This window comes from Pseudomonas poae RE*1-1-14 (genome assembly GCF_000336465.1).
Classification (GTDB): Bacteria; Pseudomonadota; Gammaproteobacteria; order Pseudomonadales; family Pseudomonadaceae; genus Aquipseudomonas; species Aquipseudomonas poae.
Genome location: NC_020209.1, coordinates 3,727,717 through 3,784,180 on the forward strand (window position 1 = coordinate 3,727,717; position 56,464 = coordinate 3,784,180).

The 56,464-nt window shown below is 60.8% G+C and carries 56 protein-coding genes and 1 pseudogene (2 of these 57 running past the window's edge); 24 read left to right on the top strand and 33 right to left on the bottom strand.

Going from position 1 to position 56,464, the window contains the following annotated elements; genetic code table 11:
- Positions 1-1,732, bottom strand: the 5' portion of a protein-coding gene (locus tag H045_RS16265; RefSeq protein WP_015372923.1) for a Rho GTPase-activating protein. The gene continues 314 nt to the left of window position 1, outside the view; only the first 1,732 of its 2,046 coding nucleotides appear in the window; the start codon lies at positions 1,730-1,732; its stop codon lies off the left edge, out of view.
- A gap of 42 nt (positions 1,733-1,774) precedes the next feature.
- On the bottom strand, positions 1,775-2,149 hold the full coding sequence (locus tag H045_RS16270; protein WP_015372924.1) for a c-type cytochrome: 375 nt from the start codon (positions 2,147-2,149) through the stop codon (positions 1,775-1,777).
- Positions 2,150-2,366: 217 nt separating this feature from the next.
- On the opposite strand from H045_RS16270, the gene H045_RS16275 reads away from it, so the two are divergent.
- The 6 genes from H045_RS16275 to H045_RS16300 all read left to right on the top strand — a co-directional run bounded on the left by H045_RS16275 (position 2,367) and on the right by H045_RS16300 (position 9,845).
- A complete protein-coding gene (locus H045_RS16275) occupies positions 2,367-2,747 on the top strand; it encodes a response regulator (protein WP_015372925.1) in 381 nt (126 codons plus the stop codon).
- Positions 2,748-2,942: 195 nt separating this feature from the next.
- A complete protein-coding gene (locus H045_RS16280) occupies positions 2,943-3,557 on the top strand; it encodes a biliverdin-producing heme oxygenase (protein WP_015372926.1) in 615 nt (204 codons plus the stop codon).
- Positions 3,554-5,797: an ATP-binding protein gene (locus tag H045_RS16285; RefSeq protein WP_015372927.1), complete on the top strand. Its 2,244-nt coding sequence runs from the start codon at positions 3,554-3,556 to the stop codon at positions 5,795-5,797. The genes H045_RS16280 and H045_RS16285 overlap by 4 nt, the downstream gene beginning before the upstream one ends.
- A gap of 81 nt (positions 5,798-5,878) precedes the next feature.
- Entirely contained in the window at positions 5,879-7,774 is a 1,896-nt protein-coding gene (locus H045_RS16290) for an alkaline phosphatase D family protein (RefSeq protein ID WP_015372928.1), read from the top strand.
- 196 nt (positions 7,775-7,970) lie between these two features.
- Positions 7,971-8,984, top strand: a complete 1,014-nt coding sequence (locus H045_RS16295) for a sensor domain-containing diguanylate cyclase (RefSeq protein ID WP_015372929.1) — start codon at positions 7,971-7,973, stop codon at positions 8,982-8,984.
- 156 nt (positions 8,985-9,140) lie between these two features.
- Entirely contained in the window at positions 9,141-9,845 is a 705-nt protein-coding gene (locus H045_RS16300) for a hypothetical protein (RefSeq protein WP_003238399.1), read from the top strand.
- Between the two features lie 254 nt (positions 9,846-10,099).
- Here the strand turns inward: H045_RS16300 and ptaA are convergent, their stop codons facing one another.
- The 9 genes from ptaA to hmpA form a co-directional block, all read right to left on the bottom strand.
- A complete protein-coding gene (gene ptaA / locus H045_RS16305) occupies positions 10,100-11,194 on the bottom strand; it encodes a pyoverdine biosynthesis transaminase PtaA (protein ID WP_015372930.1) in 1,095 nt (364 codons plus the stop codon).
- Positions 11,195-11,279: 85 nt separating this feature from the next.
- A complete protein-coding gene (gene queC / locus H045_RS16310; protein ID WP_003238394.1) occupies positions 11,280-11,975 on the bottom strand; it encodes a 7-cyano-7-deazaguanine synthase QueC in 696 nt (231 codons plus the stop codon).
- 116 nt (positions 11,976-12,091) lie between these two features.
- Positions 12,092-12,979 carry a heme o synthase gene (gene cyoE, locus H045_RS16315; RefSeq protein ID WP_003238392.1) on the bottom strand — a complete coding sequence of 296 codons (888 nt, stop codon included), beginning with the start codon at positions 12,977-12,979 and terminating at the stop codon, positions 12,092-12,094.
- 11 nt (positions 12,980-12,990) lie between these two features.
- A complete protein-coding gene (gene cyoD, locus H045_RS16320) occupies positions 12,991-13,326 on the bottom strand; it encodes a cytochrome o ubiquinol oxidase subunit IV (protein ID WP_003176003.1) in 336 nt (111 codons plus the stop codon).
- Entirely contained in the window at positions 13,326-13,949 is a 624-nt protein-coding gene (locus tag H045_RS16325; RefSeq protein WP_003238390.1) for a cytochrome o ubiquinol oxidase subunit III, read from the bottom strand. The genes cyoD and H045_RS16325 overlap by 1 nt, the downstream gene beginning before the upstream one ends.
- 3 nt (positions 13,950-13,952) lie before the next feature.
- Positions 13,953-15,971: a cytochrome o ubiquinol oxidase subunit I gene (gene cyoB / locus H045_RS16330; protein ID WP_003238387.1), complete on the bottom strand. Its 2,019-nt coding sequence runs from the start codon at positions 15,969-15,971 to the stop codon at positions 13,953-13,955.
- 3 nt (positions 15,972-15,974) lie between these two features.
- Complete coding sequence (cyoA, locus tag H045_RS16335) at positions 15,975-16,916, bottom strand: ubiquinol oxidase subunit II (RefSeq protein WP_003238385.1); 942 nt, start codon at positions 16,914-16,916, stop codon at positions 15,975-15,977.
- A gap of 791 nt (positions 16,917-17,707) precedes the next feature.
- Entirely contained in the window at positions 17,708-18,214 is a 507-nt protein-coding gene (locus H045_RS16340; RefSeq protein ID WP_003238382.1) for a disulfide bond formation protein B, read from the bottom strand.
- Between the two features lie 103 nt (positions 18,215-18,317).
- On the bottom strand, positions 18,318-19,499 hold the full coding sequence (gene hmpA, locus H045_RS16345; protein WP_015372931.1) for an NO-inducible flavohemoprotein: 1,182 nt from the start codon (positions 19,497-19,499) through the stop codon (positions 18,318-18,320).
- Between the two features lie 147 nt (positions 19,500-19,646).
- Between hmpA and norR the strand changes: the two genes are divergently transcribed.
- A complete protein-coding gene (norR, locus tag H045_RS16350; RefSeq protein ID WP_015372932.1) occupies positions 19,647-21,167 on the top strand; it encodes a nitric oxide reductase transcriptional regulator NorR in 1,521 nt (506 codons plus the stop codon).
- 279 nt (positions 21,168-21,446) lie between these two features.
- On the opposite strand, the gene H045_RS16355 is transcribed toward norR, so the two are convergent.
- Positions 21,447-22,352 (bottom strand): DMT family transporter, encoded by a 906-nt coding sequence (locus H045_RS16355; protein WP_003230811.1) that lies wholly within the window; start codon positions 22,350-22,352, stop codon positions 21,447-21,449.
- A 137-nt stretch (positions 22,353-22,489) separates the two neighbouring features.
- Between H045_RS16355 and H045_RS16360 the strand changes: the two genes are divergently transcribed.
- Positions 22,490-23,362 (top strand): AraC family transcriptional regulator, encoded by an 873-nt coding sequence (locus H045_RS16360; protein ID WP_015372933.1) that lies wholly within the window; start codon positions 22,490-22,492, stop codon positions 23,360-23,362.
- Here the strand turns inward: H045_RS16360 and H045_RS16365 are convergent.
- From H045_RS16365 to H045_RS16390, 7 genes are all read right to left on the bottom strand, one after another.
- Positions 23,359-25,860 (bottom strand): LuxR C-terminal-related transcriptional regulator, encoded by a 2,502-nt coding sequence (locus H045_RS16365; RefSeq protein WP_015372934.1) that lies wholly within the window; start codon positions 25,858-25,860, stop codon positions 23,359-23,361. The two genes, H045_RS16360 and H045_RS16365, sit on opposite strands and share 4 nt — an antisense overlap.
- A 200-nt stretch (positions 25,861-26,060) precedes the next feature.
- On the bottom strand, positions 26,061-27,419 hold the full coding sequence (locus tag H045_RS16370) for a DUF1329 domain-containing protein (protein WP_003230817.1): 1,359 nt from the start codon (positions 27,417-27,419) through the stop codon (positions 26,061-26,063).
- Between the two features lie 26 nt (positions 27,420-27,445).
- Entirely contained in the window at positions 27,446-29,236 is a 1,791-nt protein-coding gene (locus H045_RS16375; protein ID WP_041931525.1) for a DUF1302 domain-containing protein, read from the bottom strand.
- 440 nt (positions 29,237-29,676) lie between these two features.
- On the bottom strand, positions 29,677-30,588 hold the full coding sequence (locus tag H045_RS16380; RefSeq protein WP_015372936.1) for an SDR family oxidoreductase: 912 nt from the start codon (positions 30,586-30,588) through the stop codon (positions 29,677-29,679).
- 328 nt (positions 30,589-30,916) lie between these two features.
- Positions 30,917-31,825, bottom strand: a complete 909-nt coding sequence (locus H045_RS16385; RefSeq protein ID WP_015372937.1) for an alpha/beta fold hydrolase — start codon at positions 31,823-31,825, stop codon at positions 30,917-30,919.
- Positions 31,825-31,953, bottom strand: coding sequence for a hypothetical protein (locus H045_RS25650; protein WP_256094212.1), 129 nt, complete (start codon positions 31,951-31,953; stop codon positions 31,825-31,827). Before H045_RS25650 ends, H045_RS16385 begins: the two co-directional genes overlap by 1 nt.
- Positions 31,954-32,130: 177 nt before the next feature.
- Complete coding sequence (locus tag H045_RS16390; RefSeq protein ID WP_015372938.1) at positions 32,131-32,586, bottom strand: flavodoxin; 456 nt, start codon at positions 32,584-32,586, stop codon at positions 32,131-32,133.
- 127 nt (positions 32,587-32,713) lie between these two features.
- Between H045_RS16390 and H045_RS16395 the strand changes: the two genes are divergently transcribed.
- Positions 32,714-33,181 (top strand): PAS domain-containing protein, encoded by a 468-nt coding sequence (locus H045_RS16395; protein WP_003230825.1) that lies wholly within the window; start codon positions 32,714-32,716, stop codon positions 33,179-33,181.
- Positions 33,182-33,239: 58 nt separating this feature from the next.
- Positions 33,240-33,845, top strand: a complete 606-nt coding sequence (locus H045_RS16400) for a hypothetical protein (protein ID WP_003230827.1) — start codon at positions 33,240-33,242, stop codon at positions 33,843-33,845.
- A 2-nt stretch (positions 33,846-33,847) separates the two neighbouring features.
- Here H045_RS16400 and H045_RS16405 read toward each other — a convergent pair whose 3' ends face one another.
- Complete coding sequence (locus tag H045_RS16405) at positions 33,848-34,807, bottom strand: MerR family transcriptional regulator (protein WP_015372939.1); 960 nt, start codon at positions 34,805-34,807, stop codon at positions 33,848-33,850.
- A 213-nt stretch (positions 34,808-35,020) separates the two neighbouring features.
- On the opposite strand from H045_RS16405, the gene H045_RS16410 reads away from it, so the two are divergent.
- The 6 genes from H045_RS16410 to H045_RS16435 all read left to right on the top strand — a co-directional run bounded on the left by H045_RS16410 (position 35,021) and on the right by H045_RS16435 (position 38,027).
- On the top strand, positions 35,021-35,578 hold the full coding sequence (locus H045_RS16410; protein ID WP_015372940.1) for a putative antibiotic biosynthesis monooxygenase: 558 nt from the start codon (positions 35,021-35,023) through the stop codon (positions 35,576-35,578).
- Between the two features lie 57 nt (positions 35,579-35,635).
- Positions 35,636-36,346 carry a dihydromonapterin reductase gene (gene folM, locus H045_RS16415; RefSeq protein WP_015372941.1) on the top strand — a complete coding sequence of 237 codons (711 nt, stop codon included), beginning with the start codon at positions 35,636-35,638 and terminating at the stop codon, positions 36,344-36,346.
- Positions 36,347-36,366: 20 nt separating this feature from the next.
- Entirely contained in the window at positions 36,367-36,927 is a 561-nt protein-coding gene (folE, locus tag H045_RS16420) for a GTP cyclohydrolase I FolE (RefSeq protein WP_003230834.1), read from the top strand.
- 2 nt (positions 36,928-36,929) lie between these two features.
- Positions 36,930-37,334, top strand: coding sequence for a dihydroneopterin triphosphate 2'-epimerase (gene folX / locus H045_RS16425; protein WP_003230837.1), 405 nt, complete (start codon positions 36,930-36,932; stop codon positions 37,332-37,334).
- A gap of 65 nt (positions 37,335-37,399) precedes the next feature.
- On the top strand, positions 37,400-37,696 hold the full coding sequence (locus tag H045_RS16430) for a DUF1244 domain-containing protein (RefSeq protein ID WP_003230838.1): 297 nt from the start codon (positions 37,400-37,402) through the stop codon (positions 37,694-37,696).
- A complete protein-coding gene (locus H045_RS16435; protein ID WP_003230840.1) occupies positions 37,689-38,027 on the top strand; it encodes a HopJ type III effector protein in 339 nt (112 codons plus the stop codon). The genes H045_RS16430 and H045_RS16435 overlap by 8 nt, the downstream gene beginning before the upstream one ends.
- A gap of 81 nt (positions 38,028-38,108) precedes the next feature.
- Here the strand turns inward: H045_RS16435 and trxB are convergent, their stop codons facing one another.
- A complete protein-coding gene (trxB, locus tag H045_RS16440; protein WP_003230844.1) occupies positions 38,109-39,071 on the bottom strand; it encodes a thioredoxin-disulfide reductase in 963 nt (320 codons plus the stop codon).
- A gap of 281 nt (positions 39,072-39,352) precedes the next feature.
- On the opposite strand from trxB, the gene cysZ reads away from it, so the two are divergent.
- On the top strand, positions 39,353-40,117 hold the full coding sequence (gene cysZ / locus H045_RS16445; protein WP_015372942.1) for a sulfate transporter CysZ: 765 nt from the start codon (positions 39,353-39,355) through the stop codon (positions 40,115-40,117).
- A gap of 54 nt (positions 40,118-40,171) precedes the next feature.
- Positions 40,172-41,374 (top strand): glycosyltransferase family 4 protein, encoded by a 1,203-nt coding sequence (locus tag H045_RS16450; protein WP_015372943.1) that lies wholly within the window; start codon positions 40,172-40,174, stop codon positions 41,372-41,374.
- Here the strand turns inward: H045_RS16450 and H045_RS16455 are convergent.
- The 7 genes from H045_RS16455 to rplU form a co-directional block, all read right to left on the bottom strand.
- Positions 41,343-42,446 carry an NADH:flavin oxidoreductase gene (locus tag H045_RS16455; protein WP_003230850.1) on the bottom strand — a complete coding sequence of 368 codons (1,104 nt, stop codon included), beginning with the start codon at positions 42,444-42,446 and terminating at the stop codon, positions 41,343-41,345. The genes H045_RS16450 and H045_RS16455 overlap by 32 nt on opposite strands.
- A 111-nt stretch (positions 42,447-42,557) precedes the next feature.
- On the bottom strand, positions 42,558-43,040 hold the full coding sequence (locus H045_RS16460; RefSeq protein WP_003230852.1) for a glutathione peroxidase: 483 nt from the start codon (positions 43,038-43,040) through the stop codon (positions 42,558-42,560).
- Positions 43,041-43,140: 100 nt separating this feature from the next.
- Complete coding sequence (locus H045_RS16465; protein WP_032869812.1) at positions 43,141-43,605, bottom strand: CreA family protein; 465 nt, start codon at positions 43,603-43,605, stop codon at positions 43,141-43,143.
- 15 nt (positions 43,606-43,620) lie between these two features.
- Positions 43,621-44,739: a glutamate 5-kinase gene (proB, locus tag H045_RS16470; RefSeq protein WP_003230854.1), complete on the bottom strand. Its 1,119-nt coding sequence runs from the start codon at positions 44,737-44,739 to the stop codon at positions 43,621-43,623.
- A gap of 113 nt (positions 44,740-44,852) precedes the next feature.
- Positions 44,853-46,076, bottom strand: a complete 1,224-nt coding sequence (gene cgtA / locus H045_RS16475; RefSeq protein ID WP_003230855.1) for an Obg family GTPase CgtA — start codon at positions 46,074-46,076, stop codon at positions 44,853-44,855.
- A gap of 194 nt (positions 46,077-46,270) precedes the next feature.
- Positions 46,271-46,528: a 50S ribosomal protein L27 gene (gene rpmA, locus H045_RS16480; RefSeq protein WP_003176049.1), complete on the bottom strand. Its 258-nt coding sequence runs from the start codon at positions 46,526-46,528 to the stop codon at positions 46,271-46,273.
- Positions 46,529-46,559: 31 nt separating this feature from the next.
- Positions 46,560-46,874, bottom strand: coding sequence for a 50S ribosomal protein L21 (gene rplU / locus H045_RS16485; protein WP_003230856.1), 315 nt, complete (start codon positions 46,872-46,874; stop codon positions 46,560-46,562).
- Between the two features lie 239 nt (positions 46,875-47,113).
- Here rplU and H045_RS16490 point away from each other — a divergent pair, with 239 nt between their 5' ends.
- From H045_RS16490 to H045_RS16500, 3 genes are all read left to right on the top strand, one after another.
- A complete protein-coding gene (locus tag H045_RS16490; protein WP_015372944.1) occupies positions 47,114-48,082 on the top strand; it encodes a polyprenyl synthetase family protein in 969 nt (322 codons plus the stop codon).
- A gap of 196 nt (positions 48,083-48,278) precedes the next feature.
- A complete protein-coding gene (locus H045_RS16495) occupies positions 48,279-48,620 on the top strand; it encodes a zinc ribbon domain-containing protein YjdM (protein ID WP_003230858.1) in 342 nt (113 codons plus the stop codon).
- A 159-nt stretch (positions 48,621-48,779) separates the two neighbouring features.
- On the top strand, positions 48,780-49,037 hold the full coding sequence (locus H045_RS16500; RefSeq protein WP_003230859.1) for a PA4570 family protein: 258 nt from the start codon (positions 48,780-48,782) through the stop codon (positions 49,035-49,037).
- Between the two features lie 129 nt (positions 49,038-49,166).
- On the opposite strand, the gene bamJ is transcribed toward H045_RS16500, so the two are convergent.
- On the bottom strand, positions 49,167-49,784 hold the full coding sequence (gene bamJ / locus H045_RS16505) for a BamJ family beta-barrel-assembly machinery protein (protein WP_003230860.1): 618 nt from the start codon (positions 49,782-49,784) through the stop codon (positions 49,167-49,169).
- Between the two features lie 387 nt (positions 49,785-50,171).
- Between bamJ and H045_RS25885 the strand changes: the two are divergent.
- Together H045_RS25885 and H045_RS25890 are read left to right on the top strand one after the other, a co-directional pair.
- Positions 50,172-51,053: pseudogene (locus tag H045_RS25885) on the top strand (methyl-accepting chemotaxis protein); the annotation flags it as partial.
- Between the two features lie 198 nt (positions 51,054-51,251).
- Complete coding sequence (locus tag H045_RS25890; RefSeq protein WP_422394107.1) at positions 51,252-51,956, top strand: methyl-accepting chemotaxis protein; 705 nt, start codon at positions 51,252-51,254, stop codon at positions 51,954-51,956.
- Between the two features lie 638 nt (positions 51,957-52,594).
- On the opposite strand, the gene H045_RS16515 is transcribed toward H045_RS25890, so the two are convergent.
- Complete coding sequence (locus H045_RS16515; protein ID WP_015372945.1) at positions 52,595-52,963, bottom strand: glyoxalase superfamily protein; 369 nt, start codon at positions 52,961-52,963, stop codon at positions 52,595-52,597.
- A gap of 159 nt (positions 52,964-53,122) precedes the next feature.
- Between H045_RS16515 and H045_RS16520 the strand changes: the two genes are divergently transcribed.
- Positions 53,123-53,503, top strand: a complete 381-nt coding sequence (locus tag H045_RS16520) for a lysozyme inhibitor LprI family protein (protein WP_015372946.1) — start codon at positions 53,123-53,125, stop codon at positions 53,501-53,503.
- A gap of 25 nt (positions 53,504-53,528) precedes the next feature.
- Here H045_RS16520 and H045_RS16525 read toward each other — a convergent pair whose 3' ends face one another.
- The 3 genes from H045_RS16525 to mdaB form a co-directional block, all read right to left on the bottom strand.
- On the bottom strand, positions 53,529-54,974 hold the full coding sequence (locus H045_RS16525; protein ID WP_015372947.1) for a SulP family inorganic anion transporter: 1,446 nt from the start codon (positions 54,972-54,974) through the stop codon (positions 53,529-53,531).
- Positions 54,975-55,121: 147 nt separating this feature from the next.
- Positions 55,122-56,018 (bottom strand): LysR family transcriptional regulator, encoded by an 897-nt coding sequence (locus tag H045_RS16530; protein ID WP_015372948.1) that lies wholly within the window; start codon positions 56,016-56,018, stop codon positions 55,122-55,124.
- A gap of 31 nt (positions 56,019-56,049) precedes the next feature.
- Positions 56,050-56,464 carry the 3' portion of an NADPH:quinone oxidoreductase MdaB gene (gene mdaB, locus H045_RS16535; protein WP_003230897.1) on the bottom strand. It continues 176 nt past the right edge of the window, so only the last 415 of its 591 coding nucleotides appear in the window; the start codon falls outside the window, past its right edge; its stop codon occupies positions 56,050-56,052.

The following is a 56,464-nucleotide window of genomic DNA, read 5'->3' on the forward strand; positions in this document are numbered from 1 at the left end:
TGAGCAGGTGCACATCCAACACCGGCACATCATTGCATGGGAAACCTGCATGGTATTGACCACTGACAATCACCAGCGGCATCACCACTACCTCAGGCAAGGTCAGAAGCTGCGGAAAATACTGGCTGCAAAAGTCCTTCAAGCCGGCTTTGACATGACGCGTTTTCTTAAGCGCCTGATTGGCTTTGCGAGCAATACCGTTTTTGTCATTCAGATCATTGTGATAGTCCAACGGGGTAATCGGTGCTCTTCGGCTCCTGAGTTCACAGACCACCAACAGGTTGCCGAACGAAAAAACCAGATCGATTTCCTCGGCAACACTTGCACACTTGAACTCGACCGCGCCCAACCAGTTCAGGTTGGTGAGTATCCTGTTTGAAACGCGGCACTCTTCCAGAACCCCAAGAAGGTATCGCTCGAACAACTTTCCTCGGCGTTTCGGGTCGGGGTCGACCTCCTGGAACCAGATATCAAAGTTTCTCGGAATGCTGGCTGTTAATAGCGCGGCCACCGGGATCAAAAAGTCATCATCCACCTTGATCAACGGCCTCGACCAAAGGTCGTGTTGTAGGCTTTTCGCCTCGTAAGTCAGCACCTCGACCACCGCGTTCATCTGTTGGCGATCAAGCCCCATGCACTCGGTCAGCCTGGCAACCAACACTTCTTGGGAAACCCGTGGGCATAACGTCAGAAGGCTGTCCCAATCCGTCGGGTCCGGCTTATTTTCGTCGCGCTCCTTGAGGTTTGCGGCAAATACGGACAAATGAAGCCAGGCCAACAGCAGGTGCCTGCACTCAGGCGAAGTATCGCGTGAGCGCTGCGCCGCTTCGAACAACGGAAGCAAATAACCGTCGAGCATGTAATAGGGGACCATCCGCGCATAAAGCGCGGCTTTTTTCACGTTTTCGCTTAGATCAGACCACGGCACCAGCGACAGCCCGCCCTCTTCATCGCATTGGATATACCGCATGCCCGCCAGAAACTGGGTGATGATTGCGTGGAATCGCCTGAAGTCGCTGGCTATGTACAGCCCGGCAGCGCCGTTACCATGGTCGCGTCGATACTCATAAACGGCCTTGATCAAATCCGCTTTCTGGGAAGTGGATGAAAGCACCACGCCATTTTTATCCGCACAAAACTCCATGCCACCGTAGAGCAACTCCTGCCAGATCCTCTTGAAACTGTGAGTCATCTGGACGAGCACGTTCTCGTTGAAAAAAAAGTCCATGGCACTCAAGGAATGCGGGCAGCCGTCAGGGTACAGAGCACGCAAGTCATTGCGATTCTGGTAAAGATCCCAGATTGGGCCGCAGAGGGAGTCAAGCCGGTGCATGTTGAGCTTTTCGGGCTCCATCCCGAGTTCGCTGTTGGTCAACAGAGACCGATAGGACAATATCTCTTCCAGAGAAGATGCAGGATTAGCCTCCATCATCCGGCGCTGCTCGGACGACATTGCGTAAAAAAAATGATTGGCTGCGGCGACATGTGCGCCAATCAGCGCGTCGTACGTCAATGCCAGGTCTGCATTGAAAGAGAATTGAACCCGCGCAAGCTTCACATAATTAAAGAGGTTATTGAGCCACACAGCGCCATTGAGAAAGCCTCGCTCCACTTCCTGCCCATTGCGTAACTGTTCGTATTTTTCGACCCAGTCCGTTACGACAAACTTATCGAGTTTCGCAGGGTGCGCGAGACCGTGACTGCGGGCTAACTTAAGGAGAGGCCGTTCCATCAGAATTCCTTGAGCAGGTTGCATCAACGCCGTTTTCCGTGACTACTTGGGTTGGAATGTTTCGAGGTACGACAGAAGATTTTCAATCTTCTCCCGATCACTGATCCCCCAGAAAATCATCCGCGTCCCGCTCACCACCGCTTTCGGGTCTTCGATATAGGCCGCAAGCTTGTCCCGCGTCCAAACCACACCCGAATTCTTCATCGCGTCGGAATATTGGTAATCGGTAGTGACGCCTGCGGGCCTGCCGATAATGCCGTTCAACTCCGGTCCGAAGCCACCCCGCGCGCCTTCACCGACGCTGTGGCATCCGCCGCAGGTCTTGGTGAAGAGCTTGCCACCCGCTTCTGCATCGCCGGCGGCAAAGGCTGAAGGGGTACTCAGTAAAAGGGCTAGAACGATCAATGCGTATTTCATGGAAACTCCCCATCGGCGGTTACCGGCAATTATGCCTGTTGTCAGAATCCCATGCCGGTTCACACCGTCTGCGGATCGATGCCGGTGCCGCCGCTCCCTGCAAACACCCAACCCAGCCCCTCTAACCGACCACCCATCGTTTAAAAAACATCCAATCGAACCTAATCGACCACTGCCCACTCCACCTTACTGAACCCCTGATGGTGGAGTAAGGATCATGGCTCAGCCATCGATTTTGGTATTGGAAGACGACGAAATCATTCGGGCGTTGATGGTGGATGTGCTGGAAGATTTCGGCGCGGTGGTGACGTCGTTTCCTTCGGCGGATGAAGGCATGATTTACCTGGAGCAAGGCGACGAGCCCGTGGACCTGATTGTCAGTGACGTGCAGATGCCCGGTTTGCTCAATGGCTATGACTTGAGCCGCGTGGTTGCGCACCGCTGGCCCGAGGTGCAGGTGCTGTTGACCTCCGGCAATACCAGGATCGCCGAGGAGCTGGGCGGTTCGGTACGCTTTCTGCCCAAACCCTGGAGTGCCCGACATCTGATTGAATGCGTGCAGACGGCATTGACTCAACAGGGTGTTTCGATGCATTGATAGCGTCGCGACATCACTCAAACCGAACTTCGAGTTCGTTATTGCGGTCATTTAGTCAGCAATAAGCGACTTTTCTGATCCGCCTGTCAGCCATTTCGCCTCGTGCGTACAGTTGGCTGCACCGAGTTGTGTAGAATTGTCGCCCATTTTCACGCGTCATTCATGGCCCACAGGCCCACAGTTCGAGCTTACTGAATGCACTCACAGGCCCATGACGTTGGTGCGCCACCTCTGCTGGAAGCGCTGCGCACGGGCACTGGCCTGCTGCACGTCGCACTGGAAAAACGTATGCCGTTTTTTTCCGAGCGCCTGGATGCCCAGTGGTATCGACGTCTGCTGCAGGCGTACTTCGGCTTCTATGCGCCGATTGAAGCAGCGCTGCACGATAGCGGCTTGATCCCCGAAGGTTTTGACACATCGTTGCGTGAGAAAACGCCGACATTGATCAGTGACCTTCACGCCCTCGGCCTGAACGACGCCGCCATCAGCGCCCTGCCCCGCTGGACCGATCTCCCGACTTTCGACACCACCGCAGCCTGCCTCGGTGCCCTGTATGTGCTGGAAGGCGCGACCCTCGGAGGCCAGGTATTGCGTCGGGAGATGGCTCAACGCCTGGGCGTGGATGCCGACAACGGTGGCGCATTTCTTGATGTATATGGCGCCGAGACCGGACGGCGCTGGAAAACATTTCTTGATTACCTGGACCGGCAGACACTGGACGCGGCTGACAAACAACGTGCCGTGATCGCTGCCCGCTCAACATTCAGCGGCTTTGAGCAATGGCTCGACCGCCAGGAGGTACTGCTATGAAAACCGAAGATTTCGAAGAGCTGCTTGCCAACTGTGCCGACGAGCCCATTCGCTTTCCCGGGGCGATTCAGCCCCACGGCGTGCTGCTGACGCTGTCGGAGCCCGACCTGAACATCATCCAGGTCAGTGCCAATGTCAGCACCCTGTTCGGCCACACGCCCGAGTCGCTGCTGGGCCAACCGCTGCACACGCTGATCGGCGCCGAGCACGCCCAGGTCGTGCACAGCATGGCCGCGCACAATACGTTCGCCGACGCACCGCCCCTGCATGTCAGCCTCAATGGCGCGCAGTTTCTGGGCCTGCTGCACCGTCATCAGCGCGTGCTGGTGCTGGAATTCGAGCCACGGCTTGAGGACTTCCAGCCACGAGCGCTTGAGGGTCGCACCAGTAACCTGGGCAAGATGCTGCAACGCCTGCAATCGGCGAAAACCCTGCAGGCGCTGTACGAAATCAGCGTGACCGAAATCCAGGCGATGACCGGTTACGACCGCGTGCTGATCTACCGTTTTGAAGAGGAAGGCCATGGACAGGTGATCGCCGAAGCGTCCGCGCCGTCCATGGAACTGTTCAACGGTCTGTTCTTCCCCGCGTCCGACATCCCCGAGCAAGCCCGCGAGCTGTACCGCACCAACTGGCTGCGCATTATCCCGAATGCGGCCTACGAACCGGTGCCACTGTTGCCCAAGCTGCGCCCGGACATCGACCAGCCGCTGGACCTGAGCTTCGCCACGTTGCGCAGCGTGTCGCCGATTCACTGCCAGTACATGCAGAACATGGGCGTGCTGTCGTCCATGAGCATTTCGCTGATGAAGGGCGACAAGCTCTGGGGCCTGATCAGTTGCGGCAACCGTGAGCCGCTGTTGGTGCCGCACGAGTTGCGTACCGCCTGCCAGACCATCGGCCAGGTGCTGTCGCTGCAAATCAGCGCCATGGAGGCCCTGGAACTGAGCCGCCAGCGCGAAGAAAAAGTCGACACCCTGGCTTTGCTGGAGGAGGCAATGAAAGCGTCGAAAAACAATGTATTCGACGGCCTTGCCCAGTGCGGCCAGTTGCTGATGGACCTGACCTTGTCCGGCGGCGTGGCAATCATCGAGGACAAGCAACTGCACCGTTACGGCAATTGCCCGGAGCCGGCGCAAATCCGTGCCCTGCACCGCTGGTTGCAACAGAATGGCGAGCCGGTGTTCGCCAGCCACAACCTGGCGGCGCTGTACCCGCCGGCGGTCGACTTCCAGCAAGTGGCCAGCGGCGTGCTCGCCATGAGCCTGCCCAAGCCTGTGGACAACGGTGTGCTGTGGTTCCGCCCGGAGGTGAAGGAAAACATCAGTTGGAGCGGCGACCCGAGCAAGCCACTCAACCTGGAAAGCTCCGACGCCGGCATGCGCCTTCGCCCACGCACCTCGTTTGAAATCTGGAAAGTGGAGATGGCCGGCATTTCCACCAAGTGGAGCCACGGCGACCTGTTCGCCGCCAATGATCTGCGACGCTCGGCCCTGGAAAACGACTTGTCGCGCCAGGTGCTGCGCGAGCAACAGGCGGTGCGCGCGCGTGACGAGCTGGTGGCGGTGGTGTCCCACGACCTGCGCAACCCGATGACCGTCATTTCGATGCTCTGCGGCATGATGCAGAAGGCCTTCAGCTCCGATGGCCCTCACACATCGCGGCGGATTTCCTCGGCAATCGACACCATGCAACAGGCAGCGGCGCGCATGAATGTGCTGCTGGAAGACTTGCTCGACACATCGAAAATCGAGGCCGGCCGCTACGTGGTCAAGCCGGTGCCGCTGGATGTGAGCCAGATGTTCGAAGAAGCCTATTCACTGCTGGCACCGCTGGCGATGGAAAAAGGTATCGACCTGTCGTTCAACACCGAGCCCGGCCTGCTGATCAATGCTGACCCGGAGCGCTTGTTTCAGGTGCTGTCGAACCTGATCGGCAATGCCATCAAATTCACCCCACGCCAGGGCAACATCGGTATCAGCGCCATGAGCAATGGCGAGGAGATTGTGTTTTCGGTACGCGACTCGGGTGAAGGCATTGCTGCGGACCAACTGCCCTACGTGTTCGATCGCTACTGGACCCAGGCTGAAAACAATCCCACCGGCAGCGGGCTCGGCCTGTACATCACCCAAGGCATCGTCCAGGCCCACGGCGGCAAAATTGTTGCAGAAAGTGAGCTGGGGCGCGGCAGTGAGTTCCGCTTCACGGTGCCCAGGGTGACCGACGACGCCCACAACTGACCCGCAGGTGGATCGGGCGACATAAACGGCAGGGCCTGCGTTATCCTGCGGGCCTGTTCCTCACTGTGAGTCGTCCGTTTCATGCCTGAGCAGTCGTCGCTTCCTTCCGTCCTTGCCGGCCCCTTGCTGCGGCGCCTGGAACCCCGGCGCCTGGTGCTCTGGCTGGTAGCCAGCCGCGAGCTGACGCTTGTGCTGAGGCTGCGATTGCCCGACACAACCCTGGACATAGGCCTCGATGCGCATTGCCAAGTGGTGCCCGTCGGCCGTCACGCGTTTATCCACCTGATCGACGTGCCGATGGCCCACGCCCTGCCGCAGGATGTGAGCATCGGTTACGACCTGCTGGTAGACGCCTGTCCCATGGCCGAGTGGGCGCCCCATCTGCTGTACCCCGACACCGAATGCCCAAGCTTTGTGCTGCACAGCCGCCTGCACCAAGTGCTGCATGGCTCCTGCCGTAAACCCCATCACAGCGCCGAGGAAGGCCTGTTGTGCGCCGATCGTTTGCTGGCAAGCGCCCACTCCCCGGCTGAACGTCCGGCCTTGTTGATGATGAGCGGCGACCAGGTGTACGCCGATGATGTCGCCGGGCCGATGCTCAGGGCGATTCACGCGCTGATCGAGCGCCTGGGCCTGTTCGATGAGCATCTGGAAGGTGCCGTGGTGGACGACAGCGCCAATTTGTACGGGCATCGCGCCAGTTACTACCATCGCGCCGACCTGCTGCCGGCGCTGGAGAGCAACCAGACCCTGCGCGAGCGGTTCTTTGGCGGCACCAAAAAGCCGATTTTCACCAGCAGCACCGCTGACAATCATCTGGTGACCTTCGCCGAGGTGATTGCGATGTACCTGCTGGTATGGTCGCCTGCGCCCTGGAGCCTGATCACGCCTGCACCGCCGCCGTTGCACGCCGACGAACAACCGCGCTACGCCCAGGAGCAGGTGCAGATCGATCGGTTCCGCAATGGACTGCCCGGCGTCGCCCGGGTGCTGGCGCATCTGTCGACGCTGATGATTTTCGACGATCACGACATTACCGATGACTGGAACCTCAGCGCGCAATGGGAAGAAACCGCCTACGGCCATCCCTTCTCCAAGCGCATCATCGGCAATGCGCTGCTCGCCTACATGCTCTGCCAGGGCTGGGGCAACCAGCCGCAGGTGTTTGACGAACTGGTTCAGCAAACCCAGGCACTCGCCAACCATGCGCACAACAATCACCTCAACGCCGCCGCGCAGGATGAATTGATCGACACCTTGTTGAAATTCCAGCAATGGCATTACGCGCTGCCCACCACCCCGGCGTTGGTGGTACTTGACACCCGCACCCGGCGCTGGCGCAGCGAATTCAATCTCAAGCAACCTTCCGGGCTGCTCGACTGGGAGGCCCTGTGCGATCTGCAACAGACGCTGATGGACCATCCTTCAGCGATCATCGTCTCGCCTGCGCCGGTGTTTGGCGTCAAGCTGATCGAGACGGTGCAAAAGGTCTTCAGCTGGTGCGGTCACCCCCTGCTGGTAGACGCCGAGAACTGGATGGCCCATCGCGGCGCGGCCCAAGTGATCCTCAATATTTTCCGCCACTCGCGCACACCGGGTAACTACGTGATCCTCTCCGGCGACGTGCATTATTCGTTTGTCTATCAGGTGCTGATCCGCCACCGCAACGGCGGCCCCAAACTCTGGCAGGTCACCAGCAGCGGCATCAAGAACCAGTTTCCCCCGCGCCTGCTGGAATGGTTCGACCGCCTCAACCGCTGGCTCTACTCTCCACGCTCCCCGCTCAACTGGTTCACTCGTCGGCGCACCATGCAAGTGGTGCCGCACATCCCGGAACATGCCGAAGCCGGCGAACGGCTGTGGAACTCGGCGGGCATCGGCCAGGTGTTTTTCAATGAACAGGGCGAGCCTGAAGCGATCTACCAGCACAATGCGGATGGGAGACCTCGGACGAGGATGGTCGAGCCACTGTTATAAGAGCCAGGGTGCGCACTACCCTCACCGGGTAGATGTGCATCCATACAAAAGCAGTAGCCAATCGCCATCCCACTAAAGCAGCACACGCCTCCTATTCAAACCCCACAGCCCCCCCATGTAAAGTGAGACCTGCCACGGAGTATCGGCGCCAACACACACTGGCCTTGGGCGCCAGCACACGCAGGGAAGCGCGCAGATGGACGATACATCCGGCAATGACCCCTTGGGCAACGACTTTTCCAACCTCAACGCCGACATGCTGCATGCCGTCATGGAGTTGGTCAGCGACGGAATCTGGGATTGGAACGCCAACACCGGCTTCGTCTACCGCAACCCCGGCTGGTACGAGATGCTGGGCTATTCCCGCCACTCCCTGGAAAACAATGTGTTTACCTGGGAGAACGTCATCCACCCTGACGATTACCCCAACGTGATGGTTGTTTTCGATGACTACATCAACCAGCGCGCGCCCCATTACCAGTGCGAATATCGCTGTCGAAAAAAAGACGGCAACTACCTGTGGATCGAAGACCGGGGCTATGTGATTGCGCGCAACCCCGACGGCTCGGTAGGGCGCATGGTCGGCGCGCACCGTGATATTCATTCGCGCAAACACTCCATCGAACAACTGCAAAAGCGCAACCAGTCCCTTGAAGCGCTGGTAACCGACCGCACCCGTGAACTGTCCCGGGTCAATCAACAGCTGCAGCTGCAACTGGAAGAGAACCGCGTCCTCGCCGAACAGGACGCCCTGACGCACATCGCCAACCGTTATCGCCTGGAGAAAGTCCTGCTGGAAGAATGCGAGCGTGCCGAGCGTTTTCGCCTGCCGTTGGCCTTGGTGGCCATGGACCTCGATGACTTCAAGCAGATCAATGACCATTACGGTCACGGCATGGGCGACGAAACCCTGCTGCGGGTGGTCGAGGGATTGAAGGCGGGCATGCGCACTGGCGACCTGCCGGCCCGTTGGGGCGGCGATGAGTTCATGGTGGTGCTGCCCAGAACCACACTGGACGCGGCAAAACGGGCGGCCGAAGACATTCGTCAGCACATCGCGCAGATGCCCACCTTGCACACTGCTTGCGTGACCTTGAGCCTGGGCGTGGCGCAACGTCAGAAGGGGGAGTCGGCGGCCGCGTTGATGAGGCGCGCCGATCAGGCGTTGTACCGCGCCAAGGCGGCGGGCAAGAACAGGGTTTCGGAGTAGATCGCGACTTTTATTAACGAGCCGGAGAGTTTATTTCGTTTGCGGCAAAGGCGCGCAACTGGACGAGTAGCACGCATCCGCCTTGACCTCACCCCCCTCCCCCCTGAAAATGCCCGACGCTTTTTTGTCTCCGTTTACTGAAGTAGTGAAATTTCAATGCCTGATTCCCACCTCAAAGAATCCGTAGCCACCTTGCACGCCAAGGCTGAATACGAAAACGCCATCAATCTTTCACAGCATGTGCCTGCAGCCAAGATCATCAGCGAGATGGTGCTGGACGCGTTTCACACCTCCAAGGAAAGCGACCAGATCCGCGAGTTGCGCGTGGCTATACGTCAGGCTCATGACGCCTTCGACGATGACAAGGCCTATGACCTGATGGGCCGACTCAAGCAACTCAAGGACGCCGAAGCAGCCGACAACCTCGCCCTGGAAGACCTGAGCAGCAAGTTCTCGATCAGCCGCATCCTGTCCAGCTTCAAGGACGACCCCGAGTTTCAGGAACTGGTGTACGGCCTGGCCCTCAAGGTGCTGAACCAGTCGCATCAAGCCATCAGCAATCCGAGCGCCGGCAAGAGCAAGGCCGCACGGACCAAAAAAGACGCTGAAGTGTTCGTCATCAGCAAGGATGGCGTCAGCGTGACCCTGCCGCTGCGCACGCCGCGTTCCAGGCTCAATGTCGACCGTGAGGCATTCGAATTCCTGGGGTTCAGCTTCGCAGGTGAAGGCGATGAGGCCGAGCTGGAAGTCCAGAGCTTTGTGGATAACTCAGGCGCAGAACAGCCGCTGAACCGCAAGAGCGTGATCACCGCGCTGCAGCAGCAGACGGCGTTCGCCGGTTACAGCATCGCCCAGCAGTAACTATGCGAGGGGATGTCGTGGCGAGCGGGCTTGTTGTGGCGAGCGGGCTTGCCCCGCGTTGGGGTGCGAAGCGCCCCCAATCCAGCAAAACGCGGTGTACCTGATACGCCTCAGCGCCTGGCTTTGGGGCTGATGCGCAGCCCAACGCAGGACAAGCCTGCTCGCCACAGGGAATCTGCGCTTAACTGAACGGCATTAGGGCTTGCCACAAGAAGCCCACAGGGATGTGGCTGCCACATTGAGTCTTTGGCATCTCAACTGACCCGTTCGACCTGCGCTGCGAATACCTCGCGAAAGCGCGCCATCTCCCGCTTGTTACCCACCGTCACCCGTATCCACTGCGGCCAGTTGCTCCACACACGCCCAACCAGCACGTGATGTGCCGCCAGCCGTTCAACCACCTGCTGCGCCGGTTGCTTCACATCGACCATAAAACAATTGCTCTGCGAGGCCGTGCAGGTGAATCCAAGCCCCTTCAGCCAGGCGATGGTCTCATCCCGCGCCTGGGCATTGAGGGCTTTGCGCTGGGGCAGCAGTTTGATGTCTTGCAGACTGGCCTGCGCGCCCATCAGGCTTGAGCCCGCCGGGACGTTATCGCCGCCGAATATCGCCAGCCGTTCCAGCAGCGCCGGATGACCGACCGCCAGGCCCACCCGCGCGCCGGCCATGCCGTAGATCTTCGAGAAGGTTCGCAGTACCAGCAGGTCGTCGTGGTCGGTCACCCAGCTCACACAACTGGGGGCATCGCAGAAGTCGATATAGGCCTCGTCCACCACCAGCACGCTGCCCTTGGGTTTGTTTGCCAGCGCATGCCGGATCGCCTCGATGGGCGTCAGGGTGCCGGTGGGGTTGTTGGGGTTGCACAGGTACAACATGCCCGCCTGGGGGTCGGCGGCAAGCATGGCGGGTAGGTCGTGGGCATGGTCGGCGCTCAGGCTCACCTCACACACGGGCGCGCGCCACGCCTGTGCTGACTGGCGCGGCACTTCGTAGGAGGGTGTCGCCATTACCAGGCCACGCGTGGGGCTGGTAAACGCCAGGACGGCATAGCGCAGGGCGGCCATGGAGCCGGCAAACACCGCCACCTGCTCTTCGGCGATGCCCTGCTGCTGGGCGAACAGCGCAGCCAGCGCGTACATGTGCGGATAGGGATAACGCCCCGCCGCTGTAATACCCCGTTGCATCGCATCGCGAGCAGAGGCTGACGGGCCGTAGGGGCTTTCGTTGTAGTTGAGCCGTACAGTGTCAGTCGTTGCCGGCGCGGGGCTGGCGTGCGCCCAGTTCAGATGCCCCAGCACCGGTAATGCGGCGCCAAAGGCGAGAAGGGAACGACGACTGACGCTGACCATGGGGTCTACTCCTTGTAGGCGAGTGCTGAATGCTCACTGTGTAAGGAAGTATGACGAGAAGCCGGTCAGTGGATTTAACCGCACTTCAGCTCGACTGCAACTTGTGCTTGAGGCTGCCCATGACCGCCGCCTTGTTCTGCAGGTAGTCATTGAGGCCACGCGCGCGCAGGTCGCAGGCGATGCAATTGCCACAGCCGTCGCCGATCACGCCGTTGTAGCAGGTCAGGGTCTGCTGGCGCACCAGCTCCAGTTGACCCAGGTCATCGGCCAGAGCCCAGGTCTCGGCCTTGTTCAGCCACATCAACGGGGTGTCCAGACGCAATGGGTAATCCATGCCCAGCTCAAGCGCCTTGTTCAGCGCCTTGACGAATGCGTCCCGGCAATCGGGATAGCCCGAGAAGTCGGTTTCGCACACGCCGGTGATCACGGTGTCGGCCTTTACCTGATAGGCGTAGATCGACGCCAATGTCAGGAACAGGATGTTGCGCCCCGGTACAAAGGTACTCGGCAGGCCAGCGCCTGAGCTCTCGGTGGGCACGGGGATGTTGTCGCGGGTCAGGCTGCTGATGGCCAGCTCATTGAGCAACGAAACGTCCATCACCTTGTGCACGGTGGCACCCAGCTGTTTGGCCAACCGCTGGGCCACTTCGATTTCGGCAACATGGCGCTGACCGTAATCAAAAGTAATGCAATGCACCTGTTCGTAACGCGCCAGGGCCTGGATCAGGCAGGTCGTCGAGTCCTGCCCGCCACTGAAGACCAGAACGGCTGTTTTACTCATGCTTTTGTTCCTGCCTGCTTTGAAGTGGGGAAGAGTGTAAAGGTGGCTCAATAAAAAGCCCCGCGCTTCTTTCGAGGGCGGGGCTGACTTTGGCTCAAGAGCCAATGCTCGATGACTCAGTGTGCGTAGGTCAGCAACAGCTCTTTGGGTGCCTGGAAATCAACAGACATCATCACGCTGAGCGCGGTGATGGTGAAGATCGAGAACACGAACAGCTTGCGCGCCCAGACGGTGTCATCCACCGCCTTGTAGCCGGTCCAGGCCATGTACAGCCAGTACATGCCCATGGCGGCGGCAACGGCGAGGTAGCTCATGCCGGCATAGCCACTGAAGGTCAACATCAAGGTCGCCACGAGGAAGGCCAGGATGTAGAGCAGGATGTGTTTCTTGGCCACCTGGATGCCACGCTTGACCGGCAGAACCGGGATCGACGCAGCCAGGTAGTCATTGAAGCGGAAAATCGCGATGGCATAGGAATGCGGCATCTGCCACAGGCTGAACATCACCAGCAGCACCAGCGCGGCCATGTCGAAGCTATTGGTCACAGCCACATAACCAATCACCGGCGGCATCGCCCCCGACAGACTGCCCACCAGCGTGCCGTGAACCGACTTGCGCTTGAGGTACAGGCTGTAGAGGCCGACGTAGATGACAAAACCGATCACGGCAAACAGCGCCGCCAGCGGGTTGGCCACTTTGTACAACAACACCACACCGGCAACACCCAGGACGGTCGCGAAGATCAGTGCCAGTTTCAGGGAAATGAGCCCCTGCACCAGCACACGATTCTTGGTGCGCTCCATCTTGATGTCGATGTCGCGGTCGATGCAGTTGTTGAACACGCAACCGGACGCCACAACAAGGGAAGTGCCGATCATTGCCGCCAGGAAGATGGCCAGATCGACATGCCCCTTGGAGGCCAGGAAGAAGCCGCCTGCCACAGAAAGCACGTTACCGAAAATGATCCCCGGTTTGGTGATTTGGATAAAGTGCTTAAGCGACATCGGGTCTTACCTCACTTCGCCATCATGTAGGTGTGGATGCTGAACATGATCCACAGCGACAGACCAACCAGCAGAACAATCACAAGACCTGCGAACACGAACGCAATCACGTTCTCGCGCTGGGCTTCGGAGCGGTCCAGGTGCAGGAAGTACACCAGGTGCACCAGCACCTGGATCACTGCGAATGCCAGCACGATCATCAGGGTGATCGACTTCGGCAAGGTCGGGTACATCACCAAGCCGAACGGGATCAGGGTGAGGATGACCGACAGGATGAAGCCGATAGCGTAAGACTTTACGCTGCCGTGGCTCGCATCATGGCTGTCATGGGAGTGTGCATTAGCCATTACAGAGTCCCCATCAAGTAGACGACGGTGAATACGCAGATCCAGACCACATCCAGGAAGTGCCAGAACAGGCTCAAGCAGCTCAGGCGGGTCTTGTTGGTGTTGGTCAGGCCGTGTTTATTGACCTGATACATCATCACCGCCATCCACAGCAGGCCTGCCGATACGTGCAGACCGTGGGTGCCTACCAGCGTGAAGAACGCGGACAGGAAGCCGGAACGGTGCGGGCCGTAGCCTTCGGAGATCAGCAGGTGGAACTCGTTGATCTCCATGCCGATGAAGCCCAGGCCGAACAGGAAGGTCAGCGCCAGCCAGCTCAGCACGCCCTTCTTGTTGCCTTTGTAGAAGGCCAGCATGGCGAAGCCGTAGGTGATCGAACTGAACAACAGCAAGGCGGTTTCGCCGAGCACGTAAGGCAGTTCGAAGATGTCGTGGCCCGACGGGCCACCCGCTACGTTGTTTACCAGTACCGCGTACACCGCGAAGATCGACGCAAACAAAATGCAGTCGGTCATCAGGTAGAGCCAGAAACCGAAGACGGTTATCGGGCCGGTGTCGTGGTGGTCGTGGTGCCCATGGTCATCGACATGGGCGTGTCCAGCATTGGTCGCTAAGTTCGACATGGTTTAAACCTGTTCCAACGGGGTTTCAACACGGTTGGCCGGAATCTTCTTCTCGGCTACCAGGCGAGCGTGCTGCTCGGCTTCGATGCGTTCGATGGTTTCCACCGGCACCATGTAGCCTTGATCGTCACGTGCAGCATGGACGATGAAGTAACCGATAGTGCCCACCAGGCCCACGATTGCCAGCCACCAGATGTGCCAGATCATCGCGAAACCGAACACGGTCAACAGCGCGCCCATCACCACGCCAGTGGCGGTGTTGTTCGGCATGTGGATCGGTTCGTAGTGCGCAGGTTTCTGGTACGCAGTACCGTCTTCCTTGGCTTCGGTGAACGCATCGATGGTGTTCGCAGTCGGGATCACGGCAAAGTTGTAGAACGGTGGTGGCGACGAGGTCGACCATTCCAGGGTGTGGCCGTTCCACGGGTCGCCGGACTCGCACAGGTTCTGCTTGCGATCACGCACGCTGACATACAGCTGGATCAACTGGCAGGCGATACCCGCCGCGATCATCAACGCACCGAACATGGCGACGTACAGGTACGGCACCCACTCAGGGTTGGTGGTGGCGTTCAGACGACGGGTCATGCCCATGAAGCCCAGTGCATAGAGCGGCATGAACGCGACGAAGAAGCCCGAGATCCACAGCCAGAATGCAGCCTTGCCCCAGCCTTCGTGCAGCTTGAAGCCGAACGCTTTCGGGAAGTAGAAGCTGAAACCTGCGATGTAGCCGAATACCGCACCACCGATGATCACGTTGTGGAAGTGAGCGATCACGAACAGGCTGTTGTGCAGCACGAAGTCAGCACCCGGGATGGCCAGCAGTACGCCGGTCATGCCGCCGATGGCGAAGGTCACCATGAAGCCCAGGGTCCACAGGACCTGGCTGGTCATGCGCAGACGACCGTGGTAGATGGTGAACAGCCAGTTGAACAGCTTCACCCCCGTCGGGATGGAAATCAGCATCGTCGCCAAGCCGAAGAAGGCGTTGACGCTGGCCCCCGAACCCATGGTGAAGAAGTGGTGCAGCCAGACCATGAAGCCCAGTACCGAGATCGCGCCCGATGCATAGACCATCGAGTGGTGACCGAACAGGCGCTTGCCGGTGAAGGTCGAGATCACTTCGGAGAAGATACCGAACGCTGGCAGGATCAGGATGTACACCTCAGGGTGACCCCATGCCCAGAACAGGTTCACGTACATCATCGGATTGCCACCAAGTTCATTGGTGAAAATGTGGAAATCCAGGTAACGGTCAAGCGACAGCAGCGCCATGGTAGCGGCCAGGATCGGGAACGACGCCACGATCAGCACGTTTGCCCAGGTGCAGGTCCAGGTGAAGATCGGCATGTCCATCAGTTTCATGCCTGGGGCGCGCATCTTCAGGACGGTGGCCAGGAAGTTGACCCCCGTCAATGTCGTCCCGAGTCCTGATAACTGCAGGGCCCAGATGTAGTAATCCACCCCCACGCCCGGACTGTATTGCAGGCCCGACAATGGCGGGTAGGCAACCCAACCGGTCTTGGCGAATTCGCCGACGCCCAGGGACAGGTTGATCAGCACCACGCCGGATACCAGCAGCCAGAAGCTCAGGGAGTTCAGGAACGGGTAGGCAACGTCACGCGCACCGATCTGCAGCGGCAAGGCAAGGTTCATCAGGCCGGTGAAGAAAGGCATCGCCATGAAGATGATCATGATCACACCGTGAGCGGTGAAGATCTGGTCATAGTGTTCAGGCGGCAGGTAGCCCGGCGAACCCTCGGTGGCCATGGCCAACTGGGTACGCATCATGATGGCGTCGGCAAAGCCGCGCAGCAGCATGACCATGGCCACGATGACGTACATGACACCGATTTTCTTGTGGTCGACGGAGGTCAACCACTCGGTCCACAGGTAGGTCCACTTCTTGAAGTAGGTGATTGCCGCAAACAGTGCCAGACCACCCAGCGCGACCATGGCGATGGTAATCATCACAATCGGCTCGTGGAATGGGACCGCGTCCCAACTTAATTTACCAAACATCGTTTACTCCTCTGCCCCAGCAGTTGAATTCGAGCCCGTGTCAGAACCTTCAGCCGCGGCCACTTCTTTCTTCTCGTGCTTGACCGGCTTGCCTGGTTTCATGCCTTCGTACTTGTCGACGATTTTCTGAAACAGGTTCGGCTCGTACGAGGAGTACAGGGCGACAGGGTTGTTCTGGCTTGGTTTGGTCAGGGCGTCGTATTCAGCTTGATCAAGCTGTTTAGGTGCGGCCTTGACTTCGGCGACCCAGGCGTTGAAGTCTTCCTGGCTTGTCGAGATCGCTTTGAATTTCATGCCGGTGAAGCCAGCGCCGCTGTAGTTGGCGGAGATGCCTTCCATTTCAGCTTTCTGGTTGGCGATCAGGTGCAGCTTGGTCTGCATGCCTGCCATCGCGTAGATCTGGCCGCCCAGGGCTGGGATGAAGAACGAGTTCATCACGGCGTCGGAGGTGATCTTGAAGTTCAGCGGAGTGTGTTCCGGGAACCGGATCTGGTTCACGGTGGCGATACCCAGGTCCGGGTAGATGAACAGCCACTTCCAGTCCAGCGCAACCACTTCGATGTTGATCGGCTTGACGTCCGATTCCAGCGGGCGGTAAGGGTCCAGTGCGTGGGTGGACTTGTAGGTCACATAACCCAGGGCAACGATGATGAGGATCGGGACCAGCCACACCGCGATTTCAATCTTGGTGGAGTGCGACCACTTCGGCGCGTAGGTCGCGCTGGTGTTGGACGCGCGGTATTTCCAGGCGAAGGCGAAGGTCATGATGATCACAGGAACCACGACCAGCAGCATCAGCAGGGTGGCGGTGATGATCAGGTTTCGTTCATCCAGACCGACCTGTCCTTTTGGGTCGAGCAAGGTCCACTTGCAGCCTCCCAGCATTAACAGCATGCCAAGCAGCGGCAAAAAGCCTAGTAATCGGGGGTACCTGTTTTTACTCATCTCACGACCTCTAAAGCAGCTTGCGCAATGCAGTTGGGTTTTGATCGCCAACACTTCACCCTGCCAAGGGTTGGCATTTCTCTTCGATTGAATAAGAGCCTGCCCGCCACACCAAAAAAACTGTACGTTTCACTGACCTGCGGCGCGTTCTTATTCGATTTCGTGGTTAAAGGCCTTGTTACAGACCAATTCCATTTGGTGCGGATAGTTGAAAGGCTGCCGGAACCTGGGTCGCACAGAGCCATCCATCGCTCCCGACCCCTGCGATGCTCAAATATTGCACAGCATCGGACACTCAGTGCCGGGGATTGTAGTTAGCTGGCGATGTATAAACCATGTCTGATAAAGAAATAATTTTTATCGATTACAGCAATAATTCTTTACGGACGGGGCCGGGAAGCGCGATCTTATTGCGGTCAATTCTCAATAAAACCCACAAAAAAAGCCCGGCTATTCATCCATTCAGGTCATCCCTTACAGGTTGTAAGGGCATGTTCAGGCCGTCGAAGTCCCCATAAAACAAGGCATTGGGACACCCCTCAAGGGCTGCCAACGTGACCTGTCAAAGGTCCGATTCAAGTGCTGAACTGACAGCACAAACTGACCGATTGGTGCAAATTTACAAGCCAAAACCGCCGCCCGAAAAGGGTCTTCGACAGCGTCCGTGTGACAACATGTCGCACGCTGCGCACACCCTTTATCGGCTTTCGTCACGGCCCTTTCACATTTGCCGACGCACGAAAAAGCCCCGGTCCCTCTCTCAAAGGCACCGGGGCTTTTCATTGTAAGGCTCAGCCCGTGCGTTGGCGATTGCGATATATGCCCAGCGGCACCAGGATCACCGTCAGCACAAACGCCACCAGCGCCCATTGCGCCAGCGACAGGCCCAGTACCGGCGGGTAAGGGGTGCTGCAAAAGCCATCGACCTGGAAGCCCAGCGGAAACACCTTGGCCAGCGGCAAGTCATCAACGATCGGCTGCAACACATCGACACCGCAGCTGACCTGGGGAAAGAACTGGGTGTACACGTGATGCCCCGCCGCAGCCACCCCACCGAGCGCGCTGAGGATCACCAGCCCTTCGAACAGGGTGACGGCGCCCTTGGTGCGCATGGCGGCGCCGATGAACGCGAAGATCGCGATCAACAGCAAGGCGTAGCGTTGCAGGATGCACAGCGGGCATGGCGCCTCGCCCAATACCACCTGCATGTACAACGCACCGCCGATCAGCGCCAGGCAGATGATGCCCAGCAACACCAGAAAGCGCCGCTCTCTGCCTAAACGCAATTCGTCACTCATCCCCGTATTCCTTTGTCTGGTTGTGCCAATGGGCGCAAGTTTACACACAGAGCATGGTTTAAACAGAGGGGGGTTAACGGGGGATTAATCCGTTGGATCGGCGTTACTCCAGCGCAGCTGCGGGACCGAAGAACTCGTAGCGGCTTTGCGCCGGCGGCACGCCCAACGCATCGAGGTAACGCTTGATCGCAGCCATGAAGCCTTTCGGTCCAAGGAAGTAAGCATCCAGGTCGCGCTCCTGCGGCAACCACGCCGCCAACTGCGCCTGGCTCAACAGCCCAATACTGTCCGCCGCCGCACTCCCCCCATCGTCCTCGGCATAACAGTAAAACCGCTTGAGCTGCGGATGCCTGGCCGCCAGTCCGTCGACCCACTCGCGGAACGCATGCACCCGGCCATTGCGCGCGCAGTGGATAAAATGCACCGGGCGTTCGGTGGCCAGGGCCGCCTCGAGCATCGCCAAGGTTGGCGTGATGCCCACCCCGCCACTGATCAGCACCAGCGGTTTGTCGCTGGTCACCAGAGTGAACTCGCCCGCCGGCGGGAACAGATCAATCGTCGCGCCAATCTGCAGTTGATCATGCAAATAGCCGGACACCCGCCCCCCGGCTTCGCGCTTGACGCTGATGCGGTACTCGCCGCCGTCGCTCAAGGCCGACAGGGAATAATTGCGGCGCACTTCTTCACCGTCGAGCACCAGCCGCAGGCTGATGTATTGGCCCGGCGCGGCGTTGAGGATCGGGCCGTTGTCCACCGGAGCAAAATAAAAGGAGGTGATCTCGGCGCTCTCCTCCACCCGCTTCGCCAGTTTGAAGGGCCGCGCACCACGCCAGCCGCCCGGCGCCTGGGCCTTTTCGTCGTAAAGGGCCTTTTCCGCGCCGATCAGAATATCCGCCAGTTGGCCATAGGCCGCGCCCCAGGCGTGCATGACCGCAGGCGTGGCGATTTCGCTGCCCAGCACTTCAGAGATCGCTCGCAACAGGCAGGCGCCGACAATCGGGTAGTGCTCCGGCTGAATCTGCAACGCCACGTGCTTGTTGATGATCTTCGCCACCAAGTCGCCCAACTGGTCGAGCCGGTCGATGTGCCGCGCGTACATCAACACGCCATTGGCCAGCGCGCGGGGCTGATCGCCGCTGGCCTGGTGAGCCTGGTTGAACAACGGACGCACTTGCGGGTACTCGGACAGCATCATGCGGTAGAAATGGGTGATCAGCGCCTCGCCGCCGCTTTCCAGCAAGGGCACGGTGGATTGGATAATGGCGCGGTCTTGGGCCGTCAGCATGGGAGACTCCTGGGTTTTTAAATTAGCTACCCTCATGCAGTCAGCATTCATGCCAACCCATAAAACCAATATTTTCAACAAGTTAAATACAAACTAGTCAATATGACTTCCTACACCTTATAGTCACAAGGACTACAAGGAGTCATTATGACTGCACATTCATTGCTCACCACCCTGCTGCCCCTGGTCGCCGATCTCTCCCGCGACCTGCCCGAAGGGGAGCGTTACCGCCGTCTGCTGCACGCCATGCGCGAACTGCTGCCGTGCGACGCTGCCGCGCTGTTGCGCCTGGATGGCGAGTGGCTGGTGCCGCTGGCGGTGGATGGCCTGAGCGCCGATACCCTGGGGCGACGCTTCAAGGTCAGCGAACACCCGCGCTTCGCCGTGCTGCTGAGCAGCCCCGGCCCTACGCGCTTCGACAGCGACAGCGCATTGCCCGACCCCTACGACGGTTTGGTCGCCGGTGTGCACGGGCAACTGGAAGTGCACGACTGCATGGGCTGCCCGCTGTTCGTCGACGACCGGCCCTGGGGCCTGCTGACCCTGGATGCCCTGGACACCGAGCGTTTCGAACGCGTTGAACTGGACGCCCTGCAAGCCTTCGCCAGCCTCGCGGCCGCGACCGTCAACGTCGCCGAACGCATTGAACGCCTGGCCTTGCGCGCCGAAATCTACCGTCAGGCCGGCGGCCAGCCGTACAAGGAAATAATCGGCCAGAGCAAAACCCACAAGCGCCTGGTGCAAGAGATCAATCTGGTGGGCGGCAGCGACCTGACGGTGCTGATCGCCGGTGAAACCGGGGTGGGCAAGGAGCTGGTGGCCCAGGCGATCCATGCAGCCTCAACGCGAGCCGACAAACCGCTGATCAGCCTCAACTGTGCCGCCCTGCCGGAGACGCTGGTGGAAAGCGAGCTGTTCGGCCACGTGCGTGGCGCCTTTACCGGTGCACTGAATGAACGCCGAGGCAAATTCGAATTGGCCAATGGCGGCACCCTGTTTCTCGATGAGGTCGGCGAGCTGTCGCTGAGCGTGCAGGCCAAGCTGCTGCGCGTGCTGCAAAGCGGCCAGTTGCAGCGCCTGGGTTCTGACCGTGAACATCAGGTGGATGTGCGCTTGATTGCCGCCACCAACCGCGACCTCGCCGAAGAAGTGCGCAGCGGCCGCTACCGCGCCGACTTCTACCACCGCCTCAGCGTGTACCCGCTGCATGTACCCGCGCTGCGTGACCGCGGCCGCGACGTGTTGCTGCTGGCCGGTTACTTCCTCGAACAGAACCGCTCACGCATGGGCCTGGGCAGCCTGCGCCTGGCCAGCGATGCCCAGGCCGCGCTGCTGGCCTATCAATGGCCGGGCAATGTGCGCGAACTGGAACACGCGATCGGGCGCAGCGCGCTCAAGGCGCTGGGCAACTGCCGCGAGCGACCGAAGATACTCAGCCTGAGCGCCAGGGACCTCGATCTGCCCGATGTCAGCGCGCCAGTCATTGAGGCGCAAGCCCCGCCGGCCCCCGTCACCGGTGACCTGCGCCAGGCTACCGAGCATTATCAGCGCCAACTGATCGACGCCTGCCTGGAACGCCACCAGCACAACTGGGCCGGCGCCGCCCGCGAACTGGGCCTGGACCGCGCCAACCTGGGCCGCCTGGCCAGACGCCTGGGCCTGAAGTAGCAGGCAACCCCACTCCTGTGGCTAACGGGCAGCCCCAATGCCGTTCAGTTAAGCGCAGATTCCCTGTGGCGAGCAGGCTTGCCCTGCGTTGGGCTGCGCAGCAGCCCCAAAACCACGCGCTGAGCCGTATCAGGTACACCGCGTTTTGCTGGATTGGGGGCGCTTCGCACCCCAACGCGGGGCAAGCCCGCTCGCCACAATAAGCCCACACATTTTCCTGAACTGAACGGCATTAGGGCTTGCCACAGGCTGCAGTTGAATCGACGAGTTGGCAGAGCCTCACTGGATTGGTTTTGCGTGGAAGGTCGGGCTCATAACTTTAGGCTTTCTGAACACCAGCACATTGCCCAGCATCACCAGCACCAGCCCGGCCAATGCCGGCGGCGTCCACTGATAGCCTTCGGCAAATGCCGACACGTTCAGCGCCACCACCGGGAACAGCACAGTGCAATACGCCGCGCGTTCCGGCCCCATGCGTCCCACCAGGGTGAGATACGCCGTGAACCCGATCACCGACCCTGGAATCACCAGGTACCACAAGGCGCCGATATAGCGCGCGCTCCACTCCATCTCGAAGGGAATGCCGCGCAGCACGCACCAGGTCGCCAGCATCAAGGCGCCGTAGGCCATGCCCCAGGCATTGGTGGTCAACGGTCTGAGGCCAGCCTTCTGTTGCAGGCTCGAAAGCATATTACCCGCCGAAAAACACAGCGTCCCCAGTAGCGCCAGGCCTAGCCCCAGCAACGTCTGCGGGCTGGCGGTGTGCCCGGCCAGTTCCGGCCAGAACAGAAAGCCCAGTCCCAGCAGACCCAGGCCACCGCCCATCAACACGTTGCGCGCCACACGCTGGCCGAAAAACACCCGTGCGTTCAGCGCGTTCCACAGGGTGGCAGTGGAAAACACCACCGCCACCAGGCCGCTGGGGACCCACTGCGTGGCGGTCAAAAAACACATGAAGTTGACGCAGAACAGGCACAGTCCCTGGGCCAGGCAGATCAGATGCCCGCGCCGATTCATCACCTGCAGTCTGCGACTGAGCAACAACAGCGCAAACAGCACCAGCGCGGCCAGGCCGAAGCGGTACACAATCGACACGGGGATCGCGACAACGCCCAACTGCCACTTGAGGGCGATCCAGGTGGTGCCCCAGATCAGCACGGTGAGGACATACAGGGAAAGGTTCATGGCGCGGCTCCGAAGGTTGAGCCACAGTGTCCGCCCCGAGGCCCGAATCGCTCTTGCACATTCTTGCGCTTTTGTCGGGCGAAGGGATCACAGCCCGGACCTCGCGCGGTAGGATGCCAGGCATCGGAGAACACGCCATGCCTGATCTGCAATCGCTGCACATCTTTCAGTCCCTCAACCGCTCGCCCAACGCACGCCTGCACGCTTGCGCCGAGCTGGGGGATGGCGTGTCGGCGGCGCTGTGGAGCAACCACCACGATGCCCAGGATTATCAGGGGCCCAGCCATCACACGCTGTCCTGCTATGTCGGTGGCGGCACCGGGACCTTTCGCCGTGACCAGCCGGGCATCAAGGGCGGTCCGGACAAGCTGTGCGTGCTGCCGGCCGAGCATCAGTCGGCCTGGGTGATCAACGGCGACATCCGCCTGGCCCATGTGTATTTCAGCCCGGAACAATTCGCCCTCGGCTGCGTCACCCTGCTGGACCGCGAACCGCGCGCCCTCGCATTGCAGGAAGCGACCTTTCTTGAAGACCCAGGCCAGGCGCAGCGGTTTCACCAACTGATCGCGCTCAATTGGCACGAGCCGGCCGAACGCCTGCTCACCAGCAGCCTGGCCCATGAGATGCTCAGCCACACCCTGCTCAATCAGGTCGGCGCCCGCGATGGTCTGCATTTGAAAGGCGGGCTGGCGCCCTACCAACGCCGGCGGTTGGTGGAGTACATCGAACAGCACCTGCACGAACCCATCAGCCTCGGGCTGTTGGCCGGCTTGTGCGCCTTGTCGGAATACCACTTCGCGCGGATGTTCCGCCAGAGCTTCGGCCTGCCGCCTCATCAATACCTGCTGGCGCGCCGCCTGGCCTGCGCGCGCGACCTGCTGCGCGGCGGCGTCCTGCCGTTGGGCGAAGTCGCCTTGATGTGCGGGTTTTCCAGCGCCAGCCATTTCAACCAGCGCTTTCGCCAGGCCATGGGCGCAACGCCCGGCGACTATCGCCAGGCCTTCGTCTAGACCATCAGCCCCAGGGCCTTGGCCTTGGCCACCGCCTGGGTACGCCGTTCCACGCCGAGCTTGCTGTGGATGCGCCTGGCATGGGTCTTGACCGTGTGCAGGGAAATGAACAGACGGTCGGCAATCTGCAGGTTGGAATTGCCCAGGGCGATCAAGTGCAGCACTTCCAGTTCACGCAGGCTCAAGGGATTGTCCGCTGCGTCGTGCCCCACCGCCTGCGGCTCCAGGCCCAGTTCGCTCAATACACCAGGCGAACGCAGGCGCAGCTCGCGGATCGCCTGCTGCACCTGGCAGCGCGCCGCGAGCGCCAGCCCGGCTTGCAGCGCACGACGCGCCATGGCGGAGTCGCCCAACTGCCACGCCACCTCGCCGAGCACCAACTGCACTTCGGTTTCCAGGCAGAGCATGCCGCGTTGCCGGGTGGCCTCCAGCAATGCGTTGAGCCGCGCGAGCGGTTGCTCGGCGCACCCCAACTTCACTTCCGCCAGCACCAGCAGGTACTCAAGACGCGGGACCAGTTCCAGCGTGGCCGGCGGTGCCTGCCTGGCGTGCGGCCCGCGAAAGTGACGCAGCACACGGCGCACCGCTTCCACGGTCAAGTCGGCGCGGCCCTGCTGCAACCAGAAATGCCCGCTGATCAACAGCAGCACCGCGCGGTAAACGCTTTGCGGGACGTGCCGTTGCTGCATCAGCCGCTCAGCCTCGCGCAGTTGGACAAACGCCTGGGCGTAGTCGCCCTGATTGGCCGCCAGCAATGCCAGGCCCAGAAAACCATAGAGCACACGCTTGTCCTGACTGTGCAGGCACATCGTCAAGCCCGTCTGAAAACAGTCGGCGGCCAGTGCATCCTGGCCCTGACGCAGGGCCAGGTGGCCACGGCGCAGCGCGATCCGTCCCACCAGCGGACCGGCATCGAGCTGCTGCTTGAGCAACATCGCCTGCACCTGTTCCAACAAGCTCTGCGCCCGATGCGGGGCGCCGCGCTGCTCGAGCAACTGGGCGTGATCCAGCTCCAGCAATGCTTCCAGCAGCAGCGAACCTTCAGCGCGCGCCAGGCACAGCGCTTCACGATTGAGGGTTTGGGCGACGTCCAGCTCGCCGCGCAGCAAGGCTTGCTGGGTGAGCCCGGACAGGCACATCAAGCGCGAGGTCCAGGCGCTGTCGGGCAAGGCCTGCAGCGCTTCAAGAAAATGCGCGCGGGAGCATTCGCCATCGCCGTTCAAATGCAACAACCAGCCCCACTGCGCCTGCCAACGCGCCAGCAGGTGGCGTTGCTGGGCGGCGCAAGGTTGCGGTGTAAAGCGCGCCAGTTGATCGATGCACTGCGCGGCCTGATCGAAGCGGCCGGCGAACAGCAGCGCCGCCGTCACCAGCCCCACCAGCTGCGCAGAGCACAGCAGCAGTTCATCACCGTGCTGTTCGTGCAGACGTAACAACAACACGGCGTTCTGCTGGCGAAACAGGTCTTCGAAACTGAAATGCTGCAACAGGCTTACCGCCACTTCGAACGCTTCGGCCAGCAATGCCTGTTCGAACGCGGCCTGCCAGTCGCCCTCGGCGGTAAACCACTGGCAGGCGCGCCGATGCCAGGAGCGCCGGGCCGGCCAGGGTTCGTCGCGCACCACGTGGGCCAGCGGCGCGAATATGCACAGCCAGTCGGCGCTGTGTTCCCACGGCTGGACAAAGGCACCGAGTGCCTGCAGTTCGCGCAGGTAGCCGGCGCCGTCGCCCGCGCCGAACAGGTGTTCACACAGGCTCGCATTGAACCTCGGCAAATGGGCCAGCACCTGCCAGGCCTCGACCCACTCGGCGGGCCAGGTGCTGAACAGCTCGTGCTGCAAATAGTCGCGCAGGGTCTTGTCGGGATGACCGTCGCCCAACAAGGCGATACGCACACCTGCGCACCATCCGGCGCTGAAGTGCACGACGCTGTCCAGGCTCTGGCCGGGGCCGAGCAATGCCTGGATTTCCCCGGTGCTGAAGGCCAGCTCGCTGGCGCTGCACTCCCACAGCTCATCGTCGAGCAACAGCCGCGGCCAGTTGCACGCCGGGCGCCGCCGCGTGCCCAGCCACCAGCTCAGCGCCGGGCTGCTTTGGGTGAGCAGGCGGTCGAGCAAGGCATCCAGTTCGGTGTCGGGGAAACGGCAGAAGTCATCGAGAAACAGCCAGGCCGGCGTTGACCAGCCACTGAGATCGAGCAACAGCGCGGCTTCATCGGTGAAGGGCAGGCCCAGACTCTGTGCCACACGCCGGCACAGGTTTTCAGGGCTCAGGGCCACCCCATTGAGTGCCAGCCAGTACACCTGGCACCCCGCAGGCGCCTGCAAGGCGCACTCGGCGAACAACGCACTCTTGCCGCTGCCGCCCGGTGCCCATAGCAACCTCACCCGTGCCTGCGCTGCGAGCAAGGGCTGGGCCAGTCGCGGGCGCAACAGGTGGTGAGCGGACAGCCGTGGCATGAATCCGGGACGGTCCAGGCAGCGAGTCATGGCGGTCATTGCTGCATCCTGCGTTTTTATTGTGATGGAGCCTGACGCGTACCCTAGTCCTGGGCTTGGTGGTTGTTGAAGAAGTATTCAGCGGGGTGATTGACGGCCATGCATAAAAGCCGGGGTGCACGCTTATCCAATGTGGGAGCTGACCCACCGCTATCGCAGGCAAGCCAGCTCCCACAGGTTGGTTGGGTTTCACATCATCTTCAGCGCACGCCTTCGGAGCGCAATGCTGCCGGGGTGTAGTCGGCGGCCTTGGCGGCGAAGCCGAACACGAAGCTGCGTTTCTCCTCGTTCTTCATGCCCAAGGCGATGTAACGCCCGGCGATGAGGTCATAGAGGGTTTCGACGGTGTAGGCCGGCACCTGGTGGTCGTAATAGAACTGCGCATGGCCTTCGGCGACGCGCCACAGTTGGCCGCGACCGTCGTAGTGATCCACCAGTGCCACCTGCCAGCTGTCTTCGTCGATGTACATGTGGCGCTTGGCGTAGACATGCCGTTCGCTGGGCTTGACCGTGCCGACCACTTCCCACACGCGGTGCAGCTCGTAGCGGGTCAGGTCCTGGTTGATGTGGCCGGCCTTGATGATGTCGTCGTACTTGAGGCTCGGCGAATCGAGCTTGTAGCTGTTGTAGGGGATGTACATCTCTTTCTTGCCCACCAGCTTCCAGTCGTAGCGGTCGGGCGCGCCGGAGAACATGTCGAAGTTGTCGGTGGTGCGCAGGCCGTCGGAGGCGGTGCCCGGCCCGTCATACGACACTTGCGGCGCACGCCGTACGCGGCGCTGGCCGGCGTTGTAGATCCAGGCCAGGCGCGGCTCTTTCACCTGATCGAGGGTTTCGTGCACCAGCAGCACGTTGCCCGCCAAACGCGCCGGGGCCGTCACCGACTGCTTGAAGAAGCTCAACACGTTGGCCGCCTTGGCCGGGTCCATGTCGGGGATGGCCTGGGGCACCGCCACTTCTTCCTCGAAACGAATCGGCGTGTAGCTGCCGTTGGTCTGCGGCGTGGCCTGGGTGATGATGCGCCGCAGGTTGCCGCCGTGGTAACGGGTAATGTGGTTCCACAACACCTCCACGCCCGTCTTGGGAATCGGGAACGCGTAGTAGCGATTGCCGGTGAAATTCTCCAGGCCGTTGCCATCGTTGATCGTCTTGACGTTCAACGCGCTGCGCTTGATCGACTCGTAGATGTCCGGCGGCAGGTTCACTGTGCGGTGGCTGGGGTACACCGGAATCTTGTAGGTCTCCGGGTAGCGCTTGAACATGGCCACCTGGCCGTCGGAGAGTTTGTCCTTGTACTTGTCAACGGTGGCGGCGGTGATCACGAACAGCGGTTTCTCGCTGGCAAACGGATCGGCCAGGAAGCCTTTGCTGTCCACCGCACCGGCGTTTTTCGGGATGCCGCCGGTCCAGGCCGGGATCGAGCCGTCAGCATTACCGGCTTTTTCGGCGCCGACCGGCGTGAGGGTGGTGCCCAACTGGGCAGCCTCTTGCGGCGAAACCGCCGCCGTCACGTGAGCGGCCAACAGACTCAGGGCCAACACTGCAATTGTCTTACGCATAGGTTCTTGTCCTTCTTTAAGCCAAATCAGAAGTTCACGCCAAAGCTGAGGGCGAGGAAATCGCGGTCGGTCAGGGTGTTGTAGTCGCCGCCAAAAAAGTCGGTGTAGCTGAGGCTGGCGGTGTAGGTGCTGCGGTAGTCGGCATCCACGCCGACACTGATGGCCTTGGCGCCTTTGTTGAAGATCCCGTTGGGGCCATAGCCGGCGACGTCATGAGACCAGGACAGGTTGGGCTTGAGGTTCACCCCGGCAATCGCGTTGTTGTAGTCCAGGATCGCCCGCGCACGGTAGCCCCAGGAGGTGGAGGTGACGAAGCCATCGGTGTCGCCCTGGAACCCATAGGCGCCGTACACCGAATCGCGGCCGTAACGCAGTTTGGCTTTGTCTTCCAGGCCGGCAACGTGCACCACCGCCGCCTCGCCCACCAGAGTCAGGCGCTCGGCGCCCAGCACCTGGTCGAAGAACTGGGTCATGGTGCTCTGGATCTGGGTGATTTCCTTGCGCCGGTAACCCACGTTGTCGGCGCCGAACGAGCTGCGGATGGGCGAGGCGGTGTTACCGGCAATCGGGTTGATCAGCGCCAGGGTCAGGTCGGTGGTGTTCAGTTGCACCGGGGCATTGGGGCGGTAGCTGATTTCGCCGGTCCACGCCGTGCCGGTGGGCAAGGTGGTGGAGAAACTGGCGCCAAACAGGCGGATGTCCTCCGGGTAGTCGAGATAATACTGGCCTCGGCCGAGCATCAGACTTTGCACCAGGCCCGCACCGGAGCCGGGCGCCACGCGGTTGGCGGCGCCTGCAATGGCACCGAGGGTCGCAAGGCTGGTGTTGTTGGTGATAGTGCCCACGGTGGGCGTGCGGCTGTGGTAGTTCATGAAGTACAGGCCGTACTCGGTGTCGTCGCCGAGCCAGCGCAGGGCCGCGCCGAACTGTCCGGAGTCGCGCGCGTCGCGGTCGCCGGCACGCCGTACGATCACCCCTTCATTGGTCGCGCCAAAACCCTGGCCAAACGCGGCCGCCACCGGTTGCAGGGGCCGGATCGCCGGGCTGCCCACCGTGTAGTTATTGGTGCAACCGTCCGCCGCCACATCGCCGCCGAAAAAGGTGCCGCAGTTGTCCAGCACCGTCTGGTCCCATTCCAACTGGTAGAACCCTTCGACGGTGAGCTGGCTGGTGAGGCTCTGAGAGGCGAACAGCATGTTCACCGGGATCAGGCCTTCCTTGATCTCGGCGCCCGGGCGGCGGAACGCAGAGACGTCAACCGGGTTGATGCTATTGATGGAGTTGCCGATAAATGTGCTTTCACCCCAGCTGACCACTTGCTTGCCGGCGCGCACGGTGCCTGGCAGGTCGCCCAGGGAATAGTTGTGATACACGAAGGCATCGAGGATCTGCGCGCCGCTGGATTTGGCGCCCTCTTTGCGGTTGTGATCGCTGATGGGCTTGAATTCGCGGTCTTCGTCCTTGAGCTCGAAGTCGTACCAGTACTTGCCGCGCACGAACACACCGGTGTCGCCGTATTTCAACTCAAGGTCATGCAGGCCTTTGAAGATTTTCGAGAAGGTCTCGCCTTTTTTAAAGTTGAGCCGTCCGTCATCGCCCGTGGAAGCCTGGCCGCTGCCACCGTTGACGGTGCCCACCAGCTTGCGGTCGGCATCGCGCATGCCCCAGCTGGCGCCCACCGACAGCGAGGAATCGAATTGCCCTTCGATCTCGCCAATGTTGAACGAAACAGCCTGCGCCTGGGCACAGCAACCCAAGGCAACCGCAGCGGCCAGCGCCTGTGGCGTGAAGATGGCGCGCATTGTTGTTTTTGTCATGCGTCTTCCCCGGTGAGTGACAGAAGGCTTCACCCTACTGCCGCCCACGGGGAGCGATAAGCGCACCAAGGAGGTATTCGTGTTGTCGCTCGAAAGGATTACGGACCACGCGGGCCGGGGTTCAGGCGCGGGCATGCAGCAGGTGGATGGGAGGCCATCAGAGGAATGGATGGATCGTTACGAAATTTGCAACAGTCCTTGTCCCGATGAGGTATTACTCATTCTGTAACAAACGACTATTCTTGCCGGGCTTTAAGAGCACTGCGCTCGCTCCCACCCCAGGGTGCAAAGCCGGATTCAACCTGATTGATGTTTTTATTCAATCGGTTATCGGTGTTCATTGACGTTTATCTACCGCTCCTTGGTACAACGTCTTATTTCAGCCGCTGCGTTTGCAGCGGCTTTTTTTTGCTTGGGGATTAGAGGAAATCGCGCAACGATCAGAGGCTGTATTTCTGCAAGTTGGCCATCATCTCCTTCAGCGCCTCAATGTTGTCCTGCGGGTGGGCAGCCCCGTCGAAGTCGCAGATCTGCGCCCAATGCGCCGCGACATCCTCAGGGGAGAACCCGGCCTGCGGGTCAAAACCCACGCCCAGGCTGCGCTCCCAGCGGGTCTTGCCGATCCAGCCGCCGCCGACTTCAAACAGGCCCGAAGTGTCCTGGCAGGCCTCACTGCCCAGGTACACCACCAGCGGGCTGACCAACTCCGGCTTGAGACGCTCGAACACCTGCGGCGGGATCAGGCCTTCGGTCATGCGCGTCGCCCCGGTGGGGGCGATGGCGTTGACCAGGATGTTGTGCTTGCGCCCTTCCAGTGCCAGGGTGCGGGTCAGGCCGTACAGGCCGAGCTTGGCCATGCCGTAGTTGGACTGACCGAAGTTGCCGTAGATGCCCGAAGTGGACGCGGTGAAGATCACCCGACCGTAGGCTTGCTCACGCAAATGCGGCCAGGCGGCTCGGGTGACTTTGTAGGCGCCTTCGACATGCACCCGGTAAACCAGGTCCCAATCGCTGTCCTCCATCTTGTGGAAGGTTTTGTCGCGCAGGATGCCGGCGTTATTGACCACCACGTCGATGCGGCCGAAGGCGTCCATGGCGTTCTGCACAATTCTGTCGCCGTCGGTGACCGAATCATGGTTGGCCTGGGCAATGCCGCCGGCCTCACGGATTTCGGCGACAACCCGGTCGGCCGCCGAGGCATTGGCGCCTTCGCCCTGGGCAGAGCCGCCGAGATCGTTGACCAGCACTTTGGCCCCGTGCCTGGCAAACAGCAGCGCATGGGCGCGGCCCAACCCGCCGCCGGCACCGGTAACGATCACAACCTTATCCTGGAACTGCACTGACTCACTCATACCGAACTCCACAGGCCACAATGACAATGGACCGAGTGTCCGGCACCGGGCAGACCGTCACAATGAACACGGCCAGGGCTGAATGGTGTGCGATAAGGCAGCGGGATGATTGCGTGGCGAGCGGGCTTGTTGTGGCGAGCAGGTTTGTTGTGGCGAGCTGGCTTGCCCCGCGTTGGGGTGCGAAGCGCCCCCAATCAAGGAAAATGCGGTTTACCTGACCCTGTGCAGAGTCAGGTTTTGGGGCTGCTGCGCAGCCCAACGCAGGACAAGCCTGCTCGCCACAGAGAATCGATTGCCTGAAATAGCTTATGTGCAGGCTAACGCGACTCTATCGCGAGCAAGCCCCCTCCCACGCGGTGACGCGCGCAATGTTTGCGCGAAACGTCAGGTAGTGCTTGAGCACCTGCACCGGCGCTTCGATCTGCGGGTAGTGGCCGATGTTGGTCAGCAGCACGGTGTCGGCATGGGGCACCAGTTGATGGTATCGCTCCACCATGTGTGCCCCGGAGATCGGGTCGACCTCGCCATCGATCACGCGCAACGGCACATCGCCCACTTGCATGGCCGCCACCCAGCGATCACGCAGGGTACGGCGCTGAGGCACGTAGGCGATGAGTTTGTGCAGGATGCGCGTGCCGTCGCTGGCACTGATCAGGCTCCAGAAATCGTCAAGGGCGCTTTCGCTGGGGCGGGTCCGGGGGCCGAAAATCTGGCTGAAGCTGTTGGACAAGGCGTTGCGTCCAAAGGCGCGGCTGATCATCCAGCCCAGTGGGCTGAGCAAGAGCTTTTGGACCAGCGCCGGGCGGTGGGTTTCGGGAAACAGCCCGCCGTTGAGGAACACGCAACTGGCCATCTGGAAGCGACCTTCGTAATGCCGGGCCAGCAGTTCCTGGGCGACGCTGTCGCCATAGTCATGGGCCAGCACATGCACGGGCTGCTCAACCCCCAGGTGCTTGAGCAGCGCCTGTTGCAGATCGGCCTGCTCCAGCAGGCAATAGCCGTGGTCCAGTGGCTTGGCCGAATCGCCGAAGCCGAGCATGTCGCAGGCAATCACCAGGTTGCGGTGGGCCAAGGGCTGCCACAGGTAGTGCCAGTCCCAACTGGCGGTGGGAAAGCCATGGATCAGCAGCAGCGGCTCACCCTGGCCGGCCACCCAATAACGAATGGTGTGGCCGCGAAAGTCAAAACTGCGGCTGCGCTTGCGCCAGGCACGCAACGGGATCTCGGCGAGTGGCATCAGGTTTTATACCCCAGGGCTTGCAGGTGGCGTTTGCGCGGCGGCGCCAGGGTTACACGCGTTTGCCGTTCGGCGGCGCTGACCTGGTTTCTGACGTTGGATAGCGATAGAACGGGGGATGGGCTCACGGCGATAACCTCCTTGGCGCATTTCTTATTGTTTTTTTCGTGGTGGGCCAGTCTAGTCAGACACTCTGGCGCGATGAGTTGCCTTCGCAGCCAGCTTGATGACCGTGCGAGTCAGTTGCAAGAATAGTTCGATCGAGGGTCGGCGGCGTCAGAGAAGCGCCGCCAGAAAAGCCGCAATCAGCCGCGCAGGGCCGCCACCAGATCGCCTAGCCAGGGCTCGGCGTCGGCTTCCGGGGTGACACTTTCGCTGGCGTCCAGGCGCAGCATCGGCAGCACTTCGCGCACGCCCAGTTCACTGAACAATTCGCGCATCTGCTCGCCACCGCCGCAAAAGGTATCGCCATAGCTGGCGTCGCCGAGGCCGATCACTGCGCCGGGCAGTCCGCGCCAGGCGGCGGGCAGTTGGTCACGGATGCTCGAATACAACGGCTGCAGATTGTCGGGCAGTTCGCCCATGCCGGTGGTGGACGTCACCGCAAGCAAAGCCTCGGGTGCAAACGCCTGCACATCTGCCAGGGTGGCGCGAGGGTTGTGCCAGGCTTCGAAACCGGCCGCAGTGAGGATGCCGACCGCATGGCGGGCGACTTCTTCAGCCGTGCCGTACACTGAGCCGGAAAGGATGGCGACTTTCATCAATCTGATCCTGTGGTTGAATGAAAGCCTGGGATATTAACAGCTGAGGCAAATATTTCGGTGCGCCCCGTGCAACATCCTGCCGGTGCCATAAACTGCCCTGTGTAAACACGCTTTGGATCGCTTAATGATTAACCCCAACCTGATGCAAATGGTGATCAACGCTTCCAACGACGGCATCGTGGTCGCCGAACGAGAAGGCCGCGAGACGCCGGTGATTTACGTCAACCCGGCTTTCGAGCGCCTGACCGGCTACACCCTCGATGAAATCCTCTATCAGGACTGCCGCTTCCTGCAGACCGGTGACCGCGACCAGCCAGGCCTGACGGTCGTTCGCAAAGCCATGCAGGAGGGTACATCCTGCCGCGAAGTCCTGCGCAACTACCGCAAGGATGGCACGCCGTTCTGGAATGAACTGTCGCTTTCAACGCTGTATAACGAGGCCGACAAGCTGACGTATTTCATCGGTGTGCAAAAGGACGTCACGCTGCAGGTAAAGGCTGAGCAGCGCGTCGTACAACTGGAAGCTGAACTGGCCAGGGTCAAGAGTGAGCTCGCAGCGCTGAAGGCCGCCGCCGGATCGAATAAAGTTTAGAAACCGTGGGCATTAGAATGGATAATCGCCCCTCACTCTTCCTCATTGAGCCCAATCAATGTCACGCGAAGCGCTTCTGACTCAGGACGAGTTGGATTTCATTCAGAACATGCAGCACAACCCTCAGCTCAATCTGAGGGATGCTTCGTCGAGCCTGACGGTCAATGGCGGTGCGCAATTGCGCGACCTGCTCACCCGGCTGGCGGCTCACGACCATGTCACGCTGCAGGCGCAATTCGACAACCAGCAACTCACCTTCCCCCTGCATTTGGTGGAGGATGAGTTCAATGCAGTGCATTTGCGCGTCGGCGTGCCGAGCATCTTTGAAGACGGGCCGATGATCCGCCCATGGCGCCTGGCGCTGGAGACACCGGTGGCGCTGGAAAACATCCGCGGCACCCCCGGCGCGCTGTGGGTGCATCAGGTGTCATTCAAGGGAGTGCTGGTGGAGATGCGAGGCCGGAGCAAGCCGCCCAGGACCTTTTCGCTGTGGTTCAGTCCATCGGGCTACGAGCGTATTTCGCTGCGCGGGACGTTCGAGCGGGAGACGGCGCGGGGCCTGTTTGCCTACCGCCTGAGCCAGGGCGATGCAGATGAAACCGAGCGCCTGCGCCAGTTCATCCTGCACGAACATCGCCGAGTGCACCCGCACATGCATGCCTGAATTCAGGCATCCAGCCTCGCGCCGAGAAACTGCTGCAAGCGAGCCTGCATCGACTGCCCGTCATTGCCCAGGCAGCCAATGGCGGAACCGGCCAGACTTTCGCGAGCCAGGTCCGATGCGTCCCCGGCCAGCAACAGCGGGCAGTCCAGGGTCAGCGCCAGGCGCCTGAGGCGCAGCGGCAGTTCGCTGCCGGGCGAATGATTGGAAAACAACACCAGCGCGCGCGGCCGGGTTTTTTCGCACACCAGCGTCAATTCATCGAAAGGCTGGCCCACACCCAGCACTTTGACCGAGAGCTGATCACTGCTCATCAAGACCCCCGCCACCAGCAACTCCAGCTCACGGCACTCGCCGGCAATGGCCGCCAGCAGCACACGTGGTACGGGCGAAGCGCAGGCCAGCCGCAGACGTTTTGACGTACTGGCACGCAGGAAGTTATCGAAGAACAACCATTCACTGGCCTGGCCGAAGCTGCCCTGGTGGCGCAACAGATCGTTCCACAGCGGCATGAGGATGTCCTGGAACGCTACGCTCGCCGGATAGGTCGCAAAAATCTGACCGTAGAGGGTCTCCAACTCGGCATCGTCAAAAGCGCTGATGGCGAGCATCAGTCGCGCCTGCCAACTCGGCCATTCACCCTCCTCGTCCGGGTTCTGCTCAGCGCGAACGACCACGGCCTGCTGGTCATCACGGGCGATGATCTTTGCGACCTTGCTGACGGCCAGGCCTCGATCGATCCAGTCGAGGATGCGATTCACCGTGTCGATATCCGCTCGGGAGTAAAGGCGATGCCCGCTTTCGGTGCGCGTGGGCTGGATCAGGGCATAACGACGTTCCCACGCACGCAAGGTGACGGGGTTGACCCCGGTCAACCTGGAGACTTCACGAATCGGAAGCAGCTCAGCGGAATCGGAGTCGGCAACCGGGGTGATTTCGTGGACAGGAGCAATGATTTCGGACATCAGGCGGCCAGCAGCATGTATGAAATTGGATCCTATTTAACGCTTTTATACCTTTGTTTTTCAAGGACCGGGCCTATCGGACCAAAGTCGCTGGCGTATTCGCGAAAAACAGGAATAATCCTTGCTTGCTTTTCAACAGAGCTGCAACACCCCGCAGCTTCGTTTGTGCGCCACCTACCCGGTTCAGCGCGCCCGTACATTCGGAGATACACAATGTCTACCTCACCCGTCACCTTGATGGTTGCGCGCCGCGTGGCCAAAGGGCGCTACGCAGAACTGATGGCCTGGCTGCGCGAAGGCGAGCAACTGGCCACGGACTTTCCCGGTTACCTGGGCTCCGGCGTACTGGCCCCGCCGCCCCATGACGATGAGTTCCAGATTATCTTCCGCTTCGCCGACGAAACCACCCTGCACGCCTGGGAGTTTTCCGCCTCGCGCAGTGCCTGGCTGAGCCGTGGCAGCGAGCTGTTTGCCGACCCGTCCGAGCACCGCGTGCGCGGCATCGATGGCTGGTTTGGCGCAGTGGGCGCGCGACCGCCACGCTGGAAGCAGGCAGTGGCGATCTGGCTGGCATTTTTCCCGGTGTCGCTGTTGTTCAACTTTGGCCTGGGGCCACTGCTGGGCGAGTTGGACCTGGTACCGCGCATTCTGGTCAGCACCCTGGCGCTCACACCGTTGATGGTGTTCTGGTTCATCCCACTGTCGACCCACCTGCTGGCCAACTGGCTCCATCCCTCACCGCCGACCAAGGTCACGCAAGCTCCCGCCTGAGTACAGGGAAGGCCGGTCGCTGGTATAGTTTCAACCTGCCCGCGACCCGAGCCTACCATGACCGCACCCCTTGCCCCGATCCTGATCACCGGCGCCGCCCAGCGCGTCGGCCTGCATTGTGCCGAGCGATTGCTGGACGCCGGTCAGCCGGTGATTTTCAGCTACCGCAGTGAGCGCCCTGGCGTTCACGCTCTGCGCGAGCGTGGCGCAACCGGCCTGTTTGCCGACTTCTCCAGTGAGGCCGGGATTCTTGCGTTTATCAACGCACTCAAGACCCACACCGATTGCCTGCGCGCCATCATTCATAACGCCTCGGCCTGGGTCGCGGAAACGCCGGGCGACGAAAGCCGCGCGTTTACCGACATGTTCAGCGTGCACATGCTTGCGCCTTATCTGATCAACCTGCATTGTTCAACCTTGCTGCAACGCTCGACACCTGCCGATATCGTGCACATCAGCGATGACGTAGTGCGCAAGGGCAGCCACCAGCACATCGCCTATTGCGCCACCAAGGCCGGGCTCGACAGCCTCACGCTGTCGTTTGCCGCGCAGTTCGCGCCGCTGATCAAGGTCAACGGCATCGCGCCGGCGATGGTGATGTTCAACGAGGGCGACGATGCGGCTTACCGCGAAAAAGTCCTGGCCAAGTCGGCCCTGGGCATCGAGCCCGGGCCGGATGTGATCTACCAGAGTGTTCGTTACCTGCTGGACAACCCCTATGTCACTGGAACCACCCTGACCGTTAACGGTGGGCGGCATATCAAGTAAGCCGTTTTTGAGGATGTTGTATGACTGTATCCCTGCCCCACCACTACCGCGAGATCCTTAAAGGCTTGGGTGAAGACCCGGAGCGCGAAGGCCTGCTCGACACCCCCAAGCGCGCCGCCAAGGCCATGCAGTACCTGTGTCATGGCTACGAGCAGAACCTGGAAACCATCGTCAACGGCGCGCTGTTTGCGTCCGACAACGATGAAATGGTGATCCTCAAGGACATCGAGCTGTATTCGCTGTGCGAGCACCACCTGCTGCCCTTTATCGGCAAGGCCCATGTGGCCTATATTCCGACCGGCAAGGTGCTGGGCCTGTCGAAGCTGGCGCGCATCGTGGACATGTTCGCCCGGCGCCTGCAGATCCAGGAAAACCTCACGCGGCAGATCGCCGACGCCATTCAGGACGTGACCCAGGCCGCCGGCGTGGCGGTGGTGATCGAGGCCCGGCACATGTGCATGATGATGCGCGGCGTGGAAAAACAGAATTCAACCATGAACACTTCGGTGATGCTCGGCGCATTTCGCGAGTCGAGCACCACGCGCATGGAGTTCCTGCAACTGATTGGACGGAGCAAGTAGCAATGCCACAACTTCAACCAGGCATGGCGCGCATCCGGGTCAAGGACCTGTGCCTGCGCACCTTTATCGGCATCAACGAGGATGAAATCCTCAACAAGCAGGACGTGCTGATCAACCTGACCATCCTGTATGCCGCCCAGGCCGCCGTGCGCGACAACGATATCGACCACGCCCTGAATTACCGCACCATCACCAAGGCGATCATTGCCCATGTGGAAGGCAACCGCTTTGCCTTGCTTGAGCGCCTCACCCAGGAACTGCTGGACCTGGTGATGGGCAATGAGTCCGTGCTGTATGCCGAAGTCGAAGTGGACAAGCCCCATGCGCTGCGCTTTGCCGAATCGGTGTCGATTACGTTGGCGGCAAGCCGCCCAGCCTCAAACAACAAGCTTCAACCCACAACTTAAAGCCATCCTCATCCCAACTTGCAGCTTGAAGCTTATCCGCTTGAAGCTGTCTCGAAGAGCCCCCCATGACCGACCAACAACGCCTCGAACTCGAAGCCGCCGCCTTTCGCCGACTGGTGGCGCACCTGGACAGCCGCAAGGATGTGCAGAACATCGACCTGATGAACCTGTCGGGCTTTTGCCGTAACTGCTTGTCCAAGTGGTACAAGGCCGAGGCCGACGAGCGCCAGATCGAACTGAGCCTGGATGATGCCCGGGAAGTGGTGTACGGCATGCCTTACGCCGAGTGGAAAGCCCAGTACCAGCAAGAAGCCAGCGCCGAGCAGCAGGCTGCGTTTGCCAAAGGAAAAACCCATGACTGACCTGAATACCCTGCACGCCAGCCTCAACAGCGGCGAACACGAATTTGCCGACACCCTGGCATTTATCGCCGCCGGTTACGACTACCAGCCGCAAGCTTTCACCAATGGCAGTGTGGAAAACGCTGCCGGGCAGAACGAGGGGTCGTGCAAGACCTTGGGTTTGGCGTTACTGGAAGGCTTGAGCGACCAGCAAGCATTGCTGGCTTTTGGGGAGCATTACCGGTCGGTGGTGTCCACGCCTGAGGGCAGCGACCATGGCAATATTCGCGCGCTGATCGAGCATGGCCTGGCCGGCGTAAAATTTGCGGCACAGCCTCTGACCCGCAAATGAGCCAGACATTTGCCTTGCAGTGTGATTTAGATTGGGCATAAAAAAACCGGCCTCACAGCCGGTTTTTTCAGTTCAACAAGTTTAGAACGACGCGTCCTTCAACCCATCGAGGTAGCGCTCGGCGTCCAGGGCGGCCATGCAGCCGGCGCCGGCCGAGGTGATGGCTTGGCGGTAAACGTGGTCGGCCACGTCACCGGCGGCGAAGATGCCGTCGATGTTGGTAGCAGTAGCGTTGCCTTCACGGCCGCCCTGCACCACCAGGTAACCGTCCTTGGCCTCGAGCACGCCTTCGAACAACGACGTGTTCGGGGTGTGGCCGATGGCGATGAACACGCCATCGACTTTCAACTCGTCAAAGCTGCCGTCGTTGTTTTTCAGGCGCGCACCGGTTACGCCCATGTTGTCACCCAGGACTTCGTCCAGCGTGGCGTTGAGCTTGAGGATGATTTTGCCTTCAGCGACACGGGCGTGCAGCTTGTCGATCAGAATCTTCTCGGCGCGGAAAGTCTCGCGACGGTGCACCAGGGTCACGGTGCTGGCGATATTAGCCAGGTACAGCGCCTCTTCCACGGCAGTGTTGCCACCACCGACCACGGCCACGGGCTTGTTGCGATAGAAAAAACCGTCGCAGGTGGCGCAGGCGGACACGCCCTTGCCCATGAACGCTTCTTCCGACGGCAGGCCCAGGTAACGGGCGCTGGCGCCAGTGGCAATGATCAGCGCGTCACAGGTGTACACGCCGCTGTCGCCGGTCAGGCTGTAAGGCTTTTTGGAGAAGTCGACTGTGTTGATGTGGTCGAAGACGATCTCGGTTTCGAAGCGCTCGGCGTGCTCCTTCATGCGCTCCATCAGCGCCGGGCCGGTCAGGCCGTGCACGTCGCCCGGCCAGTTGTCGACTTCGGTAGTGGTGGTCAGTTGACCGCCCGCCTGCATGCCGGTGATCAGCAGCGGCTTGAGGTTGGCCCGGGCAGCGTAGACGGCAGCGCTGTAACCGGCAGGGCCGGAACCTAGAATAATCACTCGCGAATGACGGGTATCAGACATGACTCACTCCTGTCGACCGCCCGCAGAACAGGGCGGCTGGAATAAAAAAGGACTGCGAAGCACTTGGGGAAGGCTTGAACTCGCAGATCCTGAAAATGATGGGTGCAGCGTATAGAGGGGGGCAAGATTAAGGAAATACGCATTAACAATCCAGCTCATAGGTGGTCTCTATGCAGTCGGCTCGACTCATCGACGGCTTTGTTACTGCTGATGTTGCCGCTTTCGACTTGCGTACAAAGTCGGTAAGGTCGGCGCGTTCGTCATCCTGCTCGGAGTTCACCATGCCCGCTCCTGTTCTTTCCGGCCCGCAATACCTGCGCGAAGGCCTCAAACTGGTATTGAGCCCCGGGCTACGCCTGTTTGTGTTGCTGCCGCTGGCGATCAACCTGGCGCTGTTCGTCGGCTTGATCTATTTCGCCGGCCATCAGTTCAGCCTGTGGGTCGATCACCTGATGCCAACACTGCCCAGTTGGCTGAGCTTCCTGAATTACCTGTTGTGGCCGCTGTTTGTGGTGCTGGTGGTGCTGATGGTGTTTTTCACTTTTACCATGCTCGCCAATATCATCGCGGCGCCGTTCAACGGTTTTCTGTCGGAGAAAGTCGAAGTGGTGGTACGCGGCACCGACGACTTCCCGGCGTTCAGCTGGGGCGAGTTGATCGCCATGGTCCCGCGCACCCTGACCCGGGAAATGCGCAAGCTGGGCTATTTCCTGCCCCGCGCCATCGGTCTGTTTATCCTGTCGTTCATTCCCGTGGTCAACCTGATCGCAGCGCCGCTTTGGCTGCTGTTCGGTGTGTGGATGATGGCGATCCAGTACATCGACTACCCGGCCGACAACCACAAACTGGGCTGGAACGAAATGCTCGCCTGGCTGCGCCAGAAGCGCTGGCAGAGCATGAGCTTTGGCGGGGTCGTCTATCTGGTGCTGCTGGTCCCGGTGGTGAACCTGCTGATGATGCCGGCAGCGGTGGCCGGCGCCACGTTGTTCTGGGTGCGCGAGCAAGGGGCCGAGGCGATGGCGGCGAAACCGATCACTCGGTCATAAATCCATCATCCACGCGACACATTGACGACATGGCCCACGGCGACACTGTGGGTCATGACGACAGCCTCGCTCCATATCACCCTGATCACCGAAACCTTCCCGCCAGAAATCAACGGGGTGGCCAATACCCTTGGCCGCCTGTGCGACGGTTTGCGCGCGCGTGGCCATGTAGTCGAACTGGTGCGCCCGCGCCAGGGCATCGACCAGTGCCGGCCCAGCGACGACGAACTGCTGCTGTGCCGCGGCTGGCCGTTGCCGGGCTACCCAGGCCTGCAATGGGGCCAGTCGTCGATGCACAAGCTGTTGCGACGCTGGACGCGCCAACGCCCGGATGTGCTGTACATCGCCACCGAGGGGCCGCTGGGGCTCTCGGCGCTGCGCGCGGCGCGGCGCCTGGGGATCAGCGTGGTGAGTGGCTTTCACACCAACTTTCAGCAATACACCAACCGCTACGGAATGAGCCTGCTGAGCAGGATGGTCACGCATTACCTGCGCTGGTTTCATAATCGCTCGGCCCTGACCCTGGTGCCCAGCGCCAGCCAGCGCCTGGAGTTGGAACGTCGGCAGTTCGAACGTCTGGGGATGTTGTCACGTGGGGTCGACAGCCAACTGTTCCATCCCGCCAAACGTGACTGCACGCTGCGTGAAACCTGGGGCCTGGAGAACGACGACATTGCCGTGCTGCACGTGGGGCGCCTGGCTGCGGAGAAAAACCTCGGGGTGCTCAAACGCTGTTTTGAAGGGTTGCAGGACAGCTATCCCGCTCGACGCATGAAGCTGATCATCGTGGGCGACGGCCCGCAACGCGCTGTACTGGAACGCGACCTGCCCGAGGCGGTGTTCTGCGGCACCCGGCGTGGCGAAGAACTGGCGCGCCATTACGCTTGCGGCGATCTGTTCCTGTTTCCCAGCCTGACCGAGACCTTCGGCAATGTGGTGCTCGAAGCCATGGCCTCGGGGCTTGGTGTGGTCGCGTACGACCAGGCGGCGGCCACCCAGCATATTCGCCACGGCTACAACGGCGTACTGGCCATGCCTGGCGATGAGGGCGCGTTCTGCGATGCGGCCATCTGGCTGCTGGAAGAACGCGAAACCTTGCGCAGGGCGCGCCTGAACGCACGCCAGCATGCGAGTCGCCAGGGATGGACGGCGATTATCGAGCAGTTCGAGCGCCAGTTGCGGGGGGTGTGCAAGGAGCCGCATCCGTCGCCGCTCCTTACGCCCTTTACACCAGGGTCGTCAGCGCCTCACGACTGAACGGCAGGATATCGCCCTCACGTCCTTCACGCACCTTAACCGCCCATTCCGGGTCTACCAGCAGGGCGCGACCCACGGCCACCAGATCGAATTCGCCGTTGTTCAGACGCTCGAGCAGATTTTCCAGGCTGGCGGGCTGCGCGACCTTATCGGTGTTGACCATGAACTGCAGGAACTCGCCATCCAGGCCGACGCTGCCCACGGTGATAGTAGGCTTGCCCGTGAGCTGACGTGTCCAGCCAGCCAGATTGAGGTCGGAGCCTTCGAACTCCGGCTCCCAGAAGCGACGGGTGGAGCAGTGAAAAATATCCACGCCGGCGTCGGACAACGGTTTGAGGAATTCACCCAGCGCCTCGGGGGTTTGCACCAGACGCGCGGTGTAGTCCTGCTGTTTCCACTGGGAGAAACGGAAGATGATCGGGAAATCCGGGCCCACGGCGGCGCGGGTGGCCTGGATCAACTCGATGGCAAAACGCGAACGGTTGGCCAGACTTCCTCCGTATTCGTCGGTGCGCTGGTTGCTGCCCTCCCAGAAGAACTGATCGACCAGATAACCATGGGCACCATGGATTTCCACGCCATCCATGCCAATGCGCTGGGCATCCCTGGCGGACTGGGCGAAGGCGTCGATCACGTCCTTGATGTCCTGAACGGTCATGCCGTGGACGACCACCTTGCCGTCCTTGAGTTTTTCCATCGGGCCGTAAGCCGGCACGCTGGCGTCAGGCTCGGTGCCCGGACGACGCACACTGCCCACGTGCCACAGTTGCGGGACGATCTTGCCGCCTTCGGCATGGACGGCGTCGACCACCTGCTTCCAGCCAGCCAGAGCGGCTTCGCCGTAAAAATGCGGGACGTTGGGGTAGCCGTTGGAGGCCGGGTGACCGACCACGGTGCCCTCGCTGATGATCAGGCCCACGCCAGCGGCGGCGCGGCGGCGGTAGTACTCGATAACCTTGGCGTTGGGCACGCCGCCCGGGGAAAAGGAACGGGTCATGGGCGCCATGACCACGCGGGTCGACAGTTGCAGCGTACCGAGTTGGAAGGGTTTGAACAGGGCTTGGACAGACACGGCACACTCCACGAAAGACGGGTTTATGACGTGGATAATATGGGCCATGCCGCGCGCCGCACAGCACTATTGATAGGAGTGATTGAAGTCCAGAAGCGAGCGAAGTGTGACTCAGCTCAGGGCTTTTTCGATGGCCTGGACGATTGCCGGGTCTTCCGGCGGGGTACGTGGCGAGAAACGCGCCAGCACGCGTCCATCTTTGCCCAACAGGAATTTCTCGAAGTTCCAGGTGATATCCCCGGGGAACTCGGCGCCCTCGCCCGCCAGCAAGCGGTATAACTGGTGACGCTCAGGGCCGTTCACGTCGAGCTTGCTGCCCAGGGGAAACGTGACGCCGTAATTCAGACTGCAGAACTGGCTGATCTCTTCGTCGGTGCCCGGTTCCTGCCCCGCAAACTGATTGCACGGCAGGCCCAGCACCGTGAAACCCTGGCTCTTGTACTGCTGATAGAGGTTTTCGAGCGCCGCATATTGCGGGGTCAAACCACATTTGGAGGCCACGTTGACCACCAGCACCACTTGCCCCTTCAAGGGTGCCAGCGGCAGCTCTTGACCGTCCAAAGCTTTGAGTTTCAGGTCGTGGAAAGCACTCATGACGAACTCCAGATATCCATGTTCTTTGCGTTGCACAGATTCGAGATTACAGACCGCGAGCCTGCAATCATAGACACCGCTGACAAAACTCGCCCGCCGGTTACTGAGCGGTTGGCCACGGCAGAATCGGAATCGCAGTGACCGCATTCTGCGGGCTGCCCTCGATCAGACGGTCGCTGTAGACCAGATACACCAGGGTATTGCGCTTCTTGTCGAGAAAGCGCACCACCTGCATGGTCTTGAACACCAGCGAGGTGCGCTCCTTGAACACTTCGTCGCCATCCTTGAGATCGCCCTTGAAGTGGATCGGCCCGACCTGACGGCAGGCAATCGAAGCTTCGGCGCGATCTTCGGCCAGACCCAGGCCGCCTTTGACACCGCCGGTCTTGGCGCGGGACAGGTAGCAGGTCACGCCATCGACCTTGGGGTCGTCAAAGGCTTCGACAACGATACGGTCGTTGGGGCCGACAAACTTGAACACTGTCGACACCTGGGCGATTTCTTCGGCTGAGGCCACCAGCGGTGTGAGCAACAACAGGCCGAGCACGCACTTCATTAAACGCATCGTGTATTCCTTTGATTAAACCAGGATCAGGTTGTCGCGGTGAACCAGTTCCGGCTCGGCCATGTAACCCAATACTCCGACAATGGCGTCAGACGATTGTCCAATAATCTTCTGCGCTTCCAGGGCACTGTAGTTGGCCAGGCCCCGGGCGATTTCGCGACCATCAGGCGCTACACACACCACCATCTCGCCACGGCGGAAGCTGCCCTGCACCCGTTTGACGCCCACCGGCAACAGGCTCTTGTTGCCCTGAGATAACGCCGAGACCGCACCGGCGTCCAGCACCAGGGTGCCACGGGTTTGCAAATGCCCCGCCAGCCACTGCTTGCGCGCCGCCAGCATGCCGCGCTCCGGCGACAGCAGCGTGCCGATGCGCTCGCCGGCCTTTAGGCGATCCAGCACGCGCTCAAGGCGCCCGCCAACGATGATGGTGTGAGCACCGGAACGCGCCGCCAGGCGAGCGGCGCGCAGCTTGGTCTGCATGCCGCCACGACCCAGGGCGCCGCCGACGCTGCCGGCGACCGCGTCCAGCGCGGGGTCGTCCGCGCGCGCCTCATAAATAAGCTGCGCGTCGGGGTTGTTGCGCGGGTCGGCGTCGAACATGCCGTCGCGATCAGTCAGAATCACCAGCAAGTCGGCTTCGACCAGATTGGCGACCAGCGCGGCCAGGGTGTCGTTGTCGCCGAAGCGGATTTCATCGGTGACCACCGTGTCGTTCTCGTTGATCACCGGGATCACCTTGAGCTCCACCAGTGCGCGCAAGGTGCTGCGGGCGTTGAGGTAGCGCTTGCGGTCGGACAGGTCGTCGTGGGTCAGCAGGATCTGCGCCGTATGGCGACCATGCTCGGCAAAGCTCGATTCCCAGGCCTGCACCAGACCCATCTGGCCGATGGCGGCGGCGGCTTGCAGTTCATGCATCGCGCTGGGTCGCGCGGTCCAGCCGAGGCGGCTCATGCCGGCAGCAACGGCGCCCGAGGACACCAGCACCAACTCCACGCCCGCTTCATGCAAGGCCACCATCTGCTCGACCCAGACGCTCATTGCTGCGCGATCCAGACCTTTGCCATCCGCCGTCAGCAGCGCACTTCCGATCTTTACGACCCAGCGCTGCGCGCCTGTCACTTTGCTCCGCATCATCTTCAACCTTAGAGTGAGGGCTGCACGCGACCCAGCGCTGCCCATAACGTTATACCCGGATACTAAAACGCCGCTCTACAAGGAGCGGCGTTCAAGTTTATCGCAACGAATCAGTCGCGCACGTAAATGATTTCCGGACCGTCCTCATCATCCACGTCTTCCTCGTCCCAATCGTCGTCGCCGATGTCATGGACCGACTTCACGCCGCTGCGGCGCAGGGCACGCTGGTCGTCCAGGGCCTGCAGCTGGGCGCGGGCTTCGTCTTCGATCTGCTGGTCGAGCTCGGCGAGTTCGGCCTTGAACACCGGGTCAGCCGCCAGGCGGTCGGCGCGGTCTTCCAGGTAGCGCATGATGTCGCGGGTCAGGCGCTCGGTGCCTTCTTTGGCGATGGCCGAGATCACGTAGACCGGACCTTCCCACTCCAGGCGGTCGACGATTTCCTTGACGCGCTCCTCGTGCTCTTCTTCAAGGATCTGGTCGCATTTGTTCAACACCAGCCAGCGATCACGCTCGGCCAGGGCCGGGCTGAACTTGGTCAGCTCGCTGACGATCACTTCGGCGGCATCCGCAGCGCTGGTTTCATCCAGCGGCGCCATGTCAACGAGGTGCAGCAGCAAACGGGTGCGCGACAAGTGCTTGAGGAAACGAATACCCAGGCCTGCACCATCGGAAGCGCCTTCGATCAGGCCGGGGATGTCGGCGATCACAAAGCTCTTCCAGCGGTCGACGCTGACCACGCCCAGGTTTGGCACCAGGGTGGTGAACGGGTAGTCGGCGACTTTCGGCTTGGCGGCCGAGACCGAGCGGATGAAAGTACTTTTGCCGGCGTTCGGCAGGCCCAGCAGGCCCACGTCAGCCAGTACCTTCATTTCCAGCTTGAGGTCGCGCTGCTCGCCTGGCTTGCCCGGTGTGGTCTGGCGCGGTGCACGGTTGGTGCTGGACTTGAATCGGGTATTACCCAGACCGTGCCAGCCACCCTGCACGACCATCAGTTTCTGGCCGGCCTTGGTCAGGTCGCCGATCACTTCCTGGGTGGCCGAGTCGATAATGGTGGTGCCCACCGGTACGCGCAGTACCAGGTCTTCGCCTTTTTTACCGGTGCAGTCGGTGCTGCCGCCGTTGGAACCACGCTCGGCATCGAAGTGCCGGGTGTAACGGTAGTCGACCAGGGTGTTGAGGTTTTCGTCGGCCATCATGTAGATGGAACCGCCGTCACCGCCGTCACCGCCGTTTGGGCCACCGTTTTCAATGAATTTTTCGCGACGGAAACTCATGCAACCGTTACCGCCGTCGCCTGCTTTTACTCGGATGGAAACTTCATCAACGAACTTCATAACAAAACGCCTCTCGCCGCACGGGCGAGCTTAAGAAACCAAGACATAAGACTCTTGCAAAAATGAGCGCAGCGACCTCAAGCAACGACCGCACATCCTGCTGCTCTCGCCCATGACAAACAGCTTTGCAAGAGACTCACTCCACAAACGAAAAAGCCCCGTCGCAAGACAGGGCTTTTCCAGCGATCTCGCAATTAAGCTGCGACAACGCTCACGTAACGGCGGTTGAACGCGCCCTTTACTTCGAACTTGATCACGCCTTCGATTTTAGCGAAGAGGGTGTGATCCTTGCCCATGCCAACACCGTAACCGGCGTGGAATTGGGTGCCGCGCTGACGCACGATGATGTTGCCCGGAATGATTTTCTGGCCGCCATACATCTTCACGCCAAGGCGTTTGGCTTCTGAGTCGCGACCGTTACGGGTACTACCACCAGCTTTTTTGTGTGCCATGAGTCAATTCTCCTAGTGAGGAATTAGGCTATTAAGCCTGAATACCGGTGATTTTGATCTCGGTGTACCACTGGCGGTGGCCCATACGCTTCATGTGGTGCTTACGACGACGGAACTTGATGATGCGGATTTTATCGTGACGACCTTGGGAGATCACTTCAGCCACAACGGTAGCGCCAGCAACAACTGGAGCGCCGATGTTCACGTCATCGCCATTGGCGACCAACAGAACGCGATCAAAAGTAACGGATTCGCCAGTAGCGATTTCCAGTTTTTCGATCTTCAGGTATTCACCTGGGGCGACTTTGTATTGCTTGCCACCAGTAACAATTACTGCGTACGACATGGTATTTCTCCGATAATCCTGCTCACCCAGCGCTTTATAAGAAGAGGTATTGGCTGGCATGGCTGCATGGGATGGACGTCCCGAATGCAATTGCGTAAGGCAGGTGCTGCCCAGGAAGTTCAGGGTGCGCGATTGTACGCAAGGTAAATGGGTGTTGCAAGGGGCCGTCCATCGCGCCTTGACACCCGGGGGTCAGGGTCCTAGCATGCCGCGCAACCCTTCTGGAGCGACTGTCGCTGATGCAACCCCAAGCTTTCTACCGCGCGGTCGCGGACGATTTTAGCGCCGTCGACGGCATCATCAAGCAGCAGCTTACCTCGAAAGTGCCGCTGGTCTCCAAAATTGGCGACTACATTACGTCGGCCGGCGGCAAACGCCTGCGTCCTTTATTAGTGTTGCTGTGCGGCAAGGCGCTGGGCCGCGAAGGCGATGACTTGCGCCTGCTGGCCGCCACCATTGAATTCCTGCACACCGCCACCCTGCTGCATGACGACGTGGTCGACATGTCTGGCATGCGCCGTGGCCGCGAGACCGCCAACGCCATGTGGGGTAACGCGCCGAGCGTGCTGGTGGGCGATTTCCTGTATTCGCGCTCGTTCGAGATGATGGTCGAGCTGGGTTCGATGCCGGTGATGAAGATTCTGTCACAGGCCACGCGCATCATCGCCGAAGGTGAAGTGTTGCAGCTGTCCAAAGTGCGCGACGCCAGCACTACCGAAGAAACCTATATGGAAGTGATTCGCGGCAAAACCGCGATGCTCTTCGAAGCTTCGACCCACAGCGCCGCTGCGTTGTGTGGCGCAACGGCCGAACAAGCCGAAGCCCTGCGTACCTTTGGCGACCACTTGGGTGTGGCGTTCCAACTGGTGGACGATCTGCTCGACTACCGTGGCGACGCCGAAACCCTGGGCAAGAATGTCGGCGACGACCTGGCCGAGGGCAAGCCGACACTGCCGCTGATCTACACCATGCGTGAAGGCACGCCGGAACAGGCAGCACTGGTGCGCAAGGCGATCCAGAAAGGCGGGATTGAAGACCTCGAAGCTATCCGTGCTGCGGTAGAAGCCTCGGGCTCCCTGGAGTACACCGCACAGCTGGCCCGCGATTACGTGGCCCGTGCCATCCAGTGCCTGGAAGCCCTGCCAGCCAGCGAATACCGGGATGCCCTGGTCGAGCTGAGCGAGTTTGCGGTAGCCCGTACGCACTGAGCAATATCTGCGAGCGCAGGCTTGTGTGGGAGCTGGCTTGCCTGCGATAGCATCACCTCGGTACCTCTGACACATCGCGGTGCCTGCATCGCGGGCAAGCCCGACTCCCACAAGGTTCCGAGGCGCCCCCCCCCAACCTGCAATAAACCCTATATAATGTGCGACTTTTAGCCACCCTGACTCTCAAGGAGCTTTAGTGAGCACGTTGCCACCCTGCCCAAAATGCAATTCCGAGTACACCTACGAAGACGGCGCCCAGCTGATCTGCCCGGAATGCGCCCACGAGTGGTCCGCCAATGGCGAGGCCGAAGTGGCGGGCGACGAAACTGTGAAGAAAGACTCTGTGGGCAATGTCCTGCAGGACGGCGATACCATCACCGTCATCAAGGACCTCAAGGTCAAGGGCACGTCGCTGGTAGTCAAGGTCGGGACCAAGGTCAAGAACATCCGTCTGTGTGACGGCGATCATGATATCGATTGCAAGATCGACGGTATCGGCCCGATGAAACTCAAGTCCGAGTTCGTGCGCAAGGTCTGAACCTGCGCTCCCATCCCGCAGCCACTGCGGGATGGCGTTTCGCCCTCTTTGCTGACGCAGCTCAATACCCACACAGAAAAAAATACAAATCGCCAATAGGCACTTGCTATTCCACGAATAAGAATTATTCTCATTGAAACCCATCAAGGAGAATGAACCATGACTTATTTGATCGATGCCTGGCTGGACCGCCCACACCCCTATCTGCGAATCCTCCATCGGGAAACCGGCGAAGTGTGCGCAGTGCTGGAAGAAGAAGCGCTCAATGAGCTACAGGACCAGGGCGACCTGGACGTGAATGGTCTGAGTTCGAGTGAACCGGGTGTACTGAAGGAAGTGGTGCGCAACCTGTTTCTGTTCTGCTATGCGCGGGCATTGCGCCCGACGACGGAGCTGCATGGCAGGTTTCACCCGTGAACCAAAAACGGGATGCTGCGCCCTCTGTGGGCGCCGGGCTTGCCCGCGATGCAGACAACTCGGCCTGAAGTAGCACCGAGGTGATGCCATCGCAGGCAAGCCAGCGCCCTCATGAAGCAAAAGCAGGTCTTACAGAACGTCGAGCAACTCGACATCGAATACCAGCACGCTGTGCGGCGGAATGCTGCCAACGCCTTGAGCGCCGTATGCCAGTTCGCTCGGCACGTACAGGCGCCATTTGCTGCCGGCATTCATCAGTTGCAGGGCTTCGGTCCAGCCGGCGATCACGCCGCCCACCGGGAATTCCGCAGGCTGGCCGCGCTCGTAGGAGCTGTCGAACACAGTGCCGTCGATCAGGGTGCCATGGTAGTGGGTACGCACCTGGTCTTCACGGCTCGGCTTGGCGCCGTCACCCTGGGTCAGCACTTCAAATTGCAAGCCGGACGCCAGGGTAGTAATGCCGTCACGCTTGGCGTTTTCAGCCAGGAACGCCAGACCAGCGCCAGCGGCTGCTTCAGCCTTGGCAGCCGCTTCGGCTTGCATGATTTCGCGGATGACCTTGAAGCTGGCGGCCATTTGCTCCTGGTCGACACGGCTTGGCTTGCCTGCGAACGCGTCGGTCAAGCCGGCCAGGATGGCGTCCAGGCTGACGCCCGGTGGCGGGTTGTCGCGCAGTTGGTCGCCCAACTGACGGCCGATACCGTAGCTGACGCGGGTTTCGTCGGTAGACAGATTAACGTCGGACATGAAAAGGCTCCGCTGTGGGACCACGCGATGTGCCGCGCCGTCCACAATTAAAAGGGCCCGCAGACTAGCATAATAAGAGCAACTGGGGATGCGCCCTTGCGGAGCATCGCCGCCCCCTTTTAGTGCTTTTTTGTCGCATCGCAGATAAAAACCCTACAGATTTTTCTTTTGCCGCCGATAGAGAGCTACACCTTGGCTGGCTCAAAAAACAACATCGTCCAGCAGACAGACATTTTTCTTGCGGAGCAATCGATGAACAGCTGGTTCGGTAACATCAGCGTAAACCTCAAACTCGGCCTGGGCTTCGGCCTGGTGCTTGTCCTCACGTCGATCCTGGCACTCACCGGCTGGACCAGCCTGGGCGGCCTGATCGACCGCAGCAACTGGATGAGCGATATTACCCAGCTTAATGCCTCCCTGACCAAACTGCGTATCGTGCGCCTGCAATACATGCTGGCCAACGGCGACGAGACCGTTGCTCAAAACGTGCAAACCAACCTGGATGCCTTCACCGCCCAGCAGCAAAAGCTGCTCGACAGCTTCAAGAGCCCGGAAAACCTCAAGCTGCTCAACGCGCAGAAAACCGTGATCACCGCCTATCAACAGTCGCTGAACAAAATGCGCGAGGCCTACCGCAACGGCAACGCTGCACGCGAAATGATGGGAGACAAGGCCGACATCGCCAACGCGCAGATCAACGCCCTTGATGCCAACGTGCAGCAGATGCCCGACAGCCCGGAACGCTTCACTCAGTACCAGGCCGTGGTCAACGCCAAGACCGAACTCCAGCAGGCCCGTTACGAGGTGCGAGGCTATACCAACAACGTCAATGCAGAGACCGAGGCCCGTGCCGCCGCTCAGATCGACAAGGCCATCAGCAGCCTGAAGAATCTCAGCGCCGCCTTTGGCAGCAGCCAGCAAACCGCGCTGAGTTCTCTGGAAACCGCACTGGGCGCCTATCGCAGTGCCGTGCAGAGCTATAAGGCAGCGAATGCCAACATCGTCAGCGCCCGCGCCGAAATGACCACTCAGGGCGCCGATATCGTCACCATCAGCGAAAAGCTCTACGAGATCCAATTGCAACGTCGTGACGCCGAAAGCGCCCAGGCCCGCAGCCTGCAGTTGATCAGCACGCTGCTGGCCCTGCTGGTTGGCATCATTGCGGCGCTGGTCATCACTCGCCAGATCACCCGTCCACTGCAGGAGACCCTCGCCGTGGTCGAGCGCATTGCCTCTGGCGACTTGAGCCACAATATCCAGGTCACCCGTCGGGACGAGTTGGGTGTGTTGCAACAAGGCATCCAGCGCATGGGCACCACCCTGCGCGAGCTGATCAGCGGCATTCGCGACGGCGTGACCCAGATCGCCAGCGCTGCCGAAGAGCTGTCGGCCGTGACCGAGCAGACCAGCGCCGGGGTCAACAGCCAGAAGATCGAGACCGATCAGGTCGCCACCGCCATGCACGAAATGACCGCCACTGTGCAGGAAGTGGCGCGTAACGCCGAGCAGGCTTCACTGGCTGCCGCCGATGCGGACGGTCAGGCCCGCGCCGGCGACAAGGTGGTGGCCGAAGCCATCGCCCAGATCGAACGCCTTGCCGCCGAAGTGGCACGTTCCACCGACGCCATGTCGCATCTGCAACAAGAGAGCAACAAGATTGGCAGCGTGATGGACGTGATCAAGGCCGTGGCCGAACAGACCAACCTGCTGGCACTCAACGCGGCGATTGAAGCGGCACGTGCCGGTGAAGCCGGTCGTGGGTTTGCGGTCGTGGCCGACGAAGTGCGTGGCCTGGCCCAGCGCACGCAAAAATCCACCGAGGAAATCGAAGGCCTGGTCGCCGGTTTGCAGAACGGCACCCAGCAAGTGGCCAACGTGATGAACAACAGCCGCAGCCTCACTGACAGCAGTGTCGAGCTGACGCGCAAGGCCGGTGCCTCCCTGGAAAACATCACCCGCACGGTGTCGAACATCCAGTCGATGAACCAGCAGATTGCCGCGGCGGCAGAACAGCAAAGCGCGGTGGCCGAAGAGATCAGCCGCAGTATCGTGAATGTGCGTGACGTGTCGGAACAGACCGCCACGGCAAGCAACGAGACGGCCAAGTCGAGCGTTGAGCTGGCTCGATTGGGCAGCCAGTTGCAGCAGATGGTCAGTCACTTCCGCGTTTGACTCAGCAAAAAGCCGCCTCAGGTTTAACCGAGGCGGCCCCACTTCTCAGACCTTACAGGTCGTCGAAGCTGTCCCGCAGGAATGCCCATGCGTGATAAATACGCAGCGCATTCACTACGAGGTTCCACGTACGTCGTGCAAACTTAGACATACTCGGCCCTCCGTGAGTTGGGCCTTACCTCCAGCGCACTTACCGGAACATGTGAGCCTTCAGATGCGGGTCAATGCGTCCTTGAGGCGGCCGGGTTGATGGTCCTCCCGCATAAATCCGGCACGGATTACTAGCCCGTGGCGGTCGGCCCAGAATTTGCGCGCGCACCCGGCACACCTGAAAGAGACAAACGTAGAACGGGGAGAATCCTAACGAACATTCAGGTTTGAGGTGATTCCAGAAAACGTTAAATACGCAGTATTGCCCACCAGTTTATTGCAAGTTTTTGCAGCGACTGATCGCAAGAAAATCAATAGCATCCACGCCCAATGCAACCGTCACTCAACCTTGCGCGATGACATTAGCGTCAGTAGTATTCGTCTGCAGGTCAATGTGTCCTTGAGTTCGCAAGCCCCAGCCACTAACTGGGATTGCAATAAAAAACCGCCCCTACCCAGGCGGTTTTTTATTGCCTGCGATTTACCTCTCAGCCCTCGCCTTCCTCGACAAACACCAGGCGATTTCCAAACGGGTCCTTGATGCTCATTTCCCGCGATCCCCAGGGCGTTTGTTCAACGCCGGGCTTGGCGAACCGGTAGTCTCTGGCCTGCAACTGCTGCTGGTAAGCGTCCAATCCTTGCGTCTGAATCCGCACCGCCGCCCCCGGTGACGCATCGCCATGGTGCTCTGACACATGAAGCACACACTCCCCCAGAGACACCTGCAGGTACAGCGGATAATTCGCTTCGAACCGATGCTGCCAATCGACCTTGAAGCCCAGGAAGTCGACGTAGAACTCCAAGGCCTTGGCCTCGTCGAAACTCCGCAGGATGGGGATGACTTTTCCTAAGTGCATGGCGACCGCTCCGTGTAAAAGAGCGCCCACTATAGAGGCGAAAACCCACGAAGAAAATTCGCCAGGAGATGGGCTCACCGCTCGCTCGGACTTGCCCGAAACTCGCACGCTGTCTGCGAGTCATAGAATGCAACGCCACTCACGCACGGGAACCCGATCATGATTCGTACATCTTTTGCCGTCAGCGCCCTGCTTCTGGCGCTTTGCGGCGCAGCTTCAGCCGCCGACAATCCTGCGCTGAAAAAATGCATGGACAGCGCCGAAACCACCCTCGCCATGGTCACGTGCAATGTCAAGGAAACCAAGGTGCAGGATGCGCGCCTGAACAGGGCCTACAAGACCGCGCTGGATGCACAGGAAGGTGAACGCAAGCAGCAGTTGCAAGACGTGCAGCGCCTGTGGATCAAATACCGCGACGCCAATTGCGCCTTCGTCGGCAGCGCCACCGGCGGCACCATCGATCAGGTCAACGGCTCCGGCTGCGTGCTGGACATGACCCAGACCCGCGCCCAGGAACTCGAAGACCTGGTTGGGCCGTAACTGGCTGGTCCATAAACAGACGCGCTCAATCGTGATGCACTTTCGCCCGCTTGAGCAGCTTCTTGCAGCGCTCCGACAGGTGCAGCACGCGCACATGCTTGCCGGCCTTGGTGTAACGCTCGCGCAAGGTCATCAGCGCGGCAATCGCTGAGTAATCGACAAAGCTCAGGTGACGGCAATCGAGCGTCACCTGTGCCGGGTCGTTGGCCGGGTCGAATTGATTCAGGAACGGCGTGGTCGAGGCAAAGAACAAGGTGCCGTGCAACCGATACAGCTTGCTGCCATCCGCCTCCAGGTGCTCATCGGCATACAGCTCGCGAGCCTGCTGCCAGGCGAAGTTCAGCGCCGCGATCACGATGCCGCACAGCACGGCCGTGGCGAGGTCCGTGAACACCGTGATCACCGTCACCGCAATGATCACCAGCACATCATTGACCGGCACCTTGTTGATCACCCGCAAGGAGGCCCAGGCAAAGGTCTGCTGGGACACCACGAACATCACCCCCACCAGCGCCGCCAGCGGGATGCGTTCGATCAAGGGCGACAGAAACAGAATAAACAACAGGATCATCACCCCGGCGAACACGCCGGAGAATCGCCCGCGCCCGCCGGAACTGAGGTTGATCACGGTTTGCCCGATCATCGCGCAGCCGCCCATGCCGCCGAACAGGCCCGACACCATGTTCGCCGCGCCCAGGGCAACGCTTTCGCGGTCCGGGTAGCCTCGGGTCTCGGTGATTTCGTCGGTGAGGTTCAGGGTGAGCAGGGTTTCCAGCAGGCCGACCATGGCCATCAGAAACGCATAGGGCGCGATGATGCCGAGGGTTTCCAGGGTCCAGGGAATCTGCGGCAGCGCAAAGGTCGGCAGGCCGCCGGCGATGTGGGCCATGTCGCCCAGGGTACGGGTGGGCAGGCCGAGCAGGTACACCGCCAGGCCCACGCCGAGGATGGCCACCAGCGCCGGCGGCACCGCGCGGGTCAGGCGCGGCAGCAGGTAGACAATCGCCATCGTCGCCGCCACCAGGCCGATCATGACGTACAGCGGCGTGCCGCTGAGCCAGTGTTCGCCACGCTTGAAATGCTCCAGTTGCGCCAGCGCAATGATGATCGCCAGGCCATTGACGAACCCCAGCATCACCGAATGCGGCACCATGCGCACCAGCTTGCCCAGGCGCAGCACGCCGAAGGCGACCATGATCAGCCCGCCGAGCAGCACCGTGGCCAGCAGGTACTCCACGCCGTGCTGCACCACCAGTGCGACGATCACCACCGCCATCGAGCCCGCCGCACCGGACACCATACCGGGCCGACCGCCGAACAAGGCGGTGAGGGTGCAGATGATGAAGGCGCCATACAGGCCCATCAACGGGTTGAGATGGGCCACCAGGGCAAAGGCGATGCACTCGGGCAGCAATGCGAAAGACGTGGTGAGGCCGGCCAGGGCGTCGGCGCGCAAACGGTTAAAGGTCATGGAGGTACCAGGGAGTTGCGGGGGGGTCAGGCGGGGAATGGTACGCAAATGTGCTCGCAGGGGCCAGTGAAGATATGACGACAGGTGGCCCGAGGCGCCCCTTCCGTCGGCGAACCCCTGCCCTTATTTGACGGGGCTCACCGGCTGTCAGCAGGCATAGCGCGCCAGCTTGGCCTGGATAAAATCCAGGAAGCACTGGATGCGCAGCGCCAGTTGCGAGTTGCGATAGAACACAGCGTGGATCGGCTGACGATACCCGCTGTTGAACGCCTCCAGCACCGGCACCAGGCGCCCCGCGCTGATATCTTCGCCGGTCATGAAATTCGACAGGCAGGCAATACCCTGCCCTTGCAGCGCCAGGTGCCGCAGGGTTTCGCCGCTGGACGCGACGATGGCAGGCTGGATCAGCCAGCGGTCGCCCTCCACATGGCGCAGCGGCCAGTGGTTGAGGGTATCGGTCTGGCTGAAGCCCAGCAAGGTGTGCTGCGCCAGGTCAGCGACACTGGCCGGCGTGCCATATCGCTTGAGGTAGGCCGGGCTGGCCAGCACATGCAGCGGCGTGCAACCAAGGGCGCGCGCGTGCAGGGTCGAGTCAGCCAGTGCGCCGATGCGTATGGCAATGTCGGTGCTGTGTTCCAGCAGGTCGATGATCAGGTCATCGCTGTTGAGCTCCAGCTGGATCTGCGGGTACAAGGCTCGAAATTCGGCAATGTACGGCACGATCCCATGCAGCATGAACGGCACCGCGGCATTGACCCGCAGCCGCCCGGCCGGGGTTTTCTGGCGCGACGACAGGTGCTCCTCCAGCTCATCCATCTGCGCCAGTATCCGCTTGGCCTGTTTGAAGAAGTACCGGCCCTCCTCCGTCAGGTCCATGCGCCGCGTGGTGCGGTTGATCAGCGTGGTGTCGAGCTTGGCTTCCAGCCGCGAGAGCGTGCGACTGACCGCCGAGGGCGTCTGCCCGACCTGCTCGGCCGCCGCCGAAATCGAGCCGCACTCGATCACGCTGACGAAAATCTGTAGCTCATCGGATCGGGCTTTCAAGGGGCGGTCCTCGTGATCGGTCGACGCAAGCTTACACCGACAGGCGCAGCACCTGCGCCAGATGCTGCTCGTAGCGCGCCACGTCGGCGTCGATGGCCGGGCGTTTCATCACATCCACGCAGAGGAAGGTCGGCAAGACACTCATGCCGAGAAACTCATTGGCTTTGTGGAACGGGAAGTACACCGCGTCCACGCCCTTGGCTTCGAAGAAATCGGCCGGGTCGTCAAAGGCCTGCTGCGGCGCGTTCCAGGTCAGCGACAGCATGTAGTGTTTGCCTTGGATCAGGCCCCCGCTGCCGTACTTCTGCGAGGCATCAGAACGCGTGCGACCATCGCTGGCGTACAGGCTGCCGTGGCCTTCGGTGAAGACTTCATCGATGTATTTCTTGACGATCCACGGCGCGCCCATCCACCAGCCGGGCATCTGATAGATGATTACATCGGCC

What these genes read in the sequence shown, in the direction of transcription:
- cgtA (WP_003230855.1), bottom strand. Translation starts at nt 46,076, where the DNA reads ATGAAGTTCGTTGATGAAGTTTCCATCCGAGTAAAAGCAGGCGACGGC.
- H045_RS16400 (WP_003230827.1), top strand. Translation starts at nt 33,240, where the DNA reads ATGTCACGCGAAGCGCTTCTGACTCAGGACGAGTTGGATTTCATTCAG.
- H045_RS16365 (WP_015372934.1), bottom strand. Translation starts at nt 25,860, where the DNA reads ATGACCGCCATGACTCGCTGCCTGGACCGTCCCGGATTCATGCCACGG.
- H045_RS16410 (WP_015372940.1), top strand. Translation starts at nt 35,021, where the DNA reads ATGTCTACCTCACCCGTCACCTTGATGGTTGCGCGCCGCGTGGCCAAA.
- rpmA (WP_003176049.1), bottom strand. Translation starts at nt 46,528, where the DNA reads ATGGCACACAAAAAAGCTGGTGGTAGTACCCGTAACGGTCGCGACTCA.
- proB (WP_003230854.1), bottom strand. Translation starts at nt 44,739, where the DNA reads ATGCGGAGCAAAGTGACAGGCGCGCAGCGCTGGGTCGTAAAGATCGGA.
- H045_RS16280 (WP_015372926.1), top strand. Translation starts at nt 2,943, where the DNA reads ATGCACTCACAGGCCCATGACGTTGGTGCGCCACCTCTGCTGGAAGCG.
- rplU (WP_003230856.1), bottom strand. Translation starts at nt 46,874, where the DNA reads ATGTCGTACGCAGTAATTGTTACTGGTGGCAAGCAATACAAAGTCGCC.
- bamJ (WP_003230860.1), bottom strand. Translation starts at nt 49,784, where the DNA reads ATGTCCGACGTTAATCTGTCTACCGACGAAACCCGCGTCAGCTACGGT.
- H045_RS16270 (WP_015372924.1), bottom strand. Translation starts at nt 2,149, where the DNA reads ATGAAATACGCATTGATCGTTCTAGCCCTTTTACTGAGTACCCCTTCA.
- H045_RS16290 (WP_015372928.1), top strand. Translation starts at nt 5,879, where the DNA reads ATGCCTGAGCAGTCGTCGCTTCCTTCCGTCCTTGCCGGCCCCTTGCTG.
- H045_RS16525 (WP_015372947.1), bottom strand. Translation starts at nt 54,974, where the DNA reads ATGACCTTTAACCGTTTGCGCGCCGACGCCCTGGCCGGCCTCACCACG.
- H045_RS16325 (WP_003238390.1), bottom strand. Translation starts at nt 13,949, where the DNA reads ATGTCGAACTTAGCGACCAATGCTGGACACGCCCATGTCGATGACCAT.
- H045_RS16380 (WP_015372936.1), bottom strand. Translation starts at nt 30,588, where the DNA reads ATGAGTGAGTCAGTGCAGTTCCAGGATAAGGTTGTGATCGTTACCGGT.
- H045_RS16430 (WP_003230838.1), top strand. Translation starts at nt 37,400, where the DNA reads ATGACCGACCAACAACGCCTCGAACTCGAAGCCGCCGCCTTTCGCCGA.
- trxB (WP_003230844.1), bottom strand. Translation starts at nt 39,071, where the DNA reads ATGTCTGATACCCGTCATTCGCGAGTGATTATTCTAGGTTCCGGCCCT.
- norR (WP_015372932.1), top strand. Translation starts at nt 19,647, where the DNA reads ATGACTGCACATTCATTGCTCACCACCCTGCTGCCCCTGGTCGCCGAT.
- cyoD (WP_003176003.1), bottom strand. Translation starts at nt 13,326, where the DNA reads ATGGCTAATGCACACTCCCATGACAGCCATGATGCGAGCCACGGCAGC.
- H045_RS16385 (WP_015372937.1), bottom strand. Translation starts at nt 31,825, where the DNA reads ATGCCACTCGCCGAGATCCCGTTGCGTGCCTGGCGCAAGCGCAGCCGC.
- H045_RS16285 (WP_015372927.1), top strand. Translation starts at nt 3,554, where the DNA reads ATGAAAACCGAAGATTTCGAAGAGCTGCTTGCCAACTGTGCCGACGAG.
- folX (WP_003230837.1), top strand. Translation starts at nt 36,930, where the DNA reads ATGCCACAACTTCAACCAGGCATGGCGCGCATCCGGGTCAAGGACCTG.
- H045_RS16460 (WP_003230852.1), bottom strand. Translation starts at nt 43,040, where the DNA reads ATGAGTGCTTTCCACGACCTGAAACTCAAAGCTTTGGACGGTCAAGAG.
- H045_RS16375 (WP_041931525.1), bottom strand. Translation starts at nt 29,236, where the DNA reads ATGACAAAAACAACAATGCGCGCCATCTTCACGCCACAGGCGCTGGCC.
- queC (WP_003238394.1), bottom strand. Translation starts at nt 11,975, where the DNA reads ATGAGTAAAACAGCCGTTCTGGTCTTCAGTGGCGGGCAGGACTCGACG.
- H045_RS16355 (WP_003230811.1), bottom strand. Translation starts at nt 22,352, where the DNA reads ATGAACCTTTCCCTGTATGTCCTCACCGTGCTGATCTGGGGCACCACC.
- H045_RS16500 (WP_003230859.1), top strand. Translation starts at nt 48,780, where the DNA reads ATGACTTATTTGATCGATGCCTGGCTGGACCGCCCACACCCCTATCTG.
- ptaA (WP_015372930.1), bottom strand. Translation starts at nt 11,194, where the DNA reads ATGGTCAGCGTCAGTCGTCGTTCCCTTCTCGCCTTTGGCGCCGCATTA.
- H045_RS16300 (WP_003238399.1), top strand. Translation starts at nt 9,141, where the DNA reads ATGCCTGATTCCCACCTCAAAGAATCCGTAGCCACCTTGCACGCCAAG.
- folM (WP_015372941.1), top strand. Translation starts at nt 35,636, where the DNA reads ATGACCGCACCCCTTGCCCCGATCCTGATCACCGGCGCCGCCCAGCGC.
- H045_RS16515 (WP_015372945.1), bottom strand. Translation starts at nt 52,963, where the DNA reads ATGCACTTAGGAAAAGTCATCCCCATCCTGCGGAGTTTCGACGAGGCC.
- cyoA (WP_003238385.1), bottom strand. Translation starts at nt 16,916, where the DNA reads ATGAGTAAAAACAGGTACCCCCGATTACTAGGCTTTTTGCCGCTGCTT.
- H045_RS16275 (WP_015372925.1), top strand. Translation starts at nt 2,367, where the DNA reads ATGGCTCAGCCATCGATTTTGGTATTGGAAGACGACGAAATCATTCGG.
- H045_RS16490 (WP_015372944.1), top strand. Translation starts at nt 47,114, where the DNA reads ATGCAACCCCAAGCTTTCTACCGCGCGGTCGCGGACGATTTTAGCGCC.
- H045_RS16450 (WP_015372943.1), top strand. Translation starts at nt 40,172, where the DNA reads ATGACGACAGCCTCGCTCCATATCACCCTGATCACCGAAACCTTCCCG.
- H045_RS16360 (WP_015372933.1), top strand. Translation starts at nt 22,490, where the DNA reads ATGCCTGATCTGCAATCGCTGCACATCTTTCAGTCCCTCAACCGCTCG.
- H045_RS16295 (WP_015372929.1), top strand. Translation starts at nt 7,971, where the DNA reads ATGGACGATACATCCGGCAATGACCCCTTGGGCAACGACTTTTCCAAC.
- H045_RS16405 (WP_015372939.1), bottom strand. Translation starts at nt 34,807, where the DNA reads ATGTCCGAAATCATTGCTCCTGTCCACGAAATCACCCCGGTTGCCGAC.
- hmpA (WP_015372931.1), bottom strand. Translation starts at nt 19,499, where the DNA reads ATGCTGACGGCCCAAGACCGCGCCATTATCCAATCCACCGTGCCCTTG.
- H045_RS16390 (WP_015372938.1), bottom strand. Translation starts at nt 32,586, where the DNA reads ATGAAAGTCGCCATCCTTTCCGGCTCAGTGTACGGCACGGCTGAAGAA.
- folE (WP_003230834.1), top strand. Translation starts at nt 36,367, where the DNA reads ATGACTGTATCCCTGCCCCACCACTACCGCGAGATCCTTAAAGGCTTG.
- H045_RS16435 (WP_003230840.1), top strand. Translation starts at nt 37,689, where the DNA reads ATGACTGACCTGAATACCCTGCACGCCAGCCTCAACAGCGGCGAACAC.
- H045_RS16520 (WP_015372946.1), top strand. Translation starts at nt 53,123, where the DNA reads ATGATTCGTACATCTTTTGCCGTCAGCGCCCTGCTTCTGGCGCTTTGC.
- H045_RS16340 (WP_003238382.1), bottom strand. Translation starts at nt 18,214, where the DNA reads ATGAGTGACGAATTGCGTTTAGGCAGAGAGCGGCGCTTTCTGGTGTTG.
- cyoE (WP_003238392.1), bottom strand. Translation starts at nt 12,979, where the DNA reads ATGTCGCTTAAGCACTTTATCCAAATCACCAAACCGGGGATCATTTTC.
- H045_RS16370 (WP_003230817.1), bottom strand. Translation starts at nt 27,419, where the DNA reads ATGCGTAAGACAATTGCAGTGTTGGCCCTGAGTCTGTTGGCCGCTCAC.
- H045_RS16465 (WP_032869812.1), bottom strand. Translation starts at nt 43,605, where the DNA reads ATGCGTTTAATGAAGTGCGTGCTCGGCCTGTTGTTGCTCACACCGCTG.
- H045_RS16395 (WP_003230825.1), top strand. Translation starts at nt 32,714, where the DNA reads ATGATTAACCCCAACCTGATGCAAATGGTGATCAACGCTTCCAACGAC.
- cysZ (WP_015372942.1), top strand. Translation starts at nt 39,353, where the DNA reads ATGCCCGCTCCTGTTCTTTCCGGCCCGCAATACCTGCGCGAAGGCCTC.
- cyoB (WP_003238387.1), bottom strand. Translation starts at nt 15,971, where the DNA reads ATGTTTGGTAAATTAAGTTGGGACGCGGTCCCATTCCACGAGCCGATT.
- H045_RS25890 (WP_422394107.1), top strand. Translation starts at nt 51,252, where the DNA reads ATGACCGCCACTGTGCAGGAAGTGGCGCGTAACGCCGAGCAGGCTTCA.